General features: G+C 37.8%; 35 protein-coding genes and 3 tRNA genes (1 of these 38 cut by a window edge). 16 read left to right on the forward strand and 22 right to left on the reverse strand.

From position 1 onward, the window contains the following. From radC to LGQ90_RS08200, 3 genes are all read right to left on the reverse strand, one after another. On the reverse strand, window positions 1–425 hold the 5' portion of the coding sequence (gene radC, locus LGQ90_RS08190; protein ID WP_229339961.1) for a RadC family protein. The gene continues 274 nt to the left of window position 1, outside the view; only the first 425 of its 699 coding nucleotides appear in the window; it begins with the start codon at window positions 423–425; its stop codon lies beyond the left edge, outside the window. A 61-nt stretch (window positions 426–486) separates the two neighbouring features. Continuing rightward, window positions 487–1,839 carry a UDP-N-acetylmuramate--L-alanine ligase gene (locus LGQ90_RS08195; protein ID WP_229339963.1) on the reverse strand — a complete coding sequence of 451 codons (1,353 nt, stop codon included), beginning with the start codon at window positions 1,837–1,839 and terminating at the stop codon, window positions 487–489. Between the two features lie 48 nt (window positions 1,840–1,887). Further along, window positions 1,888–2,766: a tetratricopeptide repeat protein gene (locus tag LGQ90_RS08200; RefSeq protein WP_229339964.1), complete on the reverse strand. Its 879-nt coding sequence runs from the start codon at window positions 2,764–2,766 to the stop codon at window positions 1,888–1,890. 183 nt (window positions 2,767–2,949) lie between these two features. Here LGQ90_RS08200 and LGQ90_RS08205 point away from each other — a divergent pair, with 183 nt between their 5' ends. The 3 genes from LGQ90_RS08205 to LGQ90_RS08215 are packed head-to-tail and all read left to right on the forward strand — an operon-like array spanning window position 2,950 to window position 11,158. After that, window positions 2,950–8,499, forward strand: coding sequence for a T9SS type B sorting domain-containing protein (locus LGQ90_RS08205; RefSeq protein ID WP_229339966.1), 5,550 nt, complete (start codon window positions 2,950–2,952; stop codon window positions 8,497–8,499). Between the two features lie 22 nt (window positions 8,500–8,521). Further along, window positions 8,522–9,454, forward strand: a complete 933-nt coding sequence (locus tag LGQ90_RS08210; protein WP_229339968.1) for a PorP/SprF family type IX secretion system membrane protein — start codon at window positions 8,522–8,524, stop codon at window positions 9,452–9,454. A gap of 12 nt (window positions 9,455–9,466) precedes the next feature. After that, window positions 9,467–11,158, forward strand: coding sequence for an OmpA family protein (locus LGQ90_RS08215; protein ID WP_229339970.1), 1,692 nt, complete (start codon window positions 9,467–9,469; stop codon window positions 11,156–11,158). A 91-nt stretch (window positions 11,159–11,249) separates the two neighbouring features. Here the strand turns inward: LGQ90_RS08215 and LGQ90_RS08220 are convergent, their stop codons facing one another. Genes LGQ90_RS08220 through hpt form a run of 4 tightly spaced genes read right to left on the reverse strand, consistent with a single transcriptional unit; the run spans window position 11,250 to window position 13,954 of the window. Further along, window positions 11,250–11,771, reverse strand: coding sequence for a DUF4136 domain-containing protein (locus LGQ90_RS08220; RefSeq protein WP_229339972.1), 522 nt, complete (start codon window positions 11,769–11,771; stop codon window positions 11,250–11,252). Window positions 11,772–11,831: 60 nt separating this feature from the next. Beyond that, on the reverse strand, window positions 11,832–12,839 hold the full coding sequence (gene obgE / locus LGQ90_RS08225) for a GTPase ObgE (RefSeq protein WP_229339974.1): 1,008 nt from the start codon (window positions 12,837–12,839) through the stop codon (window positions 11,832–11,834). 3 nt (window positions 12,840–12,842) lie between these two features. Further along, a complete protein-coding gene (locus LGQ90_RS08230) occupies window positions 12,843–13,421 on the reverse strand; it encodes an adenylate kinase (protein WP_229339975.1) in 579 nt (192 codons plus the stop codon). 5 nt (window positions 13,422–13,426) lie between these two features. Beyond that, window positions 13,427–13,954 carry a hypoxanthine phosphoribosyltransferase gene (gene hpt / locus LGQ90_RS08235; protein ID WP_229339977.1) on the reverse strand — a complete coding sequence of 176 codons (528 nt, stop codon included), beginning with the start codon at window positions 13,952–13,954 and terminating at the stop codon, window positions 13,427–13,429. A gap of 122 nt (window positions 13,955–14,076) precedes the next feature. On the opposite strand from hpt, the gene LGQ90_RS08240 reads away from it, so the two are divergent. From LGQ90_RS08240 to LGQ90_RS08260, 5 genes are all read left to right on the forward strand, one after another. After that, window positions 14,077–15,237, forward strand: coding sequence for a 5-(carboxyamino)imidazole ribonucleotide synthase (locus LGQ90_RS08240; RefSeq protein WP_229339979.1), 1,161 nt, complete (start codon window positions 14,077–14,079; stop codon window positions 15,235–15,237). A gap of 5 nt (window positions 15,238–15,242) precedes the next feature. Continuing rightward, window positions 15,243–15,728, forward strand: a complete 486-nt coding sequence (purE, locus tag LGQ90_RS08245; RefSeq protein ID WP_229339981.1) for a 5-(carboxyamino)imidazole ribonucleotide mutase — start codon at window positions 15,243–15,245, stop codon at window positions 15,726–15,728. 214 nt (window positions 15,729–15,942) lie between these two features. After that, window positions 15,943–17,973: a M3 family metallopeptidase gene (locus tag LGQ90_RS08250; protein WP_229339982.1), complete on the forward strand. Its 2,031-nt coding sequence runs from the start codon at window positions 15,943–15,945 to the stop codon at window positions 17,971–17,973. Window positions 17,974–18,070: 97 nt separating this feature from the next. Next, on the forward strand, window positions 18,071–18,622 hold the full coding sequence (locus LGQ90_RS08255) for a sigma-70 family RNA polymerase sigma factor (protein WP_229339984.1): 552 nt from the start codon (window positions 18,071–18,073) through the stop codon (window positions 18,620–18,622). A gap of 2 nt (window positions 18,623–18,624) precedes the next feature. Beyond that, window positions 18,625–18,891, forward strand: a complete 267-nt coding sequence (locus LGQ90_RS08260) for a hypothetical protein (RefSeq protein WP_229339986.1) — start codon at window positions 18,625–18,627, stop codon at window positions 18,889–18,891. Here the strand turns inward: LGQ90_RS08260 and LGQ90_RS08265 are convergent. Next, window positions 18,860–19,699 carry a UbiA prenyltransferase family protein gene (locus LGQ90_RS08265; protein ID WP_229339988.1) on the reverse strand — a complete coding sequence of 280 codons (840 nt, stop codon included), beginning with the start codon at window positions 19,697–19,699 and terminating at the stop codon, window positions 18,860–18,862. The two genes, LGQ90_RS08260 and LGQ90_RS08265, sit on opposite strands and share 32 nt — an antisense overlap. Before the next feature lie 134 nt (window positions 19,700–19,833). Here LGQ90_RS08265 and gcvP point away from each other — a divergent pair, with 134 nt between their 5' ends. The 4 genes from gcvP (at window position 19,834) to LGQ90_RS08285 (ending at window position 25,293) form a co-directional block, all read left to right on the forward strand. Further along, window positions 19,834–22,683 (forward strand): aminomethyl-transferring glycine dehydrogenase, encoded by a 2,850-nt coding sequence (gcvP, locus tag LGQ90_RS08270; protein WP_229339990.1) that lies wholly within the window; start codon window positions 19,834–19,836, stop codon window positions 22,681–22,683. Between the two features lie 128 nt (window positions 22,684–22,811). Further along, window positions 22,812–23,870, forward strand: coding sequence for a 3-oxoacyl-ACP synthase III family protein (locus LGQ90_RS08275; RefSeq protein ID WP_229339991.1), 1,059 nt, complete (start codon window positions 22,812–22,814; stop codon window positions 23,868–23,870). A gap of 1 nt (window position 23,871) precedes the next feature. Beyond that, window positions 23,872–24,393, forward strand: a complete 522-nt coding sequence (locus LGQ90_RS08280; RefSeq protein ID WP_229339993.1) for a class I SAM-dependent methyltransferase — start codon at window positions 23,872–23,874, stop codon at window positions 24,391–24,393. A 51-nt stretch (window positions 24,394–24,444) separates the two neighbouring features. After that, complete coding sequence (locus LGQ90_RS08285; RefSeq protein ID WP_229339995.1) at window positions 24,445–25,293, forward strand: glycosyltransferase family 2 protein; 849 nt, start codon at window positions 24,445–24,447, stop codon at window positions 25,291–25,293. On the opposite strand, the gene pafA is transcribed toward LGQ90_RS08285, so the two are convergent. Next, on the reverse strand, window positions 25,290–26,921 hold the full coding sequence (gene pafA / locus LGQ90_RS08290) for an alkaline phosphatase PafA (protein ID WP_229339997.1): 1,632 nt from the start codon (window positions 26,919–26,921) through the stop codon (window positions 25,290–25,292). The two genes, LGQ90_RS08285 and pafA, sit on opposite strands and share 4 nt — an antisense overlap. A gap of 116 nt (window positions 26,922–27,037) precedes the next feature. Between pafA and LGQ90_RS08295 the strand changes: the two genes are divergently transcribed. Both LGQ90_RS08295 and LGQ90_RS08300 read left to right on the forward strand, forming a co-directional pair. Beyond that, entirely contained in the window at window positions 27,038–27,775 is a 738-nt protein-coding gene (locus tag LGQ90_RS08295; RefSeq protein WP_229339999.1) for an MlaE family ABC transporter permease, read from the forward strand. Between the two features lie 3 nt (window positions 27,776–27,778). Then, window positions 27,779–28,543: an ABC transporter ATP-binding protein gene (locus tag LGQ90_RS08300; RefSeq protein ID WP_229340001.1), complete on the forward strand. Its 765-nt coding sequence runs from the start codon at window positions 27,779–27,781 to the stop codon at window positions 28,541–28,543. On the opposite strand, the gene LGQ90_RS08305 is transcribed toward LGQ90_RS08300, so the two are convergent. The 9 genes from LGQ90_RS08305 to porV all read right to left on the reverse strand — a co-directional run bounded on the left by LGQ90_RS08305 (window position 28,544) and on the right by porV (window position 37,963). After that, complete coding sequence (locus LGQ90_RS08305; RefSeq protein WP_229340004.1) at window positions 28,544–29,977, reverse strand: DUF389 domain-containing protein; 1,434 nt, start codon at window positions 29,975–29,977, stop codon at window positions 28,544–28,546. It abuts the gene before it with no gap. Between the two features lie 2 nt (window positions 29,978–29,979). After that, window positions 29,980–31,071, reverse strand: coding sequence for a mannose-1-phosphate guanylyltransferase (locus tag LGQ90_RS08310; RefSeq protein ID WP_229340006.1), 1,092 nt, complete (start codon window positions 31,069–31,071; stop codon window positions 29,980–29,982). Between the two features lie 5 nt (window positions 31,072–31,076). After that, on the reverse strand, window positions 31,077–31,676 hold the full coding sequence (locus LGQ90_RS08315) for a SprT-like domain-containing protein (protein WP_229340008.1): 600 nt from the start codon (window positions 31,674–31,676) through the stop codon (window positions 31,077–31,079). 3 nt (window positions 31,677–31,679) lie between these two features. After that, the gene (locus LGQ90_RS08320) at window positions 31,680–32,363 is read right to left on the reverse strand and encodes an SDR family NAD(P)-dependent oxidoreductase (protein ID WP_229340010.1); all 684 of its coding nucleotides are present in this window, start codon (window positions 32,361–32,363) and stop codon (window positions 31,680–31,682) included. Then, a complete protein-coding gene (locus tag LGQ90_RS08325) occupies window positions 32,363–33,346 on the reverse strand; it encodes a M20/M25/M40 family metallo-hydrolase (protein WP_229340012.1) in 984 nt (327 codons plus the stop codon). Before LGQ90_RS08325 ends, LGQ90_RS08320 begins: the two co-directional genes overlap by 1 nt. A gap of 63 nt (window positions 33,347–33,409) precedes the next feature. After that, window positions 33,410–35,131 carry a pyruvate dehydrogenase complex dihydrolipoamide acetyltransferase gene (locus tag LGQ90_RS08330; protein WP_229340014.1) on the reverse strand — a complete coding sequence of 574 codons (1,722 nt, stop codon included), beginning with the start codon at window positions 35,129–35,131 and terminating at the stop codon, window positions 33,410–33,412. A gap of 3 nt (window positions 35,132–35,134) precedes the next feature. Continuing rightward, window positions 35,135–36,136 (reverse strand): pyruvate dehydrogenase (acetyl-transferring) E1 component subunit alpha, encoded by a 1,002-nt coding sequence (gene pdhA, locus LGQ90_RS08335; RefSeq protein WP_229340016.1) that lies wholly within the window; start codon window positions 36,134–36,136, stop codon window positions 35,135–35,137. 110 nt (window positions 36,137–36,246) lie between these two features. After that, a complete protein-coding gene (cdd, locus tag LGQ90_RS08340; protein WP_229340018.1) occupies window positions 36,247–36,729 on the reverse strand; it encodes a cytidine deaminase in 483 nt (160 codons plus the stop codon). A gap of 79 nt (window positions 36,730–36,808) precedes the next feature. Beyond that, a complete protein-coding gene (gene porV, locus LGQ90_RS08345; protein WP_229340021.1) occupies window positions 36,809–37,963 on the reverse strand; it encodes a type IX secretion system outer membrane channel protein PorV in 1,155 nt (384 codons plus the stop codon). 419 nt (window positions 37,964–38,382) lie between these two features. Between porV and gldJ the strand changes: the two genes are divergently transcribed. Continuing rightward, window positions 38,383–40,077: a gliding motility lipoprotein GldJ gene (gene gldJ / locus LGQ90_RS08350; RefSeq protein WP_229340023.1), complete on the forward strand. Its 1,695-nt coding sequence runs from the start codon at window positions 38,383–38,385 to the stop codon at window positions 40,075–40,077. 67 nt (window positions 40,078–40,144) lie between these two features. Beyond that, window positions 40,145–41,437, forward strand: coding sequence for a UDP-N-acetylmuramoyl-tripeptide--D-alanyl-D-alanine ligase (locus LGQ90_RS08355; RefSeq protein ID WP_229340025.1), 1,293 nt, complete (start codon window positions 40,145–40,147; stop codon window positions 41,435–41,437). 4 nt (window positions 41,438–41,441) lie between these two features. Here the strand turns inward: LGQ90_RS08355 and LGQ90_RS08360 are convergent, their stop codons facing one another. The 4 genes from LGQ90_RS08360 to LGQ90_RS08375 form a co-directional block, all read right to left on the reverse strand. Beyond that, on the reverse strand, window positions 41,442–41,894 hold the full coding sequence (locus tag LGQ90_RS08360; protein ID WP_229340027.1) for a DUF4440 domain-containing protein: 453 nt from the start codon (window positions 41,892–41,894) through the stop codon (window positions 41,442–41,444). Between the two features lie 82 nt (window positions 41,895–41,976). Further along, window positions 41,977–42,051 (reverse strand) — tRNA-Val (locus LGQ90_RS08365). Between the two features lie 115 nt (window positions 42,052–42,166). Then, a tRNA-Val gene (locus tag LGQ90_RS08370) sits at window positions 42,167–42,241 on the reverse strand. A gap of 123 nt (window positions 42,242–42,364) precedes the next feature. Continuing rightward, window positions 42,365–42,439: transfer RNA gene (locus LGQ90_RS08375), tRNA-Val, on the reverse strand. Window positions 42,440–42,446 lie beyond the last annotated feature (7 nt).

Raw genomic sequence — 42,446 nt, forward strand, 5'->3', positions numbered from 1 at the left:
TTACTATTATTCAGATAAATGATCCAGAACTCCTCATGAGGCAATTCTCCAATTACCGGCTGCATAATTTCAAAAATAGACTGGCTTGAACTGATTTTCTTTTGTTCTAAAGCCTCCTCCAGCCTTCTTCTCCTCCCCAGTTCCAGAGCAGCAACAATGGAAACCGCCTTAGCAGGGCCTATGCCTTTAAACTTGCATAGCTGATTTATAGAAAGTCTTCCTAATTCACTAAGATTATTTTTTGTTGAAGAAAGAATTCGTTTTGACAACTCAACAGCAGTCTCATTTTTACTCCCGGAACCAATTAATATGGCGATCAATTCAGAATCACTTAAACTCAGTTTTCCTTTTTGAAGGAGTTTTTCCCTGGGCCGGTCATCTTCGGCCCAGTTTTTTATACTGAGGTTTAATTTTTCATGATTCATCTTAAGTTAAAGATAAACAATGAATTATGAATTTGATAATTATTCTTCGCAGCTGAAAAAATTAAAGCATTTTTTTAAGTTCTTCCATATCCAATCCCCCATAATTTCCACTACTCATCATTAATAATACTGAATTATTAAGATTGGTATTTTTTAATTCCTCTTTAAAATCTTCCGAGGTTGTAAATATCTTCAGACCTTCTTTTAGAAAAGCCTGTCTAATTTGTTCTTCACTAACCGCTTCAAGCTTTTTGATTGCCACCGCATCTGGCGAATAAAAGACTAAAGCTTCATCAGCTTCTGCCAGGCTGTTTTTATATTCATTCAGAAATTCAGCATTTAAACTGCTATAGGTATGAAGTTCCAGGCAGGCTATTAATTTTTTATCTGAAAATTGTTCTTTAACCGCTGCAGTGGTAGCAGAAACCTTCGATGGACTATGAGCAAAATCTTTAAAGATCACCGAAGATTGAGATTCAGCTACTTTTTCCAAACGTTTGGAGGCTCCTTTAAAAGTGGCGATAGCCTCATAAAAGTCATCCTCGTCCACTCCCATATGCTGACAAATCCATTTAGCCCCTGCAAGATTATTTAGATTATGCTTTCCAAATATTTCTAAAGGCAATTCACCTTCAGGGACATCCAGTATGGTATGGTTGGCTTCTGTATGATATTCAGGAGTCTGGTAAGGATGTTTTCTTATGGGATTTTCGGTTTCTTCAGCAAGCCTCTTTACTTCAGCATCTTCTTCATTATAAACCAGGATCCCACCGTTAACTATAGAATCGATAAAAATTTTGAATTGTTCCACATAATTATCATAGGTTGGGAAAACATTAATATGGTCCCAGGCAATTCCGCTCAACAAGGCGATATTGGGCTGATAAAGATGAAATTTCGGCCTTCTGTCTAAAGCTGAAGACAAGTATTCATCTCCTTCAATAACTATAAAATCATTTTCTTCAGTTAAATGCACGGGGTTTTCTAAACCTTCCAATGCAGCTCCAACCATATAATCAATCTCTTTATCATGATAATTCATTACATGAAGTATCATAGAAGTAATACTGGTTTTACCATGCGAACCTCCAATGACTACCCTGGTTTTATTTTTTGATTGCTCATAAAGGAATTCTGGATAGGAATATATTTTTAATCCTAATTTCCGGGCTTTGATCAGTTCGGGATTATCATCCTTTGCATGCATTCCAAGAATCACGGCATCGATATCTGCGGAAATATGATCTTCAGACCAACCAATTTGGGCAGGATATATTCCATGCTCTTTAAGTCTGGATTTAGAAGGTTCAAAAATAGCATCGTCACTTCCTGAAATTTCGTAAGACTTTTGTTTTAAAGCAATGGCCAGGCTATGCATGGCGCTTCCACCAATAGCAATAAAATGAATTCTCATAGAATGATTTTCTGCAAATATAAGAGTTTGATTAAGGTATGATACCTCTTAAAGTCTTTGAATTTTTTGTTTTTCAATAAGCGCCTTGTCAAAGCCCGGATCTAGTTCAAGCGACTTTTCAATATGACTAAGAGCTGCTTTTTGATTATTCTGAACCCTTTCGATCTGAGCTAGCCTGAGGTAAGCCCAGGCCGGAGATTTTAAATCTCTATATCCATAATTTGCAATATATTCATTTAAAAATGTTTTACCGGCATCTAGCTGGATTTCAAAAATCGCTGAAGCCTCTCCCAGCTCATAATTCAAATAATTTCGTGATACCAGTTCCGGTTTTCTGACAGCTGCTCTTAATGCATCATTATACTTATTTTTTGCCAGATCTTTATAATCCTGAATTTTGTAGATGTAAGCGTCAGCTAAAAACGCATCAACCTCATTTAATCTATCTAAATCTGAAGCATAACTTTCTGCAATTGTCTTGCTTCCTCCAAGCATACTGGGTATTTGCATATATAATTCCACTAAAGCTCTGCGCGCTTCTTTATGTTTGGGATCAAGCTCCGCTGCTTTTTTAAGGTACTCCTTTATATCACCCAAAAGAAGTGCCGCTTGGAATTTAGAACCATAATAGGCCTTCATTCCCATCGCCCCGCCTAATTTAAAATTATACATGGCATTTCCAGCATCTAATTCTACCAGAGTTTCATAATACTCAATAGCTTCATCCCAATTTTTGTTAAAACAGGCAATATCTCCTAAATATTCAATTGATTTCGGCTGTTCTTTATGTTGTAGAAATACTTCCCGTGCTTTATCAATTTCCCCGTTATTGAGGAGATTTTCCGCATTTTTTAAACTGGTCTGTGCCATTAATCCGACAGAAAAAAGGTAAAAAAAGCCGATGATGTACTTAAAATTTGTTAACATAGATAAAATTTTTATAAATTTAGCGTGCCCAAAGAGTTGTTATTCAGCAAACTTAAGGCAACTTAGCATTTAATGTTAAGATGTTTCTTAAATTAACTCGGCATATTAAAAATTATTTTAATATTTGTGCAACTTTTTAATGAGTTTTAACCGAATACTAATTTTGAATTTAACACCTAGCCTATGCAAAATTTTACTTTTGGGAGGAAAGGCCTTAATTGGTTCCTTTTCGCCTTTATTTTATTTGTTGGAAACTTGGCCTCGTATGGTCAAAGTCCCTGTGCTACACCAGATGCAGATCAATCATACTGTTATCTAGAAACAGTAGATGACCTACGTTATTCTGGTGCTACAAATCCGGCTGTTTATGAAACAGCGGATACTGAGAACGATACAGACCCCATAAATGGGGACGAACTTTTAACTGATGGTGCAACTTATTTTATAGGAAGTACAACGGAAGACTGCGAAAGAGTTGCAGTTGAAGTTACGGTATTTGCCGCCGACACACCTTCAAATACTGTAACTGGTGATTCTAATGGATTTACAGTCACTCCTTGTGAATCATCTGATTTTAGTGGATCTGACCTACTAAATCTTTTTGATCCTGTACCTTCAGGATATACACTTAAAATCTATGAAGATGAATTCGGAGGTTCTGAAATTTCAGATTACTCCACTACACTGATGGATGGAGAAAGTTATTTTGTTGGTGCTGATACCGACGGTACTAGTGACCCTGATTCAGATTATTGTCCATCAGAAAGAGTTGCGGTAGGTATTGATGTAGTAGATGCTCCGGCTCCTACTGCAGAAGATCCTCAGACTTTTTGTGAAGGTGCAACAGTTGCAGATCTTGAGGCAGAAAGTACTTCTCCTAACTTTCAGGCATTTAGATGGTATAGAGAGGAAACTGGTGGTTCACCATTAGCTAATGGCGTAGAATTAATAAACGGAGAAGATTATTGGGTTTCTCAGATTGTAAATGAAAGAGGAAGTATTTTTCCTCCATGTGAATCTGGAAGAACTCGAGTAGAAGTAGAGGTTATTACTTTTGATGCTGGTGACGATGTTTCAGAGACTTTTTGTCAAAGTCAAATTGAAATGAGATTAGACAATGGGGAGTCTCCAGAAGATATATTCTTAAGCCTTGTTGATGGGAGAACTCTACCTCCTAATGTTGAATTTAATCCGGACTTGGGTGCGATAGGAGATGATTATAATGATGATCCTTTTCAAACTTTTACAACAATTGCCACTTTTACTACTGATGAAGGCTGTGAAGATGATGTAGAACTTTCACTTACGATAATTGAAGATGCAGACGCAGGTGAAGACGGTTCTGTGACTTTAAGTCCAAGCGATGCTCCTATTAACCTTATTGATTACTTAAACGGAACACCAGATACAGGAGGCATGTGGACTCCTGGCGATGGTACGTTCGACCCATCAACAGATACACCTGGTGATTTCACCTATTCTGTAGATAATGGATCATGTTCAGACTCTGCAATAGTTACTGTAATTGTTGAAGAATGCACAACTACTGCTGGCGATGATAGCTTAGGAAATATTGTTTGTAGAGATGACTTAGATCTTCCCGCTTCTCAAGATGCTGTGAGAGCATATTTTAGAGCATTATTAAGTGTTGATGCAACCTCAGAAGGTACTTTTTCAAATATAGCAGATATTAGAACTCGTGTCAATGCTGGAGAAGCCGGTCCATTCAATACTACCTATACGGTAGGTGCCGGAACAAATTGCGAAGATACTGCTGAATTTTCAGTAACCATAGTAGATAACACCATTGCAAATGCTGGAGATTTTGATTCATTCACCATTTCTTGTGGAAGTTCAGATCCCGTAGATCTAACAAGCCTTGAAAATAATGATCCAGATGCAACAGCTGGGGGTACATTCTCAGGAACTGGTGTAACAAATAATACATTCGATCCTTCTATTGGCGCCGGAACTTACACTATTACTTATTCAGTTGATGATTCACTACCTTGTATTTCAGGTAATGCTTCAACCACTTTTGAAATAACAGTAGAAAGTGACGGAACCAATGCCGGTGATGACAGCTTAGAAAATATAGTTTGTAGGGATGACTTAGATCTTCCCGCTTCTCAAGATGCTGTGAGAGCATATTTTAGAGCATTATTAAGTGTTGATGCAACCTCAGAAGGTACTTTTTCAAATATAGCAGATATTAGAACTCGTGTCAATGCTGGAGAAGCCGGTCCATTCAATACTACCTATACGGTAGGTGCCGGAACAAGTTGCGAAGATACTGCTGAATTTTCAGTAACCATAGTAGATAACACCATTGCAAATGCTGGAGATTTTGATTCATTCACCATTTCTTGTGGAAGTTCAGATCCCGTAGATCTAACAAGCCTTGAAAATAATGATCCAGATGCAACAGCTGGGGGTACATTCTCAGGAACCGGCGTTACAGATAATACATTTAACCCTTCTATTGAAGCTGGCACATATACTATTACTTATTCAGTTGATGATTCACTACCTTGTATTTCAGGTAATGCTTCAACCACTTTTGAAATCACAGTTGAAGATTCACCAATAAACACATCGATTTCAAGAACTCTTTGTGTTACAGACGTCCAAGATTTAATAGATAATCCTGCTGCAGGATTAGCATATTTACAAAGCTTAGTTGAAGAAGCTGGAGTAGATTCATTTGATGAAGATAATTTTAGTGACAATGCACTTGCTGAGGCAATAAGATTGGCTAATTTTATTGACACTCCAACGAGTGATTCTGAAACATTTAATTTTGAATATACAGATCCTTCAGATTCAGATTGTGAAGATGGTTTAATAACCGTTGCGATTACTATTAATAATTTAGAAGAAGCTGAAGCTGGAGACTTTGATTCTTTTGATGTAACATGTACATCAGATAATTCTATTGACTTAACTGGTTTAGACAATAATAATCCAGATGCTACAGCAGGTGGAACATTTACAGGAACTGGTGTAATGGACAATAATTTTGATCCTTCCGTTGGAACTGGAACTTATACTATTACCTATACAGTTGATGATTCTTTACCGTGTACTACTGGTAGTGCTTCAACAACTTTTGAAATTACTGTTGAAAATGAAGGTGACAATGCTGGCGATGACAGTTTAGATAATACAGTGTGTCGAGATGATTTAGATTTACCAGCAAGTACAGATGCTGTAAGAGCTTATTTTAGAAGCTTACTTAGTAATGATGCAACTACGGGAGGTACTTTTTCAAATCTAGCAGATATTAGAACCCGTGTCAATGCTGGAGAATCTGGACCTTTCAATACGACTTATACTGTCGGAGCTAGTACAGACTGTCAAGACTCAGCAGATTTCTCAGTTACAATTATCGATCCCACCCCTGCCAACTCAGGAAATTTTGATAATTTTTCAGTTTGTTCTTTAGATGATTCTCTGAATTTGGAAACATTAGATAATAATGATCCAGATGCTACAATGGGAGGAACTTTTACAGGGACTGGTGTTACAGATAATACATTCGATCCTTCTATTGGAGCTGGCACATATACTATTACTTATACTGTTGATGAATCAATAGATTGTACTACAGGAAATGATTCTACAACTTTTGAAATAACAGTTGAAGAGTCACCAGTAAGCGTATCAATTTCAAGAACACTTTGTGTTACAGACGCCCAGGACTTAATAAATAATCCTGCTGCAGGATTAGCATATTTACAAAGCCTTGTTGAAGAAGCTGGAGTAGATTCATTTGACGAAGATAATTTTAGTGACGCTACACCTGCAGAGGCAATAAGGCTAGCTAATTTTATTGACACTCCAACGAGTGATTCTGAAACATTTAATTTTGAATATATAGATCCTTCAGATTCAGATTGTGAAGATGGTTTAATAACCGTTGCGATCACGATTAATGATTTACGTGATGCCGAAGCTGGAGATATCGAAGACCAAACAGTATGTTCTACTGATGGAATGATTGATCTAACCACTTTCTTTACCCCAGAAACTGTTCCTGGTGGAACTTTTAGTGGAATGGGAGTTGAAGACAGTATGTTTAATTCTTCTATAGGTCCTAATGCAGATGGTTATGAAATCACCTATTCTGTAGATGATTCTGGAGATTGTATTAAAGAGGGAGCCAATGATTCAACCACTTTTACAATTTTTGTAAATGAAGGTTTTAATGCTGGTGATGATAGTTTAGATAATACAGTGTGTCAAGGCGAATTAGATCTTCCCGCTTCTTCAGATTCTGTAAGAGCATACTTTAGAGCTTTATTGAGTGACGATGCAACCAGAGGAGGTACTTTTTCAAATGTAGCAGATATTAGAACTCGTCTTAATGCAGGTGAAACTGGTCCTTTTAATACTACTTATACAGTAGGGGCAGGAACAAGTTGTGAAGATACCGCTGAATTTTCTGTATCAATCGTAGAAAACATTCCAGCAGAGATCGGTGAAATTGCTAACCCAGATCCAATCTGTAGAAATGCAGAGGATGTAGATTTATTCTCATTCTTACCTGCAGATGCTAATCCTAATGGAACATTTGAAGGCTATGAAGATGGCGTTTTCAGTCCAGTAATGGAAGGTGCAGGTACTTTCGATATTACCTACACCCTTACTGATGATTCGCCTTGTACTGAAGGAGAAGCTTCAGCTACATTTGCGATTACTGTTCTAGAATCTGCTTACGCAGGTATGGACATGGATTTAAATGTTTGTATGAGCGATGATGTTCAGAACTTGTTCGACTTTATTTCAGTAGACGCTGATGATGATGGAGAATTCTCTCTTGATGGTGAAGTTATCGCTGACGGAATGATGAATCCGGCAGATTTTGAAGCTGGTGAATACGAAGTAGTTTATACTGTAGCTGCAATCAATGATTGTGGTGACGATACTGCTGAATTTACCATTACAGTTCAGGAAGCTCCTGATGCACCAACTGTAGAAGGAGATCCTTTTACTTTCTGTGCAACAGATGGCGCTATTGCAGCTGATCTTTCAGCCACAGGTACAAATCTAACTTACTATTCAGATGAGGCATTATCCATGATGGTTGCCGCAGAAGATGTATTGGTTGATGGTACTTATTACGTAACTCAGAGAAATGATGATGGAGCTTGTGAATCTGCAGCTACTGAATTCACTGTAACAATCAATGATGCAGCGACTCCTACAATTTCTAATACTACTCAGGAATTCTGTGAATTTGATGATGCTACCATAGCAGATCTTACAGAGCTGATCAATGAAACAGGTACAATAACCTGGTATGATTCAGCAGATGGAGACAACGCTATAAACAGCGGAACTTCCCTACAGGATGGAGTTACTTATTATGCAACTCTATTTAATGTTGATACAGGATGTGAGAGTTCAGTTAGATTAGGTATTACAGTTAGCATAAATGATGACTGTCCACTTACTATTCCTGAAGGGTTCTCACCAAATGATGATCAACTGAATGATAGATTTGAGATCAGAAATATCAGAGACAAATATCCTAATTTCACTATAGAGATCCGTAATAGATTCGGAGACGTAGTTTACAAAGGAAATGCCAATACTCCGGACTGGGATGGATATAGCACGGAAGGTTCTTTCGGAAGCGATGTATTACCGGTAGGGGCTTACTTCTACTATCTAAGATATAATGATGGTAGCACCGAGCCTGTTAGAGGAACAGTATACTTAAGTAGATAATTAGGATAAACAAGAGAACGAAATGAAAAAAATAATCACAAAATATTTATTATTCGCAGGTATTATCCTTTTCTCTATAAAAGGATTAGCCCAGCAAGATCCACTTTTCACTCAGTACATGTATAACCTGAGTATGGTGAATCCTGCGTATGCGACAGACGATCCGGGAATGTTAGATCTCGGGGCTATTTACAGAATGCAATGGACAGATGTTGACGGTGCACCTCGCACCCTCAACTTCTTTGCCCACACTCCTATTAGCGAGAGAGTAGAACTTGGACTTACAGTGGTACATGATGAAATTGGAAATGTTGAAAAATCAAACAACATTACTGCAGATTTCGCTTATGTGATTCCAACTGGAGAAAACACCAATTTATCATTTGGTGCTAAGGCAGGTCTTACAACTTTTGATGCTAATCTTTCTGGATTAGTTGTTAATGATCCGAATGATCCGGCTTTTGAAAACATAAGTGAAATATTCCCTGTTTTTGGAGTTGGTGCATTCTGGTTTGGAGATAATCACTATTTAGGTGTGTCTGCTCCTAACCTGTTAACTTCAGATCACTTAGACGATAGTCAAACACTTCGTGACCGTGGTACTGAAGAAATTCACTATTATTTAACTGGTGGATATGTATTTGACATAAGCGAGAACTTTAAATTAAAGCCTTCTACCATGGTAAGAGGGGTAAACGGAGCTCCGCTATCTGTTGATGTAAATGCTAACGTTTTATTGTATGACAGGCTGGAAGCAGGTTTAGGTTATAGATTTGACGAAACCATCACTGGTTTGGTTAACTTCAGAGTTACACCAAGTCTTAGAATTGGATATGCTTATGACTATCCAACCTACGACTTAAGCAACGATGGATCACACGAGATCATGTTATTATTTGATCTTGATCTATTCGGACTTAAAAAAGGATATGACAAATCACCTAGATTCTTCTAAAACCCGATTAACATGAAAAATATATATAGTACACTTTTAATAATTTTTGTAAGCATTACCGCTTTCGGACAAAAGTCTGACATCAGGGATGGAGACAAGTTTTTTGCCCAGGCCGCATATATTGATGCAGCAGATGCTTACGAGAATGTAAACGATAAATCTCAGGAGGTTCTTCAGAATCTTGGAGACTCCTACTTCTATACCAATCAAATGCAGAACGCAGCTGAAGTATATGAATTGTTGTTCTTAAGACATGAAGGAGCAGTAGAGCCTGAGTATCAGTTTAGATACGCCCACACGCTAATGGCTGCAGGTAATTATGTAAAAGCTGATGAATTAATGAATGAATTAACTGGTGAAAACTGGGATCATGAAGAATTTGCAAGCGAACTGGACACAATGGTTCCTCATAAATTCAACTACGACCAGGTTATGAATAACCAGTCTTCTTCAGACTTCGGAATTGGATTTTATGGTGACCGTGTTGCATTCGCATCTACAAGAAACCAGGAACGTCCAATCTATCCCTGGAATAAACTTCCTGCTTTGGACCTTTATAGCGCCCAAATGAATGAGGAAGGTGAGATGACCGATATCGTTCTTTTCTCTGATGCTATTAATACTGATGAGCACGAGAGTTCGGCTACATTCAGTCAGGATGGTACCGTAATGTTCTTTGACAGAACTAATGAAGACAGAGTGAAGAATGAAAATGACGAGCGTGTAGCTCACATCAGTCTTTACCGTGCTGAAAATGTTGATGGTGAATGGACAAATGTTGAGAAACTACCATTTAGCAGCGAAGAATATTCAGTAGAACACCCAAGCTTAAGTGCTGACGGAAGTAAACTTTACTTTGCCAGTGATATGCCGGGTGGAAGTGGTTCATTTGATATCTACGTTGTAGATGTGAACGAAGATGGAACTTACGGAACTCCTCAAAACTTAGGTCCTGGAGTGAACACAGCTCACAGAGATCAGTTCCCATTCATCAGTGATGAAGAAGTTCTTTATTTCACATCAGATGGACACCAGGGATTTGGAAATCTTGATATTTTCAGAACTGAAGGTGATTTTTCAGAAGTTGAAAACCTTGGAGGATCTATAAACAGTGGAAGCGATGATTTTGCATTCGTGATCAAGGAAAGTGAAGAAATGGGTTATTTTGCTTCTAACCGAAGAGGTACAGACAATCTATACCAATTTACACGTGAAGAAAATGAGATCATTGAAGCTCCAACGGTAACTGATGAAACAAGCGGACAGGATATTATTCCTATCGATGGAAGCAAGATCTACTTCGACTTTGATAAAGCTACTATTAAAGCTGAGTCTAAGCCAGTTCTTGACTCTGTAGTGACTTATATGAATGATTATCCAAACATTAAAGTGAAAGTAGAATCTCATGCAGATGCTAGAGGTTCTGATTCATATAATATGGCGCTTTCTAAAAGAAGAGCTGCTTCAACTGTAGATTACCTTGTTGAAAAAGGAATCGATAAAGGAAGACTTATTTCAGAAGGTTATGGTGAAAGCAGACCAGTGAACGATTGTACTGAACCAACTGGTTGTACAAACGAACAGTATGCTAAGAACCGTAGAAGTGTATTCGTAGTATCTAACCGAAATGGATCTATGAACGAGAACTCTGATATGGATCCAGAAATGGATAATGAGGATATGGAAGATCAAGAAGAAAACTAAATTTTCTAACTGATACTAACTAACCAATCAAAAAGTGAAAAGCCCTGCATTATGCGGGGCTTTTTTATTTTTAATAGGTAGTAAGAATCTACTATTTTTTAGGTGGATAACCTTCGAGGGCTTTTGCCACAATCTTATCAAATTTTTCCTGTCTTGCTTCAGGTTTAGCATTAGCATTAAAAGAACTTTCCACTACCGCCTGCCAGACAAGCACATCTTTCTCTACATCAATAAAATCGAAAGTCAGCTCAAGATACGTATCCATTTGACCAATTGGAATACCACCGGAGACTCCTACTCCAACATTTCCTCCTCCGCCACCAATTCCAACTCCAACGCGGTTACGATTATCCTGCTGGAATTCTTTAGTGTAAACATTTACGTAGATTCCAGGATTTCCGGAATTGATAAGACCTTCTTCTGTCATAGCTTGATTCAAACTATTAACAAGTCTGGATTCATCCAATTGACTCAGACCAGTCTGTAAATCGGGGAAAAGTGAATAAGTTTCGTACTGATTAAAGTTAACCTGCTGATCATAGTCATAGAAAGCCTTGGGAGAATTACAGGCCACTATGAATAGTAGTAGAAAAGAATATTTTAAAAGTCTCATAATCTGATTTTTACTAAAAATAAGCAAAATCAAATCGAGACTTTATAGGTTTAACAGGATTTAAACAGGCTCTTTATTGAGCATTTGCCATAATTTATCCTTCAGTTCTGTGAGCCCAGATTGCGCCACAGAGGAAATAAACAGGTAAGGTAGCTTCAGCTCCTTATCCAATTCACGAGCCATCTCCTGTTTTAGTTCTTCATCTAAAAGATCACTCTTCGAAATAGCAATCAATCTATCCTTATCTATCAACTCTGGATTATATCGCTTTAATTCGTCTAACAGGATATCGTATTGTTCTTTAATACTCTTGGCATCAGCCGGAATAAGGAATAATAATGTTGAATTTCGCTCAATATGCCTAAGAAATCTATGTCCAAGCCCCTTACCTTCAGCTGCCCCTTCAATAATTCCAGGGATATCGGCTACTACAAAAGTTTTGAAATCACGATATTCTACAATTCCGAGATTTGGCTTTAAAGTTGTGAATTCATAATTAGCGATCTTTGGTTTCGCCGCGGTGATCACAGAAAGCAACGTAGATTTTCCAGCATTTGGGAAACCAACCAGGCCAACATCTGCAAGAACTTTTAACTCAAGGGTGATATCAACTTCCTGTCCGTCAACGCCCGGTTGTGCATATCTTGGAGTCTGATTGGTAGAACTCTTAAAATGCCAGTTTCCACGGCCTCCCATTCCACCTTCAGCTACAATAAATTCCTGCCCGTCTTCAGTGATCTCTTTGATGATCTCATTTGTATCGGTATCCCGAATCACAGTTCCCAATGGAACTTCAATAATTTCATCATTACCCTGGGCACCTGAACTTCGCTGCTTACTTCCATTACCCCCATACTCAGCTTTTACGTGACGCTTGAACTTAAGATGAAATAATGTCCAGAGATTTTTGTTGGCTTTTACAATTACGTGTCCACCACGACCACCATCTCCACCATCTGGCCCACCTTTAGTAATATATTTCTCCCTATGAAGGTGAGCAGAACCCTTCCCTCCTTTTCCGGAAAAAACATGAATTTTCACATAGTCAACAAAATTCCCTTCAGTCATCTCTTATTTCATTAAATCGTCTATCACGTTGCTTAATCGCTGTGTGATCTCACTAATACTTCCTACCCCGTCTACTCCATAATATTTATCCTGTTTCTGATAAAAATTCTTCAGAATAGCAGTTTCATTATAATAAACCCTGATCCGGTTTCTAATTACCTTCTCATCCGCATCATCAGGTCTTCCGGAAGTCTTTCCTCTTTCTAATAAACGCTCCACCAGCACCTCATCTTCAACCTCCAGAGCGATCATGGCATGAACCTCTGTTCCTCTGGATGCCAAATAAGTACTTAAAGCTTCTGCCTGTGCTTCAGTTCTTGGGAAACCATCAAAAATAAATCCGTTAGTTCCTTCATTCTTTTCAACCTCCGCATTCAGCATATTAATAGTAACCTCATCTGGCACTAGCTGACCTTTATCAATAAAAGATTTAGCACTTAGACCTAATTCGGTTTTATTTTTAATATTGAACCTAAAAACATCGCCTGTAGAAATATGAATGAGTTCATATTTATCTTTAAGAATAGTTGCCTGAGTTCCTTTGCCGGCTCCCGGAGGGCCAAAAAGCACTAAATTTGTCATTTTACTTATTTGCGTTTATATACTTGAGTAAGGTTACGACCTAAACCATCATAATCCAGACCAAAACCAACTATAAATTTATTAGGTATTTCCATCCCTATATATTGAATGGGAATATTCTTCTTATAAGCTTCCGGTTTATAGAATAAAGTAACCACCTTATAATCTTCCACTTCTGCTTTCTTTAAAATTTTATCAATCTCAACCAGCGTGTTTCCGGTATCTACAATATCTTCCAGTAGAATTACCTGCCTCCCTTTTAATTCTTGATTTAAACCAAGCAAAGTTTTCACCTCGCCGGTAGTTTCAGTTCCCTCGTAAGATCCCATTTTCACAAAACTGATCTCACAATCTCCGCTGAATCTTTTAATAATTTCTGAAGCGAACATGAAAGAACCATTTAAAACCCCAAGAAAGACAGGCCTTTTATGACCAAAATCCTTATTGAGTTTTACTGAAATCTCTTCAATGGCCATCATAATTTCCTCTTCGGAAATATAAGGTTCAAATTCAAGATCATGTAGTTTTATCAAAACTGTCAAATTTTAAGTGGCAAAGATAAGGAATCTCTATAAGCTCAACAGCCCGATTTCTTACCGAATATGTATGGCGGGAAATTCGAATAAGTTATTTTTGCCAAAAGCCTATCGAAATTATGGTAAATTATTTCTCTTCAGACTTTAAACTGGCTATACTTGGCGGTGGTCAGTTAGGAAAAATGATGTTATACGAAACCAGAAAGTATGACATTCAAACGCTTGTCCTGGATCCCAGCGAAGAAGCGCCATGTAAGATCTCCTGTAATTATTTTGAACAAGGAGACCTTATGGATTATGAAACAGTCCTCAATTTCGGCAGAAAAGCCGATGTTGTCACTTTCGAAATTGAAGGTGTAAATATTGATGCTTTGAAAAAACTTGAAGCAGAAGGTAAAAAAACATATCCATCGGCAAGTACGCTGGAGAAGATCCAGAATAAAGCTGTACAGAAAAATTTTTATAAAGAGAAAGATATTCCTACTGCAAGTTTTGAAGTTTTCAATTCCATCGAAAATTTGAAAAATGCTGTTATAGAAGGAAAAACAGAAATCCCATTTGTCTGGAAAAGTGCTACCGGCGGTTACGACGGTAAAGGTGTCTCTGTCATTAAAAAAATCGAAGATCTTGACAAGCTTTCTGAAGGTGAATGCATCGCGGAGAAATTGATTCCTTTCAAAAATGAGTTGGCGGTCATCGTAGCTAGAAATCCTTCCGGAGAAATGAAGACTTATCCTGTGGTAGAAATGGAATTTCATCCCACAGCGAATCAGGTTGAATACGTGATCTGTCCGGCGCGAATAGATAAAGAAATTTCGGATAAGGCCAGGAAATTAGCAGAAAAAGTTTCCGAAGCTTTCCAGCATGTAGGATTACTTGCGGTAGAAATGTTTCAGACAGAAGATGATCAAATACTTATCAATGAAGTTGCTCCAAGACCTCATAACAGTGGTCATTACAGTATAGAAGCAGCTTACACCAATCAATTTGAACAACATATAAGAGCGATTCTCGATCTTCCCCTTGGTAATACAGAAAGCAAAGTTGGAGGAATAATGGTAAATTTGGTAGGAGATCAGGATCACGAAGGAGAAGTTGTTTATGAGAATATTGAAAAGATCATGAAAATGGATGGCGTGACTCCTCATATCTATGGGAAAAAGATCACCAGGCCATTCCGTAAAATGGGGCATGTGACCATCGTTGATAAAGACTTGAAAAAAGCCCGTGAAGTTGCTGAAAAAGTTAAGAATAGTATTAAAGTGATAAGCAAAAAATAATTAGAATGGGAAAAGTAGCAGTAATCATGGGCAGTACCAGTGATATGACGGTAATGCAGGAAGCCATCGACATTTTAAAAGGTTTTGATATTGAAGTTGAAGTAGATATAGTTTCAGCTCACAGAACACCCGAGAAGCTTTTTGAATTTAGTAAAACAGCCCATGAAAAAGGTATCAAGGTTATTATTGCCGGGGCCGGGGGCGCTGCACACTTACCGGGCATGGTCGCCTCCCTGTCTCCCCTTCCGGTCATTGGTGTTCCTGTAAAATCAAGAAACTCTATAGATGGTTGGGATTCAGTATTATCCATTCTTCAAATGCCTGGGGGTGTACCTGTGGCTACAGTCGCGTTGGATGGTGCTAAAAATGCAGGAATCCTGGCCGCTCAAATTATAGGAGTTTCAGATAAATGTGTTCTGGATAAAATTCTTGTCTATAAGGAAGGACTAAAGCAAAAAGTTATTGAAGGAGCAAATTCACTTAAAAAATAAGAAAGGCCGCTGATGCGGCCCTTCAAGTAGTAAACATTTTTAATCTGTACTTATTATTTATTAACCATTCTAAATATAAAACCAGAACTTTGCAAACTACTATATTGTAAATGATTCATTTTCAACATGAATCTGCTAAAATATCAAAAAATACCTAAAAATCATCATTAGCGTTAATTAATTTAATCTTTAGCGTTAATCAAAATAAATACTAATGAGTTCTCAGAATATTCTATTAACAGATTTTGAATACGCTCCTTTCTCGAAGATCAAAACCGAAGATTATAAACCTGCAATTTTAAAGGCAGTTGAGCTGGCTAGGGAAGAAATAAATGAAATTGTAAATTCTGAAGCAACACCAACTTTTGAAAATACGATCGAAGCGCTGGAATTCTCAGGAAAAAAACTGGATCGTGTAACCAGTATATTCTTCAATATAAATTCAGCTGAAACAAACGAAGAGATCCAGAAAATAGCACAGGAAGTATCACCGGTGCTTTCAGAATTCAAGAATGATGTAATTCTAAACAAAGAACTTTTTAGAAAAATTAAAGAAATCTTTTCCACCAAAGACTCCCTTGATCTTTCCACAGAACAGGCGACACTTCTGGATAAGAAATATAAATCTTTTACCCGAAATGGAGCAAACCTGCCAGACGAGAAGCAGAATGATCTTCGTGAAATAGATAAAGAACTCTCGAAGTTGAGCCTACAATTTGGTGAAAATGTTCTGGCTGAAACCAATAAATATGAGCTTCGGGTAACTGACGAATCAAGGCTTGGTGGTTTACCAGAGAGCTTTAAAGAAGAAGCCAGATCTGTTGCGAAATCAAAAGACAAAGAAGGCTGGATCTTTACCCTAGAATATCCAAGCTATATTCCTTTTATGAAATATGCTAATGATCGGGCTCTCCGTGAAGAATTATCCATGGCATTTGGCTCCAGAGCCTTTCATAAAGATAAATTAGACAATCAGGAAAACGTCTTAAAGATCGTAAAGTTAAGATATAAAAGAGCGAAGTTGTTAGGTTTTGAGTCTCACGCACATTTCGTTTTAGAAGAGCGTATGGCTGAAACTCCGGAAAAAGTAACTTCATTCCTGGATGAAATGCTCGAAAAAGCAAAACCTGCAGCCGAAAAAGAGTTTAAGGAATTGGAGAATTTCGCAAAAGACCTTGATGGAATAGATCAGCTTCAAAAATGGGACACGGCTTATTATGGTGAGAAGTTAAAACAGAAACTTTTTGATCTGGATGACGAGAAATTAAAGCCCTATTTTAAACTTGAGAATGTTATTGACGGAGTTTTTACGGTTGCACAAAAACTCTACGGACTTAATTTTAAAGAAGTAACTAATATTGACAAATATCACCCTGATGTACAAACATATCAGGTAACTAATGAATTAGGAGAAGATGTTGCCCTTTTTTACGCCGACTTCCACCCGCGTCCGGGAAAAAGGGACGGTGCATGGATGACTATTTATAAAGATCAATATATTCAGAATGGTAAAAATGCACGTCCTCATATTTCTATTGTATGCAATTTCACCAAACCTACTGAAAAGGAACCTTCACTATTAACTTTTAGTGAAGTAACCACACTTTTCCATGAATTTGGACATGCATTACATGGAATGCTAGCGAACACGACCTATCCTAGTCTTTCTGGACCTAATGTTTATTGGGATTTTGTGGAACTTCCCAGTCAGGTATTAGAAAACTGGTGTTACGAGAAAGAATCTTTACAGCTTTTTGCAAAGCACTATAAAACCGGAGAAGCCATCCCTCAGCAATATATAGATAAGATTAAAGAATCTGCTAATTTCCTTGAAGGAATGACCACGCTAAGACAGCTAAGCTTCGGAATGCTAGATCTCAGCTGGCATGCCATAGATCCATCAAATGTTGAAGACGTTAAAAAGCACGAATTAGAGGCTTTTGAAGCTACCAAACTTTATCCCGATGTTCCATCAAATTGTATGAGCACCGCATTTTCTCATATTTTCCAGGGAGGATATTCGGCCGGGTATTATTCTTATAAGTGGGCTGAAGTGCTGGACGCTGACACCTTCGAATATTTTACAGAAAATGGTATCTTCAGTAAGGATATCGCTGATAAATTCAGAGAAAATATCCTTTCTAAAGGAGGAACAGAGCATCCTATGGAACTATATAAACGTTTCCGCGGAAAGGAACCAAAGCCGGATGCATTATTGAGAAGAGCTGGCTTAATATCAAAATAGCTGAAAACAGTTGCCACATCTATAAATCTTATCCTTTCTATAACTTATGATAGCCTTTCTTTTGCTATTTTTGATTAGAATCGATTTAATTTAGATCATGTCAGCTAACACCCTCGACCCTAATAAATGGGTTGATAAATATTCAGATTATCTTTTTAACTATACGATTGTTCGTGTGAACAATCGTGAAGTAGCGAACGATCTTATTTCAGAAACTTTCTTGGCAGCATTAAAATCGGCGAAGAATTTTAAAGGGGAGGCTAGCGAAAGAACCTGGTTAATTTCGATTTTAAAGCGAAAAATCATAGATTACTATCGCAAAATCAATTCTAGAAAAGGTAAGGCTGAAGTTAAGATCAAATATTCTGATGATTATAATGAAGGAGAATGGCTGGAAGAACAGGTAGCAGATCAATTTGACCGGTCAGCAGAAGATGAAATGGAGAATAATGAACTTGGACTGGCAATACTGGATTGTTTGGAATCAATAAACGAAAAACACGCAGAGATATTTAAAAGAAAAACAATTGATGGTGCAGATACTGAAGCCATTTGTAATGAATTCAATATCACCCCGTCTAACCTCTGGGTTATCATACATAGAGCCAGAACCGCACTGGCCGCTTGTTTAGAAAAAAACTGGTTTTAATTATGGGCAAAAAACTAAAATTTCTTTTTTTTGATTGTTCTGAGGCGGCGACCTGCTGTGATAAAGCTCAATATGAAGAAGCTAATTTATTTGAAAAAGCGAAGCTGCGGATACATTTGGCATTGTGCAAAACCTGCAGGAAATTTTCAGCCAGGAATTCCAGGCTTACACATCTAATAAAAGATTCTAAACTCGAAACCTGTCCTGAAGAAAAGAAAAAGAAGTGGCGGGAAGAAATTAAGAAGGAATTTGCGGAAGAACGTACCTAAAGACCAGATAAATTCCGAAATAGAAAATCGGTACTGCTTCTACCAAGAATGAACTATAATATTTTTTTTGATTCTCCCTTGACTCCCACAACAATAATCCGCTTACAAATAAAACAATCAATAAGGCTAAAAATTCGTTCGAAGTGAATGATTTCTGAACTAATTCCATCAGAAAAACCAAAAAGATTAAAAAAGTCCCGAATACCTTCGTTTTAAAAACTCCCAGTTTCTGAGGAATTGTTGCCAAATTCTCATTATCAAAATTAAGATCTCTTATTTCAAATGGCAGCGTTAGAATAATTATCAGGAAAAGCCGCTGTAAAAAATCTACTAATATTGCTGTGTCCAGATAGATTTTAGCATTTATCAAAGGAAGCACTTCTGTACTTCCAGCCCATACGATTGCTATAATAAAGATCTTGATTCCCGGCAGACTTCTTAGATTCCTACCACCTCCAAACACTGGGATCGCATAAAATAAAGTGAATAAGCCCAAAATCCCTGTGGCAATTAACACCTCTGTTTTTAATTTAAAAGAGAAATATATCAAAGCAATAAAACAAAACCCCGAAAAGATTTGTATGATCCTAAGGTTTTTTGCCAGGCTTAAATGATGAAGCTTCGCAATCCCGGCATATTTCACAAAATTGTAACCAGTTATAGAGGCAAAGAAAATGAACAAAAGCAGGTTTTGGTCTGGAACAAGCTCGTTATGAAAATAAGTGATGAGCGTAAAAGCAACAACTGCTAAAGAGACATGAATGCTGCTATTTATATAAAGTTCAAAAGCATTTTTTACATACTTCATCCCACGAAATTACATATAAAATCGCATAGAAATAATTCAGCTGAAAATCTTAACAACTGTATACGCCTAAACTGTAAAAAATTAGCTTGAAATTATGTATTTTCGCAGCACGAAAAACACAACTATTTATTTTAATGAGAACAGATTCTTTCGCGTTACGTCACATAGGTCCTAAAGCAGAAAATCTTCAAGAAATGCTTGATACTATCGGCGTTGAGTCTATAGAGCAATTGATCTACGAAACCATTCCAGATGATATTAGGTTAGATAAACCTTTGAACCTTCCGAAGGCGATGAGTGAAAATCAATATGCCGAGCATATTAAAAAGCTTTCTGAGAAAAACAGGGTTTTCAAAACTTATATAGGTCTTGGATATCACCAGGCAATACTTCCTGCTGTAATTCAACGAAATATTTTGGAAAATCCGGGATGGTATACGGCCTACACTCCTTACCAGGCAGAAATTGCTCAGGGACGTTTAGAAGCCCTGCTTAATTTCCAAACCATGGTAAGTGATCTTACAGGAATGGAAATTGCAAACGCATCTCTTCTGGATGAATCTACCGCTGCAGCCGAAGCCATGGCTCTATTGCATGCAGTTCGCGATAGAAAACAAAAGAAAAACGAAGTAAATAAGTTCTTTGTTTCTCAACAGACTTTACCACAAACTATTTCCTTAATGGAAACCAGGGCTAATTTCCTGGGAATAGAAATGGTGGTTGGAAATCATGAGGAATTTGATTTTTCCGAAGAATATTTCGGCGCATTAGTGCAGTATCCTGGAAAATTTGGACAGATCTTCGATTATGCAAATTTTATTGAGAACTGTAAAAATGCAGGTATAAAAACAGCCGTTGCTGCAGATATACTTAGTCTGGTAAAACTGCAGGCTCCGGGAGAACTTGGAGTAGATGTAGTGGTTGGTACCACTCAAAGATTTGGAATCCCTCTAGGTTATGGTGGACCTCATGCGGCATATTTTGCAACTAAAGAAGAATATAAGCGAAACCTTCCTGGAAGGATAATTGGTCTAACCAAAGATCTGGATGGTAATAACGCTTTGAGAATGGCTCTGCAAACGAGAGAGCAACACATAAAAAGAGATAAAGCTACTTCTAACATTTGTACCGCCCAGGTTTTACTTGCGGTAATGGCCGGTATGTACGGTGTTTACCATGGCCCAAAAGGTCTTGAGTATATTGCAAATACAGTACATGCATCAGCGGTATCTCTGGAAGACAGCTTAAAAGCCCTTGGATTTGAGCAATTGAATTCAGCTTATTTTGATACGCTTCATGTAAAAGCAAATACATCAAAACTGAAAGAGATCGCGGTAAAACATGAGATCAATTTCTTTTATCCAGATGCTGAGAGTGCCTGTATCTCTATAAATGAAACTACCACTACAGATGATCTTAACGCGATAATTGCAGTATTTGCTGAACTGGCAGAAAAAGATAAAAAAGAGATCGAGGAACTTTCTGAAAGAACTGCAATCCCTCAAAATCTCGAGAGAAAAACGGAATTTTTAACGCATGAGGTTTTCAACCTGTATCATTCAGAAACTGAACTGATGCGTTATATCAAAAAACTGGAACGCAAAGATCTTTCATTGAATCATTCCATGATCTCTTTGGGATCCTGTACCATGAAACTTAATGCAGCTTCAGAAATGCTCCCATTAAGCAACCCGCAATGGGGTAGCTTACATCCATTTGTACCGGTAGACCAGGCGGAAGGTTATCAAACTGTTTTAAAAGAATTAGAAGACCAGTTAACCGAAATTACAGGTTTTTCTGCTACTTCTCTTCAGCCTAATTCAGGTGCTCAGGGAGAATACGCAGGCCTGATGGTTATAAGAGCCTATCATGAAGCACAAGGTGAAGGACACCGAAATGTGTGCCTTATTCCTTCTTCAGCTCACGGAACCAACCCAGCTTCGGCTGTAATGGCCGGGATGAAGGTTGTAGTTACCAAGGCTTCGGAAAATGGAAACATCGATGTTGAAGATCTTCGGGAAAAAGCCATAAAATATAAAGATAATCTTGCTGCTCTGATGGTTACTTATCCATCGACACATGGTGTATTTGAATCGGCCATACGCGAGGTTACAAATATCATACATGAAAACGGCGGACAGGTTTATATGGACGGTGCCAATATGAATGCTCAGGTTGGACTTACCAATCCTGGCAGAATTGGAGCAGATGTTTGTCACTTAAATCTACACAAGACTTTCGCCATTCCTCATGGAGGAGGAGGACCGGGTGTTGGACCAATTTGTGTGGCAGAACAATTAAAACCTTTTTTACCTGGAAATCCAGTAATAAAAACAGGAGGAGAAAAAGCAATTGGTGCAATTTCATCTGCACCATGGGGATCCTCTTTGGTTTGCCTTATTTCCTACGGTTATATAAAAATGCTTGGAACAGGTGGTCTTCAAAAAGCGACTGAATATGCTATCTTGAATGCTAACTACATCAAAGCCAGACTTAAGGGTCACTATAAAACTTTATATTCCGGAGAGAGAGGAAGAGCTGCTCATGAAATGATCATTGACTGTAGACCTTTTAAAGAACAGGGAATCGAGGTGACAGATATTGCGAAGAGATTAATAGATTACGGTTTTCATGCTCCTACTGTTTCCTTCCCGGTTGCAGGGACTATGATGATAGAACCAACAGAAAGTGAAAGCAAACCGGAACTGGATCGTTTCTGTGAGGCATTGATCTCAATTAGACAGGAGATAGACGAATTAACTGCGGAAGACACGAATAACGTATTGAAAAATGCCCCGCATACCATTCATATGTTAACATCAGATGAATGGAAATTACCATATTCAAGAGAGAAAGCGGCTTACCCGTTAGCTCATCTTCATGATAATAAATTCTGGCCAAGTGTTAGAAGAGTTGACGAAGCCTTTGGAGATAGAAACCTTATGTGTACCTGTCCCCCAACAGAAGAATACGCAGAGGCCTAAAGCTAACAAGTCTTCGTTAAAGAAAAACCTGTCAGACGGCAGGTTTTTTTTCGACTAAAAAAATATTTAATTTAAGCGGGTATTAAGAGTATTTATTTAAATTGTCAATCTAACAACAAGAAAGTCAGATGAACTGCAAAATTACCGGAACAGGGAGCTATATACCAAATGTTGTAACAAAGAATGCTGATTTTGATCAACATGAATTCTTTAATATAGACGGTTCTTCTTTTCCGCATGATAATGAAACTACCATAAAGAAATTCAAGGCAATTACAGGGATTGAAGAGAGACGTTATTTAGATGAAAAGCTTAACACTTCAGATATCGCTGTTATCGCAAGTCAAAAGGCGATCGAGAGTTCAGGAATCGATCCTGAAACCCTTGATTACATTATAGTAGCACACAATTATGGTGATGTAAAATCAAATTCTATTCAAAGTGACACGGTACCTAGTTTAGCGACCAGAGTTAAGGCACATTTAAGAATTAAGAATCCAAAGTGTGTAGGTTATGACTTACTTTTCGGTTGCCCGGGTTGGATCGAGGGAATGATCCAGGCGCAGGCATTTATTAAAGCAGGAATTGCTAAAAAGTGCCTGATCATTGGAGCCGAAGCACTTTCCCGTGTTGTGGATAAACATGATCGGGATTCCATGATTTTTTCTGATGGTGCCGGCGCTGTTATTCTTGAAGCATCTGAAGGCGAATCAGGAATACTCTCACACGAATCAGGGACCTATTCTTTTCAGGAATCTGAATATATCTATTTTGGGAAATCCAACCAATCTACCGCATCAGAGAATATAAGATATATTAAGATGCATGGCAGGAAAATTTATGAATTTGCGCTCATCAACGTTCCAAAAGCGATGAAGGAATGTCTTGAAAATAGTGGAAAAACAATAAAAGATCTCAAAAAGGTTTTTATTCACCAGGCCAATGAAAAGATGGACTATGCCATAATCCAGCGTTTCTACAAGCTACATGGAATGACTCCACCTGAAGGCGTAATGCCCATGACCATTCATGAATTAGGAAATAGCAGTGTGGCTACCGTTCCCACTCTTTTTGACTTGGTTAGTAGAGGCAAAATTAAAGATCAAAAACTGGAAAAAGGCGATATTGTTATGTTTGCCAGTGTTGGCGCGGGCATGAACATCAACGCGATCACTTACCAGATCTAAAATGTACGAGCATACTTTTCCCGAAAAGCGTTATCAAAAAACCCTGGAATTTTTGAAAGAAATGGTTCCCCCTCCGGCCAAAGTTCTGGACCTGGGGGTAGAGAATCCTTTTTCAAAGATTATGGCCAGCAATGGATATGAGGTTACCAATACGTCGGGAGAAGATCTGGATGATAATTTTGAAGCTGTGCAGAATGAAGAATACGACCTGGTAACGGCATTTGAAATTTTTGAACATCTGCTTGCTCCATATAATATTCTTCGGAAAATAAAATCCAAAAAGATCATCGCCAGTGTTCCGCTTAAATTATGGTTCTCCCCAGCATATAGAAGTAAGACCGATAAATGGGACCGCCATTTTCACGAATTTGAAGACTGGCAATTTGATTGGTTATTTGAGAAAAGTGGCTGGCAGATCAAGGAAAGTCTTAAATGGACAAATCCTGTAAACAAGCTTGGGATACGCCCTGTCTTAAGAAAATTCACTCCGCGGTATTATGCAGTTTATGCTGAAAAAAGCTAAGCTTCTTCCCCTAAAATTCTATTTTAGCAACTCATAGTAATCAATTTTCTCTTGAAAATCTACGTTGTTATTCCCGCTCATAATGAAGCCAACTTTATAGGCCAGACACTTCAGTCTCTCGCAGACCAAAGCCTGAAACCAAATAAAGTGGTAGTGGTAGATGACAGCTCTACAGATAATACTTCTGAAATTGTTGAAGAATTCGTTTCAAAATACCCGTTTATAGAACTGGTTAAAAATAATTCTTCTACTGAGCATGCTCCCGGCAGCAAGGTGGTAAACGCATTCTATAAAGGTTATTATAAACTGGATGATGATTTTGATGTGATCTGTAAATTTGATGCAGATCTTATCTTTCCGGTAAATTATCTGGAGAAAATAGCCGAGTATTTTAATAATGATAATCTGGCCGGAATGGTGGGTGGTTTCTGTAGCATCCAGAGAAAAAATAAATGGATCCCTGAAAATCTTACCGGAAATGATCATATTCGAGGTGCTTTAAAAGCTTACAGAAAACATTGTTTCATCCAGATTGGTCAATTAAAACCAGCTATGGGTTGGGACACTGCAGATGAACTCCTGGCACGCTTTCATGGCTGGAAGGTAATCACAGATCAAACTTTACTGGTTAAGCATTTAAGACCAACAGGGATGAACTATTTTGAACATGCCGGAAGAAAACAGGGAGAAGCATTCTACAGGTTGCGGTATGGAATGACTTTAAGTTTAATCGCTTCAGCTAAACTGGCGGCAATGAAAATGAATCCTTTTGCATTTTTACATTATGCTTCAGGTTATTTCCAGGCAAAAAACAAAAAACGACCTTTTCTTGTTTCAGAAGAAGAAGGCCGTTTTATAAGACAATTACGCTGGGCGAACATCAGGAAGAAATTCGCTTAATCCTTAAGCATAATTTTTAATGGCTGTCCTGTTGAAGCATCAGGAAAAGAATTTCCAAGTATTGCAGACATGGTAGGAGCAATATCCGGAATTACCGAATGTTCAAAGGTACTGCCATGCTTAATCCCTTTTCCGAAGAAAATTAGCGGCACGTGCGTATCATAAATAAAACCTGAGCCGTGCGTAGTTCCTTTTTCAGGATAAATGATGTAACCAGGATCCAGCACAAAAACGATATCACCGCTACGCTCCTGATTGAATCCGTTTTGAATTAAAGAACTAATCCCTTTGGTAAAACTACCAGATTGCAATTGTTCCCTTGTATAAACTCTTGAAATACTCTCTTGCTGAAGTAAAAAATGGGCAATTTTTTGCTGAACTTCATGAGCATCCAGGTCTTCTTCTTGCAATACTTTATAATCAAGAAAGACCTGTGTATTTGAAATATTCTGAATAAGACTATCTACTTTGAATTCTTCACGAACAAAATCTTCAATTTTCTTGTTCTCCTCGACATCATTAAAATAACCGGAAGGAATTTTTCGGCTGGATAAATATGCAGGAACATCTACTCCACCGTGGTCTGAGGTTAAGAAGACAGTATACTCACCCTCCCCTACTGTTTCGTCCAGATATTTAAGAAAATCTGCCAGGGCAAGATCCAACCTCATATACGTGTCTTGAATTTCTTTGGAATTCACTCCGAAATTATGTCCCACATAATCTGTACTTGAAAAACTAAGTGTAAGCACATCAGTGATCTCATCTTTCCCCAAGCTCTCTCCTTTAATGGCAGCTTTTGCAAATTCAGCAGTTAGGTCATTTCCATAAGGAGTTGCTTTAATTAAGTCGTATTCCCCATTTTCAGAAGCTAATGCTTTAAGATCGTATGGAAAGCTTGCGATTTCTTTTCCCTGGTAACCAAATTCAAAATTATTTTCATCCGCTCCACTTTCCTTATAAGAGTTGATATCTTTTAAGGTATTCCAGGGCTTTAAATAGGATTTGGCCTTTCCAGACTTGTTAAAATCTTTTACCCACTGAGGAAGTTCATTCATATAATAACTACTGGTGATCCATTTAGCTTCGTCGCGGCCATGAAACCAGTAAGCAGCATTTGCGGTATGGCCTGCGGGAAGAATAGCGCCACGATCCTTTAATGCAATTCCTATCGTCTTTCCCTTCATTTGAGTATGAAGACGGTTTTCGTCTGCAAAAGTGGTCGACTTCATTCTATGCGGAGACATTTTACCGGCATCACTTTGTGTTCCCACAGGTTTTACCGATGCATCTCCAGCACAATAGACAGATTCATCTTCAAATTTATCGAACCATCCATTACTTATAATTCCATGATATTCTGGAGTAGTCCCGGTAAATACTGAAGCGTGGCCGGGCCCGGTATAGGTAGGAACATAATTGAAGTGGTTATTTTTAAAATTATATCCATTATTTACAAGCCTTTTAAAACCTTCTTCTCCAAATTGATCCCAAAAGCGGGTGAGGTAATCATACCTCATCTGATCTACTACAATTCCCACGACCAGTTTTGGTTTTTCGTTTACAATCTGAGCTTTCAATGGCGCCAGATTAATTACAAATATTAATGCTAAAAAATACCGTTTCATCGGGTTAAGTTTTTTAATGGACTTCAAAAATACTAAACTTGAAACGCTAAAGTTTAATTAAGCGTTAAATAGTTTAGCGCGAAAATTTAGTATTTTAGCCTTTCAAAATTCAATTAATGACCTACCTGCACTCCATTGGGGAATATTTTTTAATGCTTAAAGGAGTTTTTGGCCGAATGACGAAAGCTTCGGTTCTTAGAAATCTTATTTTTAAAGAAATAAATGAGCTTATAATGGGCTCTCTGGGCATTGTTGCATTCCTTTCTTTCTTTATTGGAGCAGTGGTAGCGATTCAAACAGCACTAAATTTAAATAACCCGCTTATTCCTAAATCACTGGTGGCCTACGCAGCAAGACAATCTGTGATTTTAGAATTTGCACCAACCTTTATTTCCATCATTATGGCTGGGAAAGTGGGGTCTTTTATTACTTCCAGTATTGGATCTATGAGGGTTACCGAGCAAATTGATGCACTGGAAGTAATGGGAATAAATTCCAAGAATTATCTTATTTTCCCTAAGATCACTGCAATGTTAACTTATCCGTTTGTAATTGCCATATCAATGTTTCTGGGAATTGCAGGTGCCTATTGTGCTGCGGTATTTGGAGGTTTTGTTACTTCAGATCAGTTTCTAACGGGGCTGCAGGACGATTTTAATGGTTTTCATCTTACCTATGCTTTTATAAAAACATTCCTTTTTGCCTTTATCCTGGCTACTGTTCCTGCTTATCATGGATATTACATGAAAGGTGGTGCATTGGAGGTTGGAGAGGCCTCAACAACCTCTTTCGTCTGGACAAGTGTAGTTCTAATTGTTACCAATTATGCGGTGACCCAACTTTTATTAAGCTAACAAATGATACAGGTAAAAAACTTACATAAAGCATTCAATAATCAGGAAGTTCTTAAAGGGATCGATTATACTTTTGAAAGAGGTAAAACCAACCTGATCATTGGACAGTCCGGGTCTGGTAAAAGTGTTTTCTTAAAGTGTATGCTGGGTCTTTTCAAAGCAGATAAAGGAACAATTGAATATGATGGCAAACCTTATTCTACCTTTTCAGATGAAGAACAACGAGAGTTAAGAACTGAAATGGGAATGCTCTTTCAAGGAGGTGCTTTATTTGATTCTATGACAGTTGAAGAGAATGTGATGTTTCCTTTAAAGATGTTCACCAAACAAAAAAAGAGCGATATGCTATCCAGAGTGCATGAAGTCCTGGAACGTGTAAATTTAGAAGGAAATGGTAATAAAATGCCTTCTGAAATTAGTGGAGGAATGCAAAAAAGGGTGGCCATAGCCAGAGCCATTGTAAATAAACCTAAATATTTGTTTTGTGATGAGCCAAACTCAGGACTGGATCCTCAAACGGCTACGGTAATAGACAACCTTATTCAGGACCTTACCCATGAGAACGATATCACTACAGTTTTAATTACACATGATATGAACTCTGTACTGGAGATCGGGGAACGCATCGCATTTTTAAAAGATGGGAAATTAGCCTGGAAAGGCACTAAAGAAGAGATCTTTCAAACAGAAGATGAAACAGTGACCGATTTTGTGTATTCTTCCAATCTATTTCAGAAAGTAAGGGAAGCACAGTTAAAAGGCCTCTAATTATCTCACGTTCTTTATCGCAAGGGTATCTAGATCTAACCTTACTCTCATCCAGTTTTCAAACTTTTCCTGTTGTGAAGCCAGCTCATTGTTACGGAGCTTATTATTCCAAATTACGGTAAATGTTGGAATGGTGTCTGTTTTTTGAAAATTCGTCGTAATTAGATTAGAGTAACCTATTTCCTCAATATTTTCGTAATTGATCTTTGCTTCTTTACTTAAATTAACGAACGAGAAATTATCTCCTCTATATTTGGAGAGTTCAGATTCCAGTAATTCAATTCGGCGATCCTTATTTTGTAGTACTTCCTGATTTTTTACATACAGTTCCTCAAGAATTCCACTTCTCACCACCGTAGAAAGCTGATTAATATCCTGACTCTGATCATTCCCCTGGTGAACTACAAGCTGTGCTTCTTTAAGCGCTTCTATCTCCCCAAGTCTCTCCCGCCAGGTAGTAATGGTTGCAGCTGGAATTGTATTTCCAATCATATATACATCAATGGTTTTAGCTTTATAATCACTGGTAGATTTTAAAGTTTCAGTTCCGGAATATCTAACCGTATTTTCAATAAATTCTGTGGCTTTACTTTCGAAAACCTGCTGCCTCAATAATTTTACAAATAGCACCACACTGGGTATCATTACAATTATAGCCACAGTAGAAGCAATTTGTGCTGTCCTCTTCCTTCTTTTACTATTAGCATATTTCACCAAAGGAAATCCCAACAATTTAGAAACAACGAAAGTCGAGAGCGCTATAAAGACTGCGTTAATAGAAAATAAATAAAGAGCCCCTAAAGCATATTCCCATCGGGCATTTGCGATTCCGTAGCCTACTGTACATAAGGGAGGCATAAGTGCTGTAGCAATCGCAACCCCCAAAATTACACTTGCTATGGTTCCTTTTTTGGTTTTAGCAACTATCAGCGCCAAACCACCAAAAATAGCTACAAGAACATCAAGAATCGTCGGATAGGTTCTCGCGACCAGCTCTGGAGTTTCGTTCTTGACAGGAGATATAAAAAAGTAAATAGTTGCCGTGAGCACACTAAGTCCCACCATGATTCCCAGATTCACAAAGGAACGCTTTAAGGTATCTACGTCATTAATAGCCACCGCCATTCCTATACCCACAATAGGCCCCATTAATGGAGAGATTAACATGGCTCCAATTACCACCGCGGTGCTACTAACATTAAGTCCTATGGAAGCAACAAAAATGGAAAAAATAAGGATCCAGGCATTATGACCTTTAAAAGAGATATCTTTTTGAACAGCTTCTACGGTAGATTCCCTATCGGTGTCTTCCCGAATATTCAGCAGACGACTGAAGAAGGTCCTGGCTTTTTTACGAATTTCTTTTGCATCCTCCCGTAAGTTTTCGCTGCCTGAATTTTTGGATACCCTTGTTTTATCTTCTGTATTTTCCATTATTAACCTAAATCTTCACCAAAATCTTTCATTACTTTCTCCCGTAATTGCTTTATTTCCTGTTCTTCAGATTTCGGAATGATCATTAGTACCTCCTTATCTTCTACCACTATATAATCTGAAAGCCCTTTTAAAACCACAATTTTTTTATCTACCGTAGAAACTATATTGTTTTCTGAATCTTCTGAAAGCAGCCTGCAGTTAATAGCCGTATTTTCATCTTCATCTGAAGGCAACTCTTTTTTAACCGATGACCAGGTTCCCAGGTCACTCCAGTCAAAACTTACCGGAATAACATAAACCGAATCAGACTTTTCCATGATCCCGTAATCAATAGAGATATTTGAGGTTCTTGAATAGTTCTCTTCAATGAATTTTTCCTCCTCTGGCGTATTCCATTTTTCCTTTCCATTATCTAAAACACTAAAAGTGTCTGGAAGATATTTTTTAAAACTCTCAATTATAAATTTTGCACTCCAGATAAAAATCCCAGCATTCCACACGTAATTCTCCGCTTCGATAAATGCTTTCGCTTTCTTCTCATTTGGTTTTTCAGTGAAAGCATCTACCTTCTTCAGGTTTTCTTTATCTTCTTTATCATATTTTATATATCCATAACCGGTATTGGGATAAGTAGGTTCTATACCAAGTGTAACTAATTTATCCTCAAGTTCTACATTATCAAAAGCTTCCTGAATAGAATCAAGAAATTTATCCTCGTCTTTGATCCAGTGATCGCTAGGCGCTACCACGGTTAAAGCTTTCGGGTTCTTCTTATAAATCTTTAAGGCTCCTAATAAAATACTGGGTGCGGTATTTCTCATTTCAGGTTCAGCCACAATTTGCTCCTCTTTAATGTGTGACACCTGATCTTTGATCATATCTACATATTTCGCATTAGTAAGAACATAGATATTCTCTACAGGAATAAGCTTGGAAAGTCTTTTAAAGGTTGTTTGAAAAAGTGTTTCTCCCACTCCTAATATATCCAGGAATTGTTTGGGATTTGATGCTTTACTGGCTGGCCAGAATCGAGATCCAACACCGCCAGCCATTAGAATTGCATAGTAGTTATCTTTTTTTGTCCCCGTCATAATTATTAAACCTTAATTAAATGTACTTCAGCATTAGGCTGAAATAAATAAATTCTTCCTGTATCCATTTCCAGACATTCATATCGCTTCACTTTTCTCAGCCCCTTTTTAAAGGTCTTGCCGTTATGGATCTTAAATAAACTTCCCGCAGGAATTTCAAAAATATAGCTTTTATCGTTTTCTGGATCAAAACTTTTAAGAGCTACAGATAAACCCGCATCTGTATCGCTGCTAGCTTTAGGGTTTCTAAAGTGATTGGCTATTACAGGCAGTAATGAATTTGGAAATATCTCGGGCCGTATAAAAGGCAGCATCAAACTTCTAAAACAATGCTTCCACTCTCGTCCATGTGGTTTTATTTCTCGCCCATACTTTTCAAAAGCTATTAAATGGGCAATTTCATGGATACTGGTTATTAAAAACCGGTATTTATTCAAATTCGCATTTATTGTGATCTGTTGGGAACCATCGGGCATTCTGCGATAATCTCCATGCCTGGTCACCCGCTCATTGACAATCTTTAAATGAACACCGTTCATCTTTATCAATTCTGAAACTGGTATCACTGCATTTTCAGGCAAATATTTGGCAAGGATATCTCTCATTTATTATGGTGTACTATTAGACACCTGCAATATTTTACCATTATATAACTTCTGTCCATTAAGACTGAAATCTGCAATATACTGCGCCATTTCTTTTGCACTCACCGGAGCTTTGTATCCTGGAAAGGCTTCTTCAAGCATTTCCGTTTGAACCGCCCCAAGTGCTAAAGCATTAAACGAAGGTCCATTTTCCTTATATTCTTCTGCTAGTAATTCAGTGAGAGTCAACAAAGCGCCTTTACTGGAGCTATAAGCTGCAAGGCCGGGAAATTTCATACTCCCCTGGATTCCGCCCATACTACTAATATTCAGCACATGAGATTCATTATGCATATATGGAAGCAGTTTTCTGGTAATTTCGGCAACCCCAAACACATTAACCTTATAAACCTGGCTAAAATCTTCATAAGCAGAATCTTTAAAAGGTTTATTTAATAGTGCTCCCGCATTATTTATAAGCACATCAACTTTAGAGTTCCAATTACTGGTGATATAATTTTCAGCTTTTAAAAGGCTGTCTTCAGAAGTTATATCGAATGAAAAAGTCCGAACATTTTCCAGATTTAGATCTTTTACGGGTTTTTCATTCCTGGAAAGTGCCAGAACATTATGTCCCAATTTCGATAAAATTGAAACCATCTCAAAGCCAATCCCTCTGCTTGTACCGGTAATTACAATATTCTTCATTAATCAATCATTTTAATTTCCTTCTCTTCAGTATTTGTCATTTTCTGCAAACCTGGGAGAAGATCTTCAATAAGTGAAGCCATAAATTCTGCATTCAGAAATTCAGATTCATCATCTACATGATGATAATAAGGATAATTAGAAAAATCGAAAGTACTTACTGTTTGTGAAGGCACATTAAAAGCTTCAAAAAAAGGATAATTATCACTTCTTTTGAAAAGACTCATTTGCTGTGCCTGGGGCAAAAACCCAAGGACTTCCTCTCCATTGGAATATTCATTAAATTTTTCAGCAAGGTTGGATTTCTCAAAACCAGTAAGATAAGCCTTATAATCTTTCGCCTTCATAGGCACTCCTATCATTTCCAGATTAAACATAACATACAGATCCAGCTCTTCAGCTTTCAATTTATTTGCCAGGTGTTTAGAACCTTTTAATCCCATTTCTTCTCCTGAAAAAAGTGCAAAAATAATACTTCTCTTATTTTGGTTTATTTGAGAGAAGTGTTTTGCCAACTGAATAACCCCAACCGTACCGGCAGCATTATCATTTGCTCCATTGGCAATAGTATCTCCTTCCACTTCTTTTCCTAGACCTATGTGATCATAATGTGCACCTACAACAATAAATTCATCTTTTAATTCGGGATCATTTCCTTCCAGATACCCAACGATGTTAAATCCTTCTACGTCTTCGATCATAAAATGATCTCTGTATGTTTCGAAATATGGCTCTACACCAAAATTTTTAAATTTATTTTCAATAAAAACTGCTGCATCTTCAATTCCTGCTGATCCTGTTTTACGGCCCATCAGCTCATCTGATGCTAAATAAGTAAGATCATCCTGCACTTCTGTTACAGAAACTTCTGTTTTTACAACCTCTAATTCGTTTGTTTTCTTTGTCTGGCCCGTACAGGATAAAACGGTGAACAACATGATGAACATCCCGTTAAACATGCTAAATAATGTAATTTTTCTCATACCGTTAAAGATAAAAAAATCCCGCGATTAGGCGGGATTTTGATAATTTATTAAAGTCTGAAATTAAGCCAGCATCGTAACCGGATTCTCCATATAAGTCTTTAATGTTTGCAGGAATGCAGCACCTGTTGCCCCATCTACCGTACGGTGGTCACAGGCAAGAGTTAATTTCATAGTATTTCCAACCACGATCTCACCATTCTTCACTACTGGTTTCTCCACAATAGTCCCCACAGAAAGAATAGCGGAATTAGGCTGATTTATGATACTGGTAAATTCTACAATCCCGAACATTCCAAGGTTAGAAACCGTAAAAGTACTGCCTTCCATATCGGCAGGCTGAATCTTTTTATTTCTGGCCTTCCCTGCAAGATCCTTCACATTTCCACCTATTTGGGTTAATGTCATCTGGTCTGCAAACTTAAGCACAGGCACTACGAGTCCTTCTTCAACTGCTACCGCAACGCCCATATGTATATGCTTGGCGATCTTGGTTGTATCTCCAGTCCACTGACTATTAACCTGCGGATGCTTTCTAAGAGCCATTGCTGAAGCTTTGATCACCATATCATTAAAAGAAACCTTAACATCTGGCATTTCATTGATCTGCTTTCTAGAAGCCATTGCGTTTGCCATGTCTACTTCTATAGTAAGATAATAATGAGGAGCGGTAAATTTAGACTCACCCAAACGTTTGGCAATTACCTTACGCATTTGTGAATTCTTACGATCTTCAAAACTTTCTTCTCCTGCAGGAGTGTATGGTTGCGCTGCCGCAGTGGTTTTCTCAGCAGAATCTGATTTTGCTACTGCAGGTTTATCAGATTCCTTAAAGTTCTCTATATCTTTCTTTACAATTCTACCGTTCTCACCGCTGCCGTTTACATCAGAAAGATCAATGCCTTTATCCTCTGCCATTTTCTTAGCTAAAGGGGAAGCAAAGATTCTTCCTCCATCTTTCGATTGAGATTGACCTCCGGATTTCTTCTCTTCAGAATCCTGCTTATCGGAATCTTTAGATGAATCTGTTTCTTTATCTTTTTCTGAATCTGAAGTCTTCTTGGATTTTTTACCTGCACCACCGGAAGTATCTATTTTAGAAACATCGGTTCCTTCAGGACCAATAATTGCCAATAAGCTATCTACTTTTGCAGATTCTCCTTCCTGAATACCAATTTTTAAAAGAGTTCCGTCGTAGAAAGATTCGAATTCCATAGTTGCTTTATCGGTTTCGATTTCAGCAAGAATATCTCCTTCTTCAACTTTATCACCTTCCTGTTTAAGCCATGCCGCTACAGTTCCTTCTTCCATGGTATCACTTAAGCGAGGCATTTTGATGATCTCTACTCCTTCAGGCATCTCTGAACCTTCGTTCTCGCTATCATCGTCTTCAGCATCTGATTCTTCTTTTGAACCCTCTTTTTTATCTGAATCCTCATCTTTTGATTCATCTTCAGAATCATCAGATTTATCTTTTTTCTTATCTTTCTTTTTATCTTCAGCATCATCACTTCCGCCGCCACTAATAAGATCAGAAATATCTTCTCCCTCTTCACCAATTATGGCTAGTAATTCGTCAACCGGTGCGCCATCTCCTTCTTCTACACCAATATGAAGCAAAGTTCCTTCATAAAAGGATTCAAATTCCATCGTGGCCTTATCGGTTTCGATCTCAGCCAGAATATCACCTTCTTCTACTTTATCTCCCTTTTTTTTCAGCCACTTTGCAACGGTACCTTCTTCCATGGTATCGCTCAAACGTGGCATTTTGATAACTTCTGCCATAGTTTAGTCTAATTTATGTGCTAGAAAAGGATAATTTTCCTGTTCGTAAACAACGTCATACATAATATTCTTATCAGGGAAATCAGATTCGTCAGCGAATTTTTCACATTCTGCAACTTTCTCCTTAACGCGTTTATCGATCTCTTTTAATTCTTTTTCTGAAGCGTATTTCTTCTCCTTAATTAAATCACGAACCTTTGAGATAGGATCCAGTTTCTGATATTCAGCAACCTCATCCTTGGTACGATATTTTTGAGCATCACTCATAGAGTGCCCACGGTATCTATATGTTTTCAATTCAAGGAAAGTAGGACCATTTCCTTTTCTTGCCCTGGTAATTGCTTCATCTAAAGCTTCAGCCACCTTAACCGGATCCATGGCATCTACAGGCCCACATGGCATTTCATAGCCATTACCTAGTTTCCATATTTCAGTATCTTTTGAAGTACGTGCCACCGATGTTCCCATCGCATAACCATTATTCTCAACACAAAATACCACTGGAAGGTTCCAGTTCACCGCCATATTAAGGGTTTCATGAAGAGATCCCTGTCTAACAGCACCATCCCCCATAAAGGTTAAGGTAACATTGTCTCTTTTGTGATATTTATCGGCAAAAGCAAGCCCGGCTCCAAGAGGAATTTGTCCTCCTACGATCCCGTGTCCACCGTAAAATCTTTGTTCTTTAGCAAAAATGTGCATAGACCCACCAAGTCCCATTGAGGTTCCTGTCTTCTTTCCGTAAAGCTCTGCCATCACTCTCTTAGGATCTACTCCCATCCCGATTGGCTGAACGTGGTTACGGTAAGCGGTGATCATACGATCTTTCTCAAGGTCCATCGCGTGTAGTGCTCCGGCCAAAATAGCTTCCTGCCCATTATATAAATGTAAAAACCCTCTAACTTTTTGTTGAATATAAACCTGCGCAAGCTTATCCTCGAATTTGCGCCAAAACAACATATCCTCGTACCACTTTATATATGTGGCTTTTGTAATTTTCTTCATCTAAAATTTATATTTAAAGGCCAGACAGATTGGTTTTGCCAAGCGGATAACAAAAATACTATTTTCGATAAGAAACGAAAACAGTTTTGCAGCAAAAAATAACGAAAACCTTATAGACAGGAATTATCAAAAACTAAAGGCAATAGATCCTTGATTGATTCAGCCTTAACCACTTTCCCTGTTTCTCCCATAAAATAAAGCTCTATAGGTTCTTCCTGCTTTACCTCATATTCTACCAGCGCCTGCCTGCAGGCTCCACATGGAGGCACAGGAGAAATCACTTTATGCCTTAAGGATTTTGCCGTAATCGCTATTTTTAAAATCCGGGAATTAGGATATTTAGCACCTGCTGAATAGACAGCCGTTCTTTCAGCACAAAGACCGGAAGGATAGGATGCATTCTCCTGATTGCTACCCACAACTATTTCTCCATTTTCCAGAAGAATGGCTGCTCCTACTTTAAAACTGGAATATGGGGCATATGCATTTTCTCTAACCTCGGTAGCTTCCTGCATTAAGTCCTGAACATCCTTTGGTATTTCATCTATAGATTCATAAACTTCTAAACGAGAAGTAATGGTAAGTGGCTTCATATAAAATTATTGGAAAGACAAGGTAATAGAAAGCAAACTGGTTTCAAACAGGAATAAGATAGTTTTAAGAGTTCAACCTCTAGTTACTAAAGCTATCTCCAAAATTAAAGCTTATACCAAATCTAAGTGTACCCTCTAAAGGACTTGGAACCGATGAAGTTGAGAATAAGTAAGACGCATCAATTATAACATTCTCATAAGCAAATCCTGCACCTAAAGAGAAAAACCTCCGAAATCCTTTATCTTCACTTTCATTAAAATACCCAGCTCGTAACGCGAATTTTTCACGATACCAGTATTCTGCACCCAGGGCCAGAGTCACCTCTTTTGCTTCTTCAGAAAAACCATTAGGAGCATCTCCAAAAGATTTAAATATCCCTTCTATAGATCCTACTGAATTATATTCTTCATCATCTTCACCATCTATATCTCCATCATCATCAAAATCCTGAGGAGTAGGCACCAGTAATTTATTGAATTCAACATAGGTCCCTAAACGGTTATCAGCGTCAAAGATAAAATCGAAACCGGCTCCAAGTTTTAAATTGGTAGGAATAAAGTTCTCCTGACCGGCATCATCATATTTCATTTTAGGCCCGATATTAGCAATAGCCGCACCTATTCGCCATTGTGCATCGAAATTACTTAGAGTTAGTTCTCTTCCCTGATAATAGGCAGCCACATCAACCCCAAAAGTTGAGGCAGCACCCAAATCTTCGTTATCCTGAAGACCAAGATCTGATCTCAAATACCTACCGGCTACAGCTGTCGAGAAAGTCTCACTAAGCTTTAAAGCATAAGAAACATCAAAAGTCAGTTCATTTGGATTGACAAAATTTGGAAATTGCTCAAAAGTCTCTCTTGTTTCTATGGTACCAAGACTAAAATACCTCAAGCTTGCCGCAGCAGCACTTTTATCATTTAATTTATGGTAATAGTTAAGACTTCCCAGGAAGATATCGTTAACAATTTCACTCAAATATGGAGTATACGAAACGGCAATTCCATTTTCCCTGGTAGCAAAAGCATATTTTGCTGGGTTCCATTGCTGGGAAAAAACATCGGGAGATGTAGCCACCCCCTGGTCACCCATTCCGGCTGCACGTGCATCTGCTGCAACCAACAAAAAAGGAACAGCAGTAGTAATAACCCTATCCCTGTCATTATCCTGCGCAAATACTGAAAGATCGGCAAGCAAAATAAACGCAATCAAAAAGAATGTAATTTTTCTCATTATAGTAGTTAATGATAAACAAATATATAGTAATATTCGTGTTAAGAAAGAACCTCTTATGTAAAAAGCCTTCTTACCCAGTATAAACTCAATAAATCCAAGATTGTGAAAACGTTAGGGGTTAATGAATATAACTCAAATTAATGGAATTTATTGCACTATATAGACAAGTGACCATAAAATTCGATAAAAATTACAAATGAATATAATTTTTCAGCAATTTAGGCGTTTTCAATTATTCTTAAGTTTTAAAACTTAAGGTCCTAATATTAAACCAGATATAAAACAATCTTAGGTGATAGCATATCAGAGAGTTATGAGATTTTACACTCTTTTAGAATTAACAAAATAATCTTGTAGATTTATCGTTAATTAGTATATTGCAAAGCCTAAATTTCTATCATAAAGAAGGGAATACTATGAAATTGAATGTAGCTTTAAAAGCCGTTATTGCTGTAGTTTGTGGCGTTAGCTTACTAAGCTGTAATAAATCCAACAATTACAAAAACACCTCTCGCGCTACTGGATGGGATATTAACTCAGACGAAGGCGGGTTTCAATATAATACAGATTTTAAGGAGCAGGAAGCTGCCCCTGGTTTAGTATTTGTTGAAGGAGGAACTTACACGATGGGACGTGTGCAGGATGATCCTATGCACGACTGGAATAATACTCCAACCCAACAGCATGTACAGTCCTTTTATATGGACGAGACCGAGGTTACTAATAAGATGTACCTCGAATATCTTGACTGGTTAAGACGGGTTTTCCCTCCTAGTGAAGAAAATTATAAGAATATATATGACGGGGCTCTTCCCGATACCTTAGTTTGGAGAAACCGATTAGGTTACAATGAAACTATGGTAACCAATTATCTGCGTCACCCGGCTTATGCTGAGTATCCTGTAGTTGGTGTTAGCTGGATCCAGGCGGTGGAATTCAGTAAATGGAGAACAGATCGTGTAAACGAGTACCGTTTAGAAGATGAAGGATTTATAAAAGAGGGGGCACATTTAACCGATGTTAATGCTTCTTCAACTTTTAATACTGAAACTTACATTCACACTCCTAGCAAAGCTTATGGTGGAAATACCGAAATCAGCCAGGGTGGGGATGAATCCCAGGACAGATTAAGTGAAACTAATGACGCAGGTAATCCTGTGAAAAAAGTATATCCTGGTCGTGAAAGCGGACTTATCTATCCTGAATACAGGCTTCCTACCGAAGCTGAATGGGAATATGCCGCCCTTGGCCTTATTGGAATCAGAAATTACAACACTTACCGTGGTAGAAAAAAATATCCATGGGACGGACAGTACACTAGAAACGGTGATGTTAAGCAGATGGGCGATCAGCTAGCTAACTTTAAACAAGGCGATGGTGATTACGGTGGAATTGCTGGATGGAGTGATGATGGTGCTGATATTACTGCCGAAGTTAAAACTTACGAAGCAAACGATTATGGCCTATATGATATGGCCGGAAACGTTGCAGAATGGGTTGCCGATGTCTACAGACCTATCGTGGATGACGAATTTAACGACTTCAATTATTATCGTGGAAATGTATATACCAAACACGCCATTAATGAGGATGGAACTGTAAAAGTTGTTGGGACAGATGATGTTGTTTACGACACTTTAAGTAACGGAAAACTTGTAGCACGAAACCTTCCGGGTGAGATAGCTCAGGTTCCGGTTACACAAGAAGACACTTACATGAGAACCAACTTTAACGAAAGTGATCAGAGAGATTACCGGGATGGAGACAAGAGTTCAAGTAGATACTACCAACCTTTCCAGGAAGTAGAAGAAGATCCTTCAAAAAGAATGTATAACTCCCCTACCTACGACAATTTCACTTATGCAGACAGTACTTCAGAAGAAGGAATTACTGAAAGAGGATATGACAAGGAAAAAAGGACTACCTTAATAAGCAATGAAGTGAGAGTGTATAAAGGAGGTAGCTGGAGAGACAGAGCTTATTGGTTAGATCCAGCTCAACGCCGTTATTTCCCACAAGATATGGCTACAGATTATATTGGTTTTAGAAATGCAATGTCAAGAGTAGGTTCTAAATCATTAGATAAAAATAAAACGGCCAGAAGCAATTAATTGGCCAGTACCATAAAATAAACTTAAAGCCCTAATTTCTTTAGGGCTTTTTTTATAGATTTATTTTATGAATACAGCACAATTACATCAAAGATTCCTGCTTTGCTCAGGTGTAGATACCGATACCCGAAATATTAGAAAAGATAGCATGTTCTTCGCCCTTAGAGGAGAAAACTTTAATGGGAATGAGTTTGCAAAAGATGCTTTGGAGAAAGGAGCCCGTTATGCGGTAGTAGATGACAAAAATTTTGCTGAGAATAAGGAACATTATATTGTAGTGAAAAATGTTTTGGATTCACTTCAGAAATTGGCTACTTTCCATCGAAATTACCTGGATATTCCAATTCTAGCCATCACCGGAAGTAACGGAAAAACCACAACCAAGGAACTCGTAAACTCCGTACTTTCCAGAAAATTCAAGACTATTGCCACTAAAGGCAACCTAAACAATCATATTGGTGTTCCTCTCACTTTATTATCCATGGATGCCCAAACTGAATTTGGGATTGTAGAAATGGGTGCAAATCACACTTTAGAAATAGAATTCCTCTCTAATATTGCTAAACCTGATTATGGCTATATAACCAATTTCGGAAAAGCCCACCTGGAAGGTTTTGGAAGCCTGGAAGGAGTAATAAAAGGAAAGACCGAATTATATAAAAATTTACAGGAAAGACATAAAATGATCTTTCTGAATATTGATGATGAGGTTCAGAAAAAGCATGAAAATTATAATCATACTTTTAGTTTTGGAGAAAGCAAAACTGCCAATGTAAAAATAGAATATCAAACCGGGCTTGCTTATGCTCAGGTTAAATACAATAAAACTCATTTTAAGAGTAAACTTACTGGTGCCTACAACGCCAAAAATATAGCAGCTGCATTGTGCATAGGTCTTTATTTTAAAGTGCAGTTTGAAGAAATTCAGGAAGCGATTGAGAATTATAGTCCAAACAATAATCGTTCACAAGTAATGGAGACTGGCACCAACACAATTATCATGGACGCATATAATGCAAATCCCACGAGCATGTATGCCGCACTAGAAAATTTTAGCCAGCTAAGAACAAATAAGCAAAAGATCGCGATCCTGGGAGATATGTTTGAGTTAGGAAGTTCTGCTGCAACCGAGCACCAGGTTATCGCTAACTATGTTCAAAATAATGATTTTGCAGAAACCTATTTACTAGGTGATAATTTTAAAAACACCAATACCAGTAGCAATTTTATATTTAAGTTCAAATCTATGGAAGACCTGAAAGAGCATTTAAAAGAATCAGATTTCCAGAACTGCTATTTTCTAATTAAAGGATCAAGAGGTATGGCTTTGGAGAGAGTACTGGACTCGATAAAGAAATAAACACTTATTCGTTTTGAGGCTTTCTGGTAGAATGGAGCATATCCATTCTCCAGCCATCTTTAGTTCTAATTGCGGTTGCACTTTCCAGCCACTTCATTTCACCCACAATTTCATCTCCTTTCTTAAAACTTGCTTTATTATGATAAGCAAGCCAGGCCGTATCACCATTAACTTTAATCTGAATAAACTCAAAATCATTAATTCTTTTAATCCCATTCCTATTATCTGAATTCAACATACTTTTCAGATTTGTGAGATCCCAAACTTCACCATGTTCAAGAAGGATAAAATCTTCTGTAAAATACTCAGGAATGCTTTCCACATCCATATTAGAAAATATATCATCAAAAGACTTTTGAACTAGTGCCTTTAATAGATCTTCATCTGAAGAAGTTTGAGCAAATGAAATATTAAAAAATGTAAAAATGAGTATACTGGAAGTCAGGATTTTTTTCATGAGTTAATCTTTGGTTAGTAGAATGAAAATAAACTATTTTCTAAAAACAAAAAACCTCACATATATGTGAGGCAAGTTTTTGTGAGTGATACTGGATTCGAACCAGTGACCCCTACCCTGTCAAGGTAATGCTCTGAACCAACTGAGCTAATCACCCATTTCTAAAACAAATATATTAAAAACCAATTGCCGTATGCTCTGAAAAATGCTAAATATTCTAATATGAAATAAACTAAAAAAGGCTTCCAGTTCTGGAAGCCTTTTTAATTCTGTGGGCGCGAAGGGATTCGAACCCCTGACCCCTTGGGTGTAAACCAAGTGCTCTGAACCAACTGAGCTACGCGCCCTCGCTTGATTGCGGATGCAAATATACCAAAAATCAGATACGCAAGTATTAAAATTAAAGGATTTTAAATTTAATTATATTTCAATAAAAAAGGCTTCCAGTTTTGGAAGCCTTTTCAATACTGTGGGCGCGAAGGGATTCGAACCCCTGACCCCTTGGGTGTAAACCAAGTGCTCTGAACCAACTGAGCTACGCGCCCTCGCCTG

Source organism: Christiangramia sediminis, from assembly GCF_020552705.1.
In the GTDB taxonomy this organism is placed as follows: domain Bacteria; phylum Bacteroidota; class Bacteroidia; order Flavobacteriales; family Flavobacteriaceae; genus Christiangramia; species Christiangramia sediminis.

Excerpts from the sequence above, each read along its gene's own strand:
- LGQ90_RS08195 (WP_229339963.1), bottom strand. The coding sequence starts at position 1,839 with ATGAGAATTCATTTTATTGCTATTGGTGGAAGCGCCATGCATAGCCTG.
- LGQ90_RS08200 (WP_229339964.1), bottom strand. The coding sequence starts at position 2,766 with ATGTTAACAAATTTTAAGTACATCATCGGCTTTTTTTACCTTTTTTCT.
- LGQ90_RS08205 (WP_229339966.1), top strand. The coding sequence starts at position 2,950 with ATGCAAAATTTTACTTTTGGGAGGAAAGGCCTTAATTGGTTCCTTTTC.
- LGQ90_RS08210 (WP_229339968.1), top strand. The coding sequence starts at position 8,522 with ATGAAAAAAATAATCACAAAATATTTATTATTCGCAGGTATTATCCTT.
- LGQ90_RS08215 (WP_229339970.1), top strand. The coding sequence starts at position 9,467 with ATGAAAAATATATATAGTACACTTTTAATAATTTTTGTAAGCATTACC.
- LGQ90_RS08220 (WP_229339972.1), bottom strand. The coding sequence starts at position 11,771 with ATGAGACTTTTAAAATATTCTTTTCTACTACTATTCATAGTGGCCTGT.
- obgE (WP_229339974.1), bottom strand. The coding sequence starts at position 12,839 with ATGACTGAAGGGAATTTTGTTGACTATGTGAAAATTCATGTTTTTTCC.
- LGQ90_RS08230 (WP_229339975.1), bottom strand. The coding sequence starts at position 13,421 with ATGACAAATTTAGTGCTTTTTGGCCCTCCGGGAGCCGGCAAAGGAACT.
- LGQ90_RS08240 (WP_229339979.1), top strand. The coding sequence starts at position 14,077 with ATGGTAAATTATTTCTCTTCAGACTTTAAACTGGCTATACTTGGCGGT.
- purE (WP_229339981.1), top strand. The coding sequence starts at position 15,243 with ATGGGAAAAGTAGCAGTAATCATGGGCAGTACCAGTGATATGACGGTA.
- LGQ90_RS08250 (WP_229339982.1), top strand. The coding sequence starts at position 15,943 with ATGAGTTCTCAGAATATTCTATTAACAGATTTTGAATACGCTCCTTTC.
- LGQ90_RS08255 (WP_229339984.1), top strand. The coding sequence starts at position 18,071 with ATGTCAGCTAACACCCTCGACCCTAATAAATGGGTTGATAAATATTCA.
- LGQ90_RS08260 (WP_229339986.1), top strand. The coding sequence starts at position 18,625 with ATGGGCAAAAAACTAAAATTTCTTTTTTTTGATTGTTCTGAGGCGGCG.
- LGQ90_RS08265 (WP_229339988.1), bottom strand. The coding sequence starts at position 19,699 with ATGAAGTATGTAAAAAATGCTTTTGAACTTTATATAAATAGCAGCATT.
- gcvP (WP_229339990.1), top strand. The coding sequence starts at position 19,834 with ATGAGAACAGATTCTTTCGCGTTACGTCACATAGGTCCTAAAGCAGAA.
- LGQ90_RS08275 (WP_229339991.1), top strand. The coding sequence starts at position 22,812 with ATGAACTGCAAAATTACCGGAACAGGGAGCTATATACCAAATGTTGTA.
- LGQ90_RS08280 (WP_229339993.1), top strand. The coding sequence starts at position 23,872 with ATGTACGAGCATACTTTTCCCGAAAAGCGTTATCAAAAAACCCTGGAA.
- pafA (WP_229339997.1), bottom strand. The coding sequence starts at position 26,921 with ATGAAACGGTATTTTTTAGCATTAATATTTGTAATTAATCTGGCGCCA.
- LGQ90_RS08295 (WP_229339999.1), top strand. The coding sequence starts at position 27,038 with ATGACCTACCTGCACTCCATTGGGGAATATTTTTTAATGCTTAAAGGA.
- LGQ90_RS08300 (WP_229340001.1), top strand. The coding sequence starts at position 27,779 with ATGATACAGGTAAAAAACTTACATAAAGCATTCAATAATCAGGAAGTT.
- LGQ90_RS08305 (WP_229340004.1), bottom strand. The coding sequence starts at position 29,977 with ATGGAAAATACAGAAGATAAAACAAGGGTATCCAAAAATTCAGGCAGC.
- LGQ90_RS08310 (WP_229340006.1), bottom strand. The coding sequence starts at position 31,071 with ATGACGGGGACAAAAAAAGATAACTACTATGCAATTCTAATGGCTGGC.
- LGQ90_RS08315 (WP_229340008.1), bottom strand. The coding sequence starts at position 31,676 with ATGAGAGATATCCTTGCCAAATATTTGCCTGAAAATGCAGTGATACCA.
- LGQ90_RS08320 (WP_229340010.1), bottom strand. The coding sequence starts at position 32,363 with ATGAAGAATATTGTAATTACCGGTACAAGCAGAGGGATTGGCTTTGAG.
- LGQ90_RS08325 (WP_229340012.1), bottom strand. The coding sequence starts at position 33,346 with ATGAGAAAAATTACATTATTTAGCATGTTTAACGGGATGTTCATCATG.
- LGQ90_RS08330 (WP_229340014.1), bottom strand. The coding sequence starts at position 35,131 with ATGGCAGAAGTTATCAAAATGCCACGTTTGAGCGATACCATGGAAGAA.
- pdhA (WP_229340016.1), bottom strand. The coding sequence starts at position 36,136 with ATGAAGAAAATTACAAAAGCCACATATATAAAGTGGTACGAGGATATG.
- cdd (WP_229340018.1), bottom strand. The coding sequence starts at position 36,729 with ATGAAGCCACTTACCATTACTTCTCGTTTAGAAGTTTATGAATCTATA.
- porV (WP_229340021.1), bottom strand. The coding sequence starts at position 37,963 with ATGAGAAAAATTACATTCTTTTTGATTGCGTTTATTTTGCTTGCCGAT.
- gldJ (WP_229340023.1), top strand. The coding sequence starts at position 38,383 with ATGAAATTGAATGTAGCTTTAAAAGCCGTTATTGCTGTAGTTTGTGGC.
- LGQ90_RS08355 (WP_229340025.1), top strand. The coding sequence starts at position 40,145 with ATGAATACAGCACAATTACATCAAAGATTCCTGCTTTGCTCAGGTGTA.
- LGQ90_RS08360 (WP_229340027.1), bottom strand. The coding sequence starts at position 41,894 with ATGAAAAAAATCCTGACTTCCAGTATACTCATTTTTACATTTTTTAAT.